Genomic DNA, 57,671 nt, shown 5'->3' with positions numbered 1-57,671 from the left:
GCTGACCGGCTGGGGATTTCCGCGATTAAGTGGGAGATGGAGGATATTGCGCTTCGTTACTTGAACCCGCAGCAGTATTACCGTATTGCTAATCTGGTGCATAAGAAGCGGGCTGAACGTGAGCAATTTATCGACAGCGTAATTGGCCGTATTCGTGCCAAGCTGGATGAAATGGGCATTGAAGGTGATCTTTCCGGCCGCCCGAAGCATATTTACAGTGTTTATAACAAAATGAGCACAAAAAACAAGCAGTTTAATGAAATTTATGACCTGCTGGCCATTCGAATCATTGTGGATAATATCAAGGACTGTTATGCAACCCTTGGAATTATTCATACCTTATGGAAGCCAATGCCGGGGCGTTTTAAAGATTATATAGCTATGCCAAAAGCCAATATGTATCAATCTCTGCATACTACTGTGGTAGGACCAGGCGGAGAGCCTACTGAGGTGCAAATTCGCACCTGGGAAATGCACCGCACGGCAGAATACGGGATAGCCGCACACTGGGCATACAAAGAAGGCAGCAGTAATAATGCTAATCCGGAGAATCGGATGCCTTTCTTTCGCGAAATATTGGAGCTGCAGCATGAAGCTAAGGATGCCGAAGAGTTCGTAAAATCACTAAAAATGGATTTTTTCTCAGACCTCGTGTTTGTATTTACTCCTAAAGGTGAGGTTATCGAGCTTCCTGCCGGTTCTGTGCCTCTTGACTTCGCGTTCCGCATTCATACAGAAGTGGGCAATCGTACAATTGGTTCCAAGGTGAATGGGCGGATCGTGCCGCTTGATCACAAGCTGAAGACGGGTGATATTGTTGAGATTTTGACGTCTAAGCATTCTTACGGACCTAGCCGTGACTGGCTCAAAATTGCACAATCCTCTCACGCAAGAAGCAAAATTAAACAATGGTTCAAAAAAGAAAAACGTGAGGAAAATGTCGAAAAAGGTCGCGAAGCGATTGAACGTGAGCTGAAGCGCCTGAATGTTGAAGTTTCCGAGTGGATTTCTGATGAAAAACTGTTGGAAGCTGCGAAAAAATTTGCTTTTAATGATGTAGAGGATATGTTGTCTGCCGTTGGTTTTGGTGGGATTACCGCTTCGCAGATTGCCTCCCGTTTGACGGAGAAGCTGCGCAAGGAGCAGGAAGAAGCTGCTAACCACTTGGAGCTTACTTCAGAGATGAAGGAGATCAAGTCTTCCGGCGAGAGAAGAAATCAACCCACCAATGGCGTTAGTGTAAAAGGAATTGAAAACTTACTTGTTCGTTTTGCACGATGTTGCAACCCGGTTCCGGGTGACGACATTGTAGGTTATGTTACACGGGGCCGGGGCGTATCTGTACACCGCCAGGATTGTCCTAACATTCCGGGTGAAGGTGACGGAGAAGAAGCAGCTAGAGTGATTGAAGTGGAATGGGAAGGCACGATGGAAGCAAACTATAGTGTGGATATTGAGATTACAGGCCATGACCGCAATGGACTGCTCAATGAAGTACTGCAGGCTGTGTCCGAGAGCAAAACGAACATTTCAGCGGTCACTGGGCGCTCTGACAAGAATAAGATGGCAATGATTCATATGACCATCCTTATTCGTAATACGGAGCATCTACAATCCGTTGTAGATAAAGTGAAACGAGTCAAGGATGTATATACAGTGAATCGGATCATGCAATAAGGCAAGGAGCGAAGTAGTGCGATGAGAGTTGTAGTACAGCGTTGTAAGGACGCCAAAGTAACCGTGGATGAGACAGTGACCGGAGCGATTGGCAATGGCCTGATGCTGCTTGTCGGCGTTACCCATGAAGATACAGAGAAGGATGCCAAATATTTAGCGGATAAAATAGCTGGACTGCGTATTTTTGAAGATGATGCTGGCAAAATGAACTATAGTGTCACGGATACTAACGGGGCTATTCTTTCAGTGTCCCAGTTTACTTTATACGGAGATTGCCGTAAGGGAAGACGGCCGAATTTCATGGGAGCTGCAGCTCCTGCGGAGGCCGAGCGTCTTTATGATTATTTTAATCAAGAGCTTAGAGCTGGAGGTCTTCAGGTGGAGACGGGCATATTTGGAGCGATGATGGATGTGTCGCTGACCAATTGGGGCCCAGTTACTCTCATTCTGGATAGCCGCAGCTAACGAAATAGAGGATGTCGAAGATTGCTTCTGGCCGGAGCTAACTTTCGACATCTTTTTTTTATGCGGATAGAGCTTCTTGGGGCTGGATAAACTAAATGCAGGCAGATATCACGCATAAGGCAGGGAGTTTAAGAATGAGACAATCACAGAAGGCATGGGTATGGAGAAGTATCCCGGCATTACCGACTGGGAGTCCTATGGAAGCCTGTGCATTAGCCAAAAAGCTAGACGGCGAGACCGAACCACTAGTGATGAAAGGAAGAAGCCGCAATCTCTTGCCGCGTACCTGAAGCGGGTGGAAAATGCGGCTTTTTCGGTGTTGTGAAGGAAGCCTTTTTTCCGATTAAAGGTTAGAAAGCATCCTCATAAGGGTAATAGACCACAAGAAAGAATAATTAGAACATCATTAATTGCTAAAGACAGAGAGGAGAAACTATTACATGAGTAACGTTGCTTTCTTACTGGCTAATGATTTTGAAGATTCTGAAATGAAGGTTCCTTATGATGAAATTATAAAGGCAGGACATCAAGCTGACATTATTGGTTTGAAAAAAGGGGAGACCTTGCTAGGTAAAAAGAAAGAAGTCTCCTACGCAGCAGACAAGGCGATCGCCGATGTTCAAGCAAGTGATTATGACGCGATTGTAATCCCGGGTGGTTCTTCCCCCGAGAATTTACGGCAAAATGCCGATATTTTGAAGTTTGTAAAAGAAGCAAATGAAGCAGGCAAGCCTATCGCCTCTATTTGCCACGGACCGCAAATTCTGATCAGTGCAGACTTGCTTAAGGGACGCACCATTACCTCTTATCCTCCGCTGAAGGATGATGTTGTGAATGCCGGCGCGGAGTTTAAGGATGAGGAAGTAGTGGTTGATCGCAATTACATTACTTCGCGTACACCAAAAGATGAGCCTGCATTTGTTCGTGAAATATTGAAGGTCCTGAAATAAATAAGCAATATTTAAATTAGAGTCTTATAATCCAAGGAGGTAATGGCAATGAGCAGAAAAATCCAAGCGTATTTCAGAACTGAAAATGAAGCAGAAGGCGCAAAAACAGCATTGATTAGCTATAAGGTGGATGGCTTGGAGGTTTGGCCACTCACAGACCCTATCGGCAATGATCGTAATATTCTGTTTCCAATCATTCCACTGGATAGTGCATCTGTAGTCGCAGGCACAACTGGAACGCTTGGAACGGCTAGTACACCTGCAGCTGGAGCTATGCTGGTTCCTGGCATTGCCGCTTCCGACACTCGGGCTGACCCTGAAACACATTATAGTGTGAATGAAGATCAGGTTAGTGCGAACGTGGCAGAAGGAGATCTCGAAGATGGGGATTTAAGTGAACTTCGTTATGTGATGGAGCTAAGTATAGCAGAAGAGAATTATAATGAAGTTGTGGAAATCCTCCGGGGTAAAGGGGCTTATGTTGAACAATTCGAATAGTATTCTATTAAAAATAAACCGCTTTCATGGAATGTAATATAATCGTAATATTACGTACATGATTCCTTAATATAGCGTGTTTATAATAAAGGCATGACCCCCTTTTTAATAATATATGATGATGGACCTGCAGCATTCGGCTGCAGGTCATTTTTTTTATTACAATATAATTGCTGAATAAAAAACTCGGAAGCTGTCAAAATTTATACTAGGCATCCTTTTTACTACCTTGACTTTAATGCAGTAGTTCAGTAGAATGTTAACAATATACGATTTTATCATATGGTTTTGATGACGGGACCAAGTAATTCGAGAACCCACAACTCCAGAGAAGAATCCCTTGTCGATTCGGATGACATCTACTTAAGTGGATGATGAACCGGTATCGCTTGGCTGCAAGGATTCTGTTGATGAGCGAATGAATGACCTCCCCGAGAACGTACGGCGAAAGTGGGCAATGTTGATTGCCGCGATCAGTAGCCGTTTACGCGTAGGCGGGCGTTAACCGCTTTGAGCGGCTTCAGTATATTTTTACTGATCCGGAATGTGGGTGGTACCACGTGGTGTATTATTGGTTATGATAATCCCTCGTCCCTGTTTTTTTATAAAACAGGGCGAGGGATTTTTTGCTTTTTCTGCAATAGAAACAGATGAAGAGAACAGCTTTAGAGGGGTTATTTTTTAGGAGGGATAGACTGTGGCTAAAGAAAGATTCGAGAAACCAACAGGAACGCAGGACGTGCTTCCGGGTGCTGTGGAGAAATGGCAGTATATTGAGGGGAAGGCCAGAGATTTATGCCGCCGTTTTAACTACCGGGAAATTCGCACACCTATGTTTGAGCACACAGGGTTATTCGAACGTGGAGTAGGCGAAACAACGGATATCGTGGAAGGTGAAATGTATACGTTCAAGGACAAAGGCGACCGTGATTTGGCTCTTCGTCCAGAAGGAACGGCTGGTGTCGTGCGGGCTTACGTTCAGAACAAGCTATACGGTGAACCTGATGTAAGCAAGCTGTATTATATCGGACCTATGTTCCGTTATGAGCGTCCGCAGGCCGGAAGATATCGCCAGTTCCATCAGTTTGGGATTGAGGCGTTTGGGGCCGTGGATCCGGCTATTGATGCAGAAGTAATCTCTATGGGCTATCAATTCTATAAGGATCTAGGTCTTAAGGATGTAAGAGTGGAGCTTAATTCCGTGGGTAATGCACCAAGCCGTGCGGCTTACCGGGAGAAGCTGCTGGGATTCCTTAGACCGATGAAGGATAACCTCTGCAGTGACTGTCAGCGTCGAATCGAGCGTAATCCGCTTCGTGTGCTGGATTGCAAGGTGGATCAGGATAAATTTACAGATGCGCCTTCCATTTTGGACAGTTTGGATGATGAATGCATAACTCATTTTGAGAAGGTTAAGATGCATCTCGACATCATGGGTGTGGAGTTCACGATTAATCCTCGTCTTGTACGTGGTTTGGATTATTACACGCATACTGCGTTTGAATATAAAGCAGCTGGCATTGGCTCTATTGATACCGTAGGCGGCGGAGGCCGTTACAACGGTTTGGTTGAAGAAATCGGTGGACCGGATCAACCGGGTATTGGTTTTGGGATCGGGCTGGAGCGTATTCTTCTTATTCTGGAAGATCAGAAGGTAGCACTGGAGACTGCAAAGCCACTGGATGTGTATTTTGTAGCTCTTGGCGAAGAGGCTGACATTGAAATTTCCAAGCAGCTATACTTTCTGCGTAGCCAAGGGTTCTCGGCAGAACGCGACTACCTCGGCCGGAAGATGAAGGCGCAGATGAAGTCAGCTGACCGTATGTCGGCACGTTATACTGCGATTCTTGGCGAAGACGAGCTGAAGAATGGTGTAATTGCGCTGAAGTCGATGAGCACAGGGGAACAGCAGACTGTGAAGCTCGAAGAGCTGGCTCAGGCGTTGGTATAGAAGAAGACTTTTTAAGTAGAAATGTATTTTTAAATAAAAAGGGGAATGGTGAATTATGCAAAGAAGTCATAACTGTGGGCAATTAACACCAGAACATATTGGACAAACGGTAACCTTGAACGGATGGGTCCAGACCCGCCGCGACCTTGGGGGCGTACTTTTTATTGACCTGCGTGACAGAAGCGGTATTGTGCAAGTTGTATTCAACCCGGACTACTCCGGCGAAGCACTGCAAATTGCGGATAAGGTTCGCAGTGAGTATGTTTTGGCTGTCAAAGGAAAAGTGGTTAAACGTGATGAAGAAACCATTAACCGCAATCTGCCAACAGGTGAGATTGAAGTTCAGATTACAGACATCGAAGTGCTGAACGCTGCTAAGACTCCTCCATTCTTCATCGAAGATGGAGTGGAAGTAGACGAATCTCTTCGCCTGAAATATCGTTACCTGGATCTGCGTCGTCCAGAAATGCAAAAAACGCTGTTGCTACGCTCGAAAGCTTCTAAGATTTTCCGCGATTTCCTTGACAGTGAAGGATTTATTGACGTAGAGACGCCAATCCTAACTAAGAGCTCACCGGAAGGTGCTCGTGATTATTTGGTGCCAAGCCGTGTGCATGAAGGCGAATTTTTCGCATTGCCACAATCTCCACAAATCTACAAGCAGTTATTGATGGTGGGTGGCATTGAACGCTATTATCAAATTGCTCGTTGTTTCCGTGATGAAGATTTGCGTGCTGACCGTCAGCCGGAATTTACACAAGTGGACATCGAGACTTCATTCCTGTCTCAGGATGAGCTGCTTGGCATGATGGAGAACCTGATGCAGCGTTTGTTTAAAGAAACTGTAGGAGTGGATATTCAGCTTCCATTCCAACGTTTGACTTATGCTGAGGCTATGGGCAAATACGGTTCAGACAAACCTGACCTGCGTTTTGGATTAGAGCTTGTAGAAATGAACGATATTGTTGCCACAAGTGGCGTAAAGGTATTCGCTTCCGTGATCGAAAAAGGCGGAGAAGTGAAATGTCTAAATGCTAAAGGCTGTGGGACTTGGACTCGTAAAGAAATCGATGATCTCGGACCTTATGCTGCGCGTTATGGAGCGAAAGGTTTGGCTTGGATTCAAGTGAAAGACGGCGAGTTCAAAGGGCCGATTGTCAAATTCTTCACTGAAGAAGAAATTGCCGCTGTGAAGGAGCGTACAGGCGCTGAAGAAGGCGACCTACTGTTGTTCTCCGCTGATACCAAAAAGGTTGTAGCGGACGTTCTAGGTGCCCTTCGTGTCAAAATCGGACGTCAGCTGGGTCTGATCGACGATAACGTGTTCAAGTTCGCTTGGGTGACTGACTTCCCATTGCTTGGTTATGATGAAGATCAGAAACGTTATGTAGCAGAACACCATCCGTTCACTCGTCCACGTGAAGAGGATCTTCATCTGTTCGACACAGATCCAGGTGCAATTCGTGCACAAGCCTACGATATCGTTCTGAACGGTTATGAAGTAGGCGGCGGCTCCATGCGGATTTACAAACGTGAAGTACAGGAAAAAATGTTCCAAGCTCTCGGCTTCTCAGATGAGGTTGCTTACGAGAAATTTGGTTACCTGATGGATGCGTTCGAATATGGTACACCTCCACATGGTGGTATTGCCTTCGGTTTAGATCGTCTAATTATGCTGCTGGCGGGTCGTACAAATCTGCGCGAAACCATCGCATTCCCGAAAACGGCAAGTGCAACGGACCTGCTTATGGATGCACCTGCACCAGTAGACGGTTCACAATTGGAGCAACTGCATATTAAGCTGGCTCTTAAACCAAAGAAAGAAAAAGAAAAAGAATAATTAAATAAAGCGGGCGAGGCAGATTTCTGCTTCGCCATAGCTTTTGAAGGAGGCTGACCTCATGCTGCATCAGTTCTCACGTACGGAACTGGCGATCGGACCGGAAGGTCTGGAGATTATGAAGAACAGCACAGTAGCGGTACTTGGTATCGGCGGTGTTGGCGGTATGGCTGTTGAGGCATTGGCTCGTAGCGGGATCGGCAGACTGATTCTGATTGATAAGGATTCCGTCGACATTACCAATGTGAATCGGCAGATCCACGCACTTACTACAACGGTTGGGCAAAAGAAGGCCGAACTGATGGTAGACCGTGTGAAGCTGATTAATCCGGAATGTGAAGCGATTGCGCTGAACATGTTCTATACGGAAGAAACCTATGAGGAACTGTTCAAGCTGAAACCGGATTATGTGATTGATGCCTCGGATACGATTATCTACAAGGTCCATTTGATTAAAGAATGTCTGGCACGTGGAATTCCTATGATCTCAAGCATGGGCGCTGCCAACAAAATGGATCCTACAAGATTCCAGGTAGCGGACATTTCCAAAACAACGTATGATCCGATTGCCCGGGTCATTCGCCAGAAGCTGCGTAAGGATGGGATTAAGAAAGGCGTGAAGGTGGTTTTCTCTACGGAGCCGCCAATGAAGCCACGTCAGGATGTTACGGACAAGATTGTTCCGGAGAATGCGCCGGATCGACGTAAAGCGAAACAACCGCCAGCCAGCAATTCATTTGTTCCACCGGTAGCCGGCCTAATTATGGTCAGCGTTGCCGTGCGTGACTTGCTTGAGGCTGGAGGCGTCAGCTTGTAAGTGAATCGCTGAGCTGAGGCTGTTTCAATTATAGTTATAGGATTAGAGTAATGGACAAAAGGGCGAGTAGCTGGAATCCGGCTGCGTACGCCCTTTTGTTGTCCTTAAACAGGCGGGTTCTGCAAGAAGCAGGCCACAAATAGGCATAATAGCTGAACCGGGATGAACGGCTGATTATTAGATTTATAATCCGGGTAATATCCGCCTGCGGAACTTAATATCAGTGGAGGTTTTTGTACATGAAATCGAATTTTTGGCGAAATAGTGTGGGGCTTGCGCCTGAGAATGACTGGAAACGGGAATGGGCTGCAGGGATTCTCTCCTATTTTGCTTCAGTTTATATTGTTATGGTGAATGCGACGATTCTCCATGACGCGGGGATGCCGCTTAGACCGGCAATGGTGGCTACACTGTTGACCGCAATTACCGGCTGTCTGCTGATGGCTTTTGGCGGGAAGACGCCTATCATCGTGGTTCCCGGGATGGGGATTAACGCATTTTTCACTTATACGCTTGTTCATTCCATGAAGCTGGACTGGAGAGAGGCGCTTACTGTAGTTGTTATAACAGGCGTGTTATTCGCTATCGTGGCCTTCACATCACTTTATCGTATTCTTAGTGAGGCAATTCCCCAAAACCTGCAGCATGCCATTACAGTCGGTATAGGGCTGTTTCTGACCTTTATAGGGCTGCAAAAGAGTGGGATAGTGATTGCCCATCAGACTACTTTTGTTGCCATAGGACATTTTAGTGATCCTGCAGTTATTACATCCTGTGTGACTTTATTGCTGGCTTTAGTGTTATTTATCCGGGGAACTAACGGAGGCCTGCTGATAAGTATGCTGGTCGGTACAGGACTAGCCTACCTGCTGGGAGCTGCACATGCACCGGAAAAACAGGCCTCAGGGCATGTATTCTCAGGTTATGGCAGCCTATTTTTCGGAATGGACTGGAGCGGCATTGTGAGCCTGGTGTTCTGGATTGCTGTATTCCTGTTATTGTTAATCGTTGTATTTGAAAATATCGGTCTTGTAGCCTCGCAGACGATGATGGCAGGCCGTCCAGAACGCTTCAAAAGCAGCCTGCGTGCGCTCTCGCTTGCTAATATCGCCGCGGGTCTTTTCGGAAGCAGTCCGGTCGTGGCCGCTGCAGAATCTAATGCAGGAATAGCTGCGGGCGGGCGTTCGGGTCTCACCTCGCTGGTAACAGGGCTTCTATTCGGGGCGACCTTCTTATTCCTACCGCTGTTATCCTATATTCCCGATAGTGCGATCGCACCGATCCTGATTGTGATTGGCGGGCTAATGGTACAGAATGTGCGTGAGATGGACTTGAGTGATTTGACCGAGCTGTTCCCGTCTTTTCTAATCATGGTTATGATTCCATTCACCTATAGCATCGTGGACGGTATGGCTTTTGGTTTTATTACCTACCCAATTGTGAAGCTGGCGCTGGGCAAAGGGAAGGAAGTGCCACCTGCGCTGTATGGAATTGCTGGTTTGTTTGTGGCTAACTTTATTTTGCAGGCTGTGCTATAGTGCGGCATCCAGTTTCTTTGATTGCGAGGGACCTGTTGCACACTAATCAGCTCTATTAGCCAGCGTTGAAATTAAAGAGGTAAATGCCGTTGTGCCGCTGATTGGAGCAAATGTGCGTAGACGTCGAAAAGAAAGGTATAAATACCGTTGATTGGGGCTAAATGCGTGGAAGCGTCGAAAACAAAGGTATAAATACCGTTGATTGGGGCTAAATGCGTGGAAGCGTCGAAAACAAAGGTATAAATACCGTTGATTGGGGCTAAATGCGTGAAAATGCCGAAATTAAAGGTATAAATACCTCTGATTGGAGCCAAATGTGTGGAAACGCCGAAAACAAAGGTATAAATACCGTTGATTGGGGCTAAATGCGTGGAAGCGTCGAAAACAAAGGTATAAATACCGTTGATTGGGGCTAAATGCGTGGAAGCGTCGAAAACAAAGGTATAAATGCCGTTGATTGGAGCCAAATGCGTGGAAGCGTCGAAATCAAAGGTATAAATACCGTTGATTGGGGCTAAATGCGTGGAAGCGTCGAAAACAAAGGTATAAATACCGTTGATTGGGGCTAAATGTGCGTAGACGCCGAAAACAAAGGTATAAATACCGTAGATTGGAGCTAAATGTGCGTAGACGTAGAAAACAAAGGTATAAATACCGTTGATTGGAGCTAAATGCGTGTAGACGACGAAACCAAAGGCAAAAAAGCCTTTGGTTTGTCTCAAACATTCGGCGCTTGTGCATGCTAAGGAGCACTAAAGGGCTTTAGAGGTTGAAGAACTTATAAGTTAAGTTTAGTCAAATCATTTGAAAGATTTGGTATTTAAGTGCTGATTGTGCTACAATGGGTATCCTTTTGCGTGAGAAATGGGCGTAGGAGCATGAAAATTTAAGCTCGATAAACTTTTAGGAGGTAACTGAAATTGGAAGACAACTTTCAAAGTGCCTATCAAGAGGAAGAAGACAGGCTGAATCAAGCGCTTACTGAAATTGACACTTTGCTGGAGAAGCTCCAGCAGACACCAGTGTACACGGGACATGACTATACGGAACAGGTGCTGGAAGCGAACCGTGATCAGAAGCGCAAAGATCTTGCTAAGCTTAGGCAGGAGCCTTATTTCGGACGGCTTGATTTTCAAGGCAATGATGAGAATGAACGGAAGGCACTCTATATAGGCAAAATCGGCGTAGACCGTGAGCAGGTAAGCGACCGTCCGCTAGTTATCGACTGGCGCGCACCGGTAGCAAGCCTGTTTTATTCGTTTACCGGCGGTACCGAGCCAGCCTCCTATGAAGCCCCTGAGGGACTAATAGAGGGGCTAGTATACCTCAAACGCAACGTGGTGATTCGGAAGCAAATTCTGGAGCGGGTCGCGGATACGTACAATCGGGAAAGCGATGCACCGATTGTATCAGATGAGTTTCTCGTCTATCGACTTGGGGAGAACAAGGATAATCGTCTACGGGATATCGTATCGACCATTCAAGAGGAGCAGGACAAGATTATCCGTGCTGCCAAAAATACAGCGCTAATCATTCAGGGCGTGGCAGGAAGCGGTAAAACAACCGTTGCACTGCACAGGCTTGCTTTTCTGCTGTATCAATACAAGGATCAGGTTTCTGCGGAAAAAATGATCATTTTTGCACCAAACCGGATGTTTTTGGATTACATCTCGGACGTATTGCCTGAGCTCGGGGTAGGTAATATTGCTCAAAGTACATTTCCGGATTGGGCGGCTAATGTACTAGGACTGGAATTGCCGGAACAGGATGCGACAGAGACGATGAACCGCTGGTTCGAAACCCCTGGCGGCATGCCGGTAATTACAGAAGAGACGCCGGGGCGCCTCAAGGGTTCCACGGTGCTGATGGGAATCATAGAGTCCAGCATCAAGCTATTGGAAAGCAGCTCTGTACCTGAGGGTGATTTTAGCCCGTGGGAGGGTGCGGTGCTACGCCGTTCTATGATTTTGCGCTGGCATAATGAGGAGTATGCTCCCTATCCTCCAGCCAAGCGCAAGGAACGGGTAATGGCGCGGATTCATCGCTGGATTGAGATGGAACTGAAGAAGAGTCCGTCAGCTGCTGCTATGAAGGATCGCAAGAAAAAAGGCGCGCAGCGAGAGAAGGCTTATAGTGCCAAATGGCCTAAATATGATCCATTAACGATCTATAAGCAAATTTTCCGAGCAGCTAAACTTCCTGAGGATTGGCCGGTTGAACCGCCTGAGGAAATTCCGGCAGCTGTACTGAAGGAAACGGCAAAAGAGCTGAAAAAAGGCATCATACGTGAAGAGGATTTACCTCCGCTGCTGTATATCCATTATCTTTTGAATGGTGATGAGGGCGTTACTCGCTTTGACCATGTAGTAATCGATGAGGCTCAGGATTTTTCACCTTTCCAAATTGCCGTTCTGGATTTATATGTGCGAGGCCATTCCTTTACGATCCTGGGTGATCTCTCGCAGGGCATACATGCCTATAAAGGCGTACACGCGTGGGAAGAGATGCAGACGTTGTTTGCACCTGAGAACACGGCTTATCACGCGCTGACACGCAGCTATCGTTCTACTATGGAAATTATAGACTTCGCTAATGGAATTCTATCTTCAGGTGTGGAGAGCTCATTGCTGGCTGTTCCTGTGTTTCGTAGTGGAGATCCCGTGCGTATGATCGCCTATGGCGAGGATGCCGGGGAACTGGTGGCTGATGAGCAAGCTCGCTTGCGGACAATAACCTCTGCACTGAAGTCTCTGTCAGGAAGGGAATACCGTACGGTGGCTGTCCTAACAAGAAATCTTCATGAGGCTGCAGAACTATATGCGGAGCTGGCACAGCATTTTGAAGATATTCATCTGATTGATGGCAGTATGACGCAATATCAGGGCGGGTTATCGGTGCTGCCTGTCTATTTATCAAAAGGTTTGGAGTTCGATGCGGTGATCTTAGCAGATGCCGATCAAGACCATTATGGAGCGACGGCTTGGGACGCGAAGCTGATGTATGTCGGCTGTACACGTGCTCTCCATGAGCTGTGGCTGCTCCATAATGGGGAAGTTCCTTCCTATGTGCAAACGGCGGCTGGAAGCGATTCTGAGGGAGAATAAGACTGGTGGAGAATGGTTATAACTGTTCTTGGTCTTGTAACTCCCCCATAGGTATGGCTTAATAATAAGTGTCCGGCCGGGCAAGAACACTTCTGGAAGGAGGCTGATTGAAATGATTTCAGTATACGAGGTGGTTTCCGTTTAAGACGGAAACCTGCTTAAAGCGAGGAGGCCTTACGGCCTCCTTATTACTAACATAAGAAGTACCACACTTATCCATAAGAACGAAATTTATGAAATCGAATGTAGACGCTACCAAAAGGTTTTTATATAATGAAATTACGGATTTTTCCAAATATGAGGAGAAGAAAGGAGGCAGGTGACGTGATTATAACTAAAAACTTAGTTGACCGACGCATAGGGACACACCTGTTGAAGGAGGAAATGCAAGTTGAGTTATGTAAATGGGAAGGATGTGCTCCCCCCTGGCTTGCTCGAAGAGCTTCAGGGATACATCCAAGGTGAACTGCTCTACATCCCAAAGAAGACGGAAGAGCGGGTTCGATGGGGCGAGAACAGCGGTTCGAGGAAAGAAATAGCGAACCGGAACAAGGAAATTTTCAGTTGTCATCGAAGCGGTGATTCCGTAGCGGAACTTCAGAAGAAGTACCATCTATCGGAAGAAAGCATTCGTAAAATCATATCAAAAATGCGGCTGGCAGTAAATTGCTAGCTTGCAATTCAAGCATAAACGCCTCTGGTGTCCTTAGAAGGACGGTAAGCGTTATGCGAGAAATCATAAGGATAAAGTGTAGTGTGAAACCTATACTTTCTTATATTTTGAAAAAAGAGCATGGCTCCCGCCTTTCTAAGACGAGATCATGCTCTTTTTATTTTGGCGTAAAATAAGTCTATGCTGATACTGTTACCTTGAACCGGCAGGACATCCTAATCCTTCCCTGTGATATGGTATGATAGAGAGGGATTTACATTGAGCTTTTATAAGAATATAGCAAGGAAGTGGAGTTATGGATTTATTTTCTTTCGGAGAGGACACCGGGGGCGGACGGCTGCTTGCGGACCGGATGAGACCGGAGAATCTTGATGAATATATTGGTCAAGAGCATATCATAGGTCGGGGGAAGCTGCTGCGAAGAGCGATTGAGGCGGATCAAGTCTCTTCGATTTTGCTCTATGGCCCCCCGGGATGCGGCAAGACGACACTCGCGCATATTATTTCTCATCACACGCAAGGAGAGTTCGTACGTCTGAATGCGGTGGAAGCTACCGTGAAGGATGTACGGGAGGTTATTGAGCGAGCTCAGAACAATCAAACATTGTACGGCACTAAGACGATCCTGTTCCTGGACGAGGTGCATCGATTTAATAGCTCACGCCAGGATGCGCTTTTGCCAGCAGTAGAAAAAGGGACTATTACCTTCATTGGAGCGACTACAGAGAACCCGTTCCATTATGTTAATGGGGCGCTTATGAGCCGATCCACCTTATTTCAGCTGGAGGCATTAACGAGTGAACACAGCTTGATCGCGATGCGCAGAGCCTTGGCGGACAAAGAGAAAGGTCTTGGATTTATGGAGCTTCAGGTTGATGAGGAGGCTTTGTTGCATATTGCAACAATGGCTAATGGAGACATCCGGCGGGCACTAAATGCGCTGGAGCTTGCAGCCCTGACTACCGCGCCGCAAGTTGATGGAAGTGTTCATATCACGCTGGAGGTGGCGGAAGAATCCATTCGGCGCCCCATTGTGAAGGCTGATGAATCTACGCAGTATGATGTGCTATCCGCTTTTCATAAAAGTATTCGCGGTTCCAGCGACGCCGCGTTGTTTTGGTTTCTGTATGCGGTAGAAAAGCTTGGAATGGACCCTATGACTTTTATTCGGCGCCTGATTGCAGCCAGCAGTGAGGATATCGGCTTGGCTAATCCCCAAGCTATGGTTCAAGCGGTGAGTGCGCTGGATGCGTATCGAAACAATGGTTGGCCAGAGGCGAAGCTGAACATTGCCCAAGCTATTCTTTTTGCAGTGGAAAGTCCGAAGTCTAATGCTGTGGTTATGGCTATTTCCAATGCAATGGCAAGTATGGATGAGATCAAATCAGCGGAGGTACCGCTGCATCTGCGTGATACGCACTATAAAGGTGCAACTGCGTTAGGGCATGAAGGATATCAATATCCGCACAATTTTCCGGGGCATTATGTGAAGCAAGAGTATTTACCTAAGGAGATTTCTCAGCGTGTTTTTTATCAAGCTACTGAGCAAGGAAATGAGATTAAGATTCGTCATAATCAAAAGCTTCGGCGGGAGCAGTAAGCAGCTAGCGACTGTAATACCTTCCAATTTCATGCTGGAAAGCCAAAGATTTTAACTTTCAGTCGAACTAAATAATTCCCAAAAAAAGGCGGCCTAGAGCCGTTTTTTTGTTGCCTACGTTACTTTTAATCACATCGATTGAAAATTTTTTATAGGAAAAGATTGATAATTTACCATAAGTTAATTAAAATGAACTACAAAGTTACGAGATGTTCATTTTTATTTCCGATTGAACTACTGGTAGTATTCTTAACAGTGTTAATTATCATCACATTGGTTATTTCAAAATGTTTCATGAAAATCAACACTATTTATATCAAAATTTACATAATATTTTCATTGTGTTAATTTTGAAATCCTTGTCGTTAGGGTGATGAATATGGGCGAAGAACTACTAGAAATCAAAAATTTGTCGACATCGTTCAGAATTGCAGACGACTATTATGCTGCGGTTGATGATGTTACCCTGTCTGTTCGCAAAAATGAAATTCTGGCTATCGTTGGAGAATCTGGTTCAGGAAAAAGTGCGCTCGCCTTTTCCATTATGGGGCTGCATACCAGAGCCAGAATTGACGGACAAATCAAATACAAGGGCCAGGACATCGTTACTATGTCTCCTGCTGCACTAAACAAGCTGCGCGGGCAAGAAATGTCTATGATTTTTCAAGATCCTTTATCCGCTTTAAACCCGCTAATGATCATCGGTTCACAGATTGAAGAAGTACTTATCCTACATGATTCCAAGCTTTCTAAGAAACAGCGAAAAGAGAAGGTCATTGATCTTTTGACCAAGGTTGGAATTTCCCGTCCCGAGCATACATATCAGCAGTACCCCCACGAATTATCCGGTGGCATGAGGCAGCGGGTGGTTATCGCCATTGCGATAGCCAATGGACCCAAGCTTTTGATCGCCGACGAGCCTACCACAGCACTAGATGTGACTATCCAATTACAAATCCTTGAACTTATTAAAAAATTAAAAAACGATATGGAAGCAGGCATTATCTTAATCACTCATGACTTAGGGGTTGTAAGCGAAATGGCTGACCGTGTTGCGGTGATGTATGCCGGACAAATCGTCGAAATCGCAGATATTTTTACGTTGACGTCTAATCCGAAACATCCATATACGAGATCCTTATTAAACTCCATTCCAACGGCAAAAGAAGAAAAATCCAGGTTGCATGTGATTCAGGGGATTGTTCCACCACTGCAAAACCTTCCGCGTAAGGGCTGCCGTTTCTCGGCACGGACACCTTGGATTCCTGAATCGGAGCATGAGGAGAACCCACAGCTGCATGAAGTCGCACCCGGACATTTCGTTCGCTGCACCTGTTATAACAATTTCCATTTCCCTGATACTAACGAGGAGGCAATCCACAATGGGACTTCTTGAGGTTAAAAATTTAGCAGTACATTTTCCGATCCACGGCGGTGTTTTTCGAAGGGAAGTTGGCGTAGTTAAGGCTGTCGATAATGTTAATTTTACCATTGAAGCTGGGCAAACCTATGGTCTGGTTGGTGAATCTGGTTCCGGAAAGACGACAACGGGTCGCGCGATTATAGGTCTTAATTCTATTACTAGCGGCAGCGTGATTTTTGAAGGGCAAGATTTGGCCTTGAGGGGTGTACGAAAGCAAAGAAATGTCCGCAAAGACATTCAGATGATCTTTCAGGATCCGTACTCTTCCTTAAATCCTAAGAAGCGTGTACTCGATATTATTGCAGAACCGTTGCGTAATTTCGAAAAAATGTCTCCAGGGGAAGAAAAACGCCGGGTGCAGGAATTGCTTTTACAAGTAGGCTTAAGTCCTGAGAACATCCTGAAATATCCGCATGAATTTTCTGGCGGCCAGCGGCAGCGGATCGGAATTGCCAGAGCAATTGCACTCAAGCCAAAACTTATTATTGCTGACGAGCCGGTATCTGCGCTAGATGTCTCAGTACAGGCACAGGTGCTTAACTTCATGCAGGACATTCAAAAAGAGCTGAATCTTACTTTTCTATTTATCAGTCATGATCTCGGGATCATCAGGCATATGTGCGATCACATAGGGATTATGTATAAAGGACGACATGTGGAGCAAGGGACTGCTAAAGATATTTTTGACAATCCTCAGCATATTTATACCAAACGACTCATTGCCGCCATTCCTGATATTGATCCGAAACAGAGAGAAAAGCAGACGGCATTCAGAAAATCAGTAAGCAAGGAATATGAACAAGCGCACCGGAATTATTTTGATGAAGAAGGCATGGCTTATCCATTAAAATCAATTTCCGAGACTCATCTGGTAGCCTTGCCTGAGAAAGGTTGAGAATATGTGGAAGATTATCGTTCGTAGAATTCTTATAATGATCCCTCAAGTAGTTCTATTAAGTATTCTTGTTTTTCTTATGGCGAAGGCGATGCCTGGTGACGCACTCTCAGGAATGCTCGATCCGAATATTGATCCGGCGGCCATTGATGCGATGAGAGAAAAGCTCGGTCTAAATGATCCATGGTACATCCAGTACTGGGATTGGATCACTAAAGCGATACAAGGGGATTTCGGCCAGTCCTTCCGTTTCAAAATGCCGGTCTCAGAGCTAATCGGACAACGCCTGATGAATACACTTTGGCTGGCCATTGTTACGCTGATTCTTACATACCTTATTGCTATCCCGCTTGGTATTACCAGCGGACGTTATAACGATTCGTGGCTGGATCGCTTGATAACTGGCTATACCTATATTGGATTTGCTGCACCATTGTTTATTTTTGCACTTTTAATGGTATGGGTTTTCGGATTTCATTTTCATTGGTTTCCTACCAGCGGCAGTGTCAGTCCCGGGGAAGTTCCAGGTACACTAAGTCACTTCTGGAGTAAATTCTACCATCTACTTCTGCCTGCGTTATCTATGGCGCTAATTGCAACGGTTGGGACCGTCCAATATCTGAGAAATGAGATCATTGATACGAAGCAAAAAGATTTCATTCTCACTGCTAGAGCTAAAGGGGCTTCAGAGTCACGCGTATACAATCGTCATATTTTGAGAAACTCCTTGCTGCCGATCGCTGCATTTTTTGGATATGAGATCACTGGGCTAATTGGTGGTACGGTGTTCGTTGAAACGATCTTCAGCTATCCAGGAATGGGTTTGCTGTTTCTAAGTTCGATAACGATTCGGGATTTCAGCGTGGTAACAGCCCTCGTTCTTCTGTATGGGGTTGCTTCCATCGTCGGTGCGTTGTTATCAGACATTATTTTAAGTATCGTAGATCCTCGTATCCGGATTAAATAAGAAGATGAACACTTTGGGGTGAATGAAATGGCAAAGACGAGCGCAGAGATAGCTCTGCTGCAGGAAACTGATAAAAGTCCATCGGGCTTCAAAATTGTTTGGCGGGAGATGGTGCGGGATAAGCTGGCACTGGTCTCATTGATTTTCCTATTTACGATTATTGCTGCTGTATATGGGATCTCCTTATTTTTAGATCAGAAAGAAATTGTCACGGTTGACTTGTTCGCCCTATATGAGAAGCCTTCGGCTGTGCATTGGCTGGGGACTGATTATGGAGGACGGGATGTATTCGGTCAATTAATTATAGGAACACGAAATTCCATGTCTATTGCCTTTATGGTTACATTTTTTACGGGAATTATCGGTATTCTGGTAGGTTTAGTCTCAGGTTACTTTGGGGGAACGGTAGATAATGTCGCGATGCGTATTGTAGATTTCTTCATGATTCTACCTTTTCTAATGATTGTTATTGCTTTTGTCAGCGCAGTTCCTAAATACAATACGTTGACCTTCTCCTTTATCATGACAGCATTTCTTTGGATGGGGATTGCCAGGCTCATTCGTTCCAAGACATTGCAAGAGAAGGAATTGGATTATGTTCAGGCATCTAAGACCCTAGGCTCCTCCAATCTAAAAATTATGTTCACGCAAGTTCTGCCGAACTTAAGCTCAATCATTATCGTAACAATGACCTTGAATCTGGCAGCTAATATTGGATTGGAATCAGGCCTATCCTTTCTAGGTTTTGGTTTTCCAGAAAGTACACCCAGTCTGGGTACTCTAGTAAGCTATGCGAGAAATCCGCAGACTCTTGAGTTCAGATGGTGGATCTGGTTACCCGCATCATTGCTGATCCTGGTATTGATGTTGAGTATAAATAATGTGGGTCAAGCGCTTAAACGTGCGACCGACGCAAGACAAAGAAAAGGATAATAAGGGAGGAAATGATTAAATGAGAAAAGCCATTCGTTCAAAAGCTTTACTAGTTTCATTAATGTTTGTAATGTTGTTCGCTCTTGCGGCTTGCGGCTCCAAGAACAACAACGAAGCGGCTGAATCAACAGCAGCTCCTAACGCCAGCGCACCTGCGGCAACCGCAGAAGCAACGGCCGCGCCTGAGGCAGAAGACGGACTTTATAACATTAAAGATTTCAGTAACGTTAAGACTAACCAAGGTGAAGCTATTGACGGAGGGACAATTACATTTGGACTTGTTTCCGATAGTCCATTTGAAGGCACTTTGAACTGGAACTTCTATTCTGGAGATCCAGATGCTCAAGTTCTGAACTGGTTTGATGAAGGTTTGTTAACTTGGGATAAAGACTATGTTTATACTAATGATGGTGCGGCTACTTATGAAGTTGCAGAAGATGGACGTACCTTTACCTTTACGATTCGCGACAATGTAAACTGGCAGGATGGTAAACCAGTAACAGCTGAAGACTGGTTGTTCGCCCATGAAGTTATTGGTAATCCTGCTTATGATGGTCCTCGTTACGGTTCTGACTTCACTAATATTGAAGGCATGGATGAGTACCATTCCGGTAAGGCCAAGACCATATCCGGGATTAAAGTGCTGGGTGATAAGAAACTGCAAATTACTTATAAGCAATCTACACCTTCCTTGTTAACGGGTAGCATATGGATTTATCCATTAGCCAAACATATCTTTGGCGGCATGGATGTTGCCAAAATCTCCTCTTCCCCTGAAGTCCGCCAAAAGCCAATTGGCTTCGGAGCTTTTAAAGTAGAGAGTATCGTTCCTGGTGAGTCTGTAGTATTTGTTAAGAATGAAGATTACTGGCGCGGAGCCCCTAAACTGGATAAAGTAATTTTGAAGGTTATCAACCCAACAACGATTGTACAAGAACTGAAATCTGGTGGAGTTGACTTGGTGGATTCCTTCCCTATTGATCAATACCCTGATAATGCAAAGATGTCAAACGTTGAATTCCTGGGTGCGGTTGATCGTGCTTATACGTATATAGGCTTTAAGCTTGGTAAATGGGATGCAACGAAAAAAGAGGTTGTTACCGATCCTAAAGCTAAAATGGCGGATGTGAATCTTCGTAAAGCAATGTGGGCAGCGGTTGACAATGATACTGTTGGTAAAAAGTTCTATAATGGTCTGCGTTGGAATGCGACTACCTTGATTCCACCTTCCCATCCTGAATTCCATGATGCTTCCAATCCAGGTGTAGCTTATGATCCAGAAGCAGCTAAGAAGATCCTGGATGACGCTGGTTACAAACTAAACGGTGAATTTAGAACGAATCCAGATGGCAGCGAGCTGAAGATTAATTTCATTTCGATGACTGGTGGAGACATTGCTGAGCCGTTGGCTCAATATTATGTACAATCCTGGAAAGCGATTGGTCTGAATGTAACTTTGGAAATGGTAGAGTTTAATACCTTCTATGATCGCATAGGTCAAAATGGTGAGGATGATCCTACTGTTGATGTGTACCAAGGCGCTTGGGGTGTAGGGATTGACGTTGACCCATCAGGTCTGTATGGCAAAGATGCAATCTATAACTTCCCACGTTACTCGAGTGCAGAGAACGATCGTTTGCTCTCCGAAGGGATCTCCGAGGCTGCATTTGATGTAGACAAACGTAAAGAAATCTATAAAGAGTGGCAACAATTTATGGTTGACGAGATTCCAGTATTCCCAACACTTTATCGTGCTGTAATAGTGCCGGTTAATAACCGCGTCCTGAATTATTGGGCTGTTAGTGATGGAGTTGGAATCTATTATAACGACATTGCGGTTTCTGCAGATAAAGCTGCGGTAGCTCAGTAAGAGGGGATTAATGAACAGCAGTTCAAGGAGAGATCCTGAGCTGCTGTTTTTTATTTTTCATCAAATTAACAATAATTCCTATATTTTGTGCATTATTTACTGTAAAAATATAGTGTTTTAATGAAAGATATGGTATATTTTGGGTGAGAGCGAAACTTTCGCTTAAATATAGCTCTTAGAGTGAGGTGAGTGGATGATCGCAATGACGGGTACCTGATTCAAGTGAGGGAGGTGTTACGGGACTGAGGTGTAATCTTTCTTGTGGCATTCACTGAAGAGAGGGGCAGTAGAAATGATCAAGAGGTATAGGAAACAAGGACTGGTGTTCAGTTTGTTGTTTGCGCTTACATTTTGTTCAAATGCTGCATTTCAACCGGCGATAGCAGAGGCAGCGGCCGGAGACTACAACTATGCGGAGGTTCTACAAAAATCTATTTATTTCTACGAAACACAGCGGTCTGGTGAATTGCCAGATAACAATCGGGTGGAATGGCGGGGCGATTCCGGTCTTTTGGACGGGGCGGATGTGGGACATGATCTGACTGGTGGTTGGTACGATGCCGGTGATCACGTTAAATTCGGTTTGCCTATGGCTTATTCTACAACGATGCTGGCGTGGTCAGTTTATGAGTACAAGCAAGGATATGAGGGGTCTGGGCAGCTTGAGGAAATTTTAGACAATATTCGCTGGGCAACCGATTATTTTGTGAAAGCTCATACCGCTCCTAACGAGCTGTGGGGACAAGTTGGTAACGGAACAACCGATCATAATTGGTGGGGACCCGCAGAAGTCATGCAGATGCAGAGACCTTCCTACAAAATTGATGCCACTCATCCCGGATCAGATCTTGCCGCAGAAACAGCTGCAGCGTTAGCTTCAGCATCCATTATTTTCAGGGATACGGATGCCGTATACGCGGACAAGCTGCTGCTGCATGCTAAACAGCTTTACAATTTTGCAGACACTTATCGCGGCTCCTATTCCGACAGCATTACCGACGTCAAACAATATTATAATTCTTGGAGCGGTTACGCGGATGAATTGAGCTGGGGGGCTGTCTGGTTGTATTTGGCGACTAACGATCAGCAGTATCTCAATAAGGCTATTGCAGCAAGCGATCAATGGGGAACGAATCAGGCTGGAAACTGGGGGTATCAGTGGACACAGTCTTGGGACGACAAGCATTATGGCGCTCAATTACTGTTGGCACGAATCACCGGGCAGACCAAGTTCATTCAATCCACTGAACGGAATATGCAGTATTGGACGACTGGAGTGGGTGGAACAAGTGACCGTGTTGCCTATACACCTGGCGGACTAGCCCATCTGGATCAATGGGGCGCATTGCGTTATGCAGCCAATCAGGCTTTTATGGCCTTCGTTTACTCAGACTGGGTGAGCGATCCGGTGAAGAAAGATACGGCGCGCTCTTTCGCGGAGAGACAAATTACGTATATGCTTGGTGACAATCCACGAAACAGCAGTTATGTTATCGGTTTTGGTAACAATTCTCCTCAGCATCCCCATCATCGAACCTCACATGGATCATGGAATGATAGTCAGAGCGTTCCGGTAAATCATCGCCATGTCTTGTACGGAGCGCTAGTTGGAGGCCCGTCCAAAACAGACAGCTACACCGACTCCATTAACGATTATGTCTCGAATGAAGTTGCAACCGATTACAATGCAGCTTTTACAGGAGCTATTGCAAAAATGGTGCTGCTGCATGGACAAGGGCAACAGCCGCTTGCACAATTTCCACCTGCAGAGACACGTGAAGATGAGATGTTTGTCGAAGCCTCTGTGAATGCTAGTGGCAGCAATTTCGTAGAGATTCGAGCATTGCTGAATAACCGTACGGGCTGGCCGGCAAGGGCCAGTAAAGAGATGTCTTTTAACTATTATGTGGATCTTAGTGAAGCGATAGCGGCTGGTTATGGTCCTGAGGATATTACGGTTACAGCGGGAGGCTACAATCAGGGTGGAACGGTGTCTGCACTTCAGCCTTACGATGCAGCTAACCATATCTACTATACTAAGGTTGATTTTACAGGTACTTTGATTTATCCGGGTGGACAATCTGCTCATCGTAAGGAGATTCAATTCCGAATTGCAGCTCCGCTGAACACTAACTTCTGGAATAATGCTAATGATTTTTCATTCCAAGGGGTGGCAGCTCAAGGAGTAACTCCTGTAAAAACAGCGAACATTCCGGTGTTTGATGCAGGTGTACACATGTATGGAGAACTTCCAGCGGGTGGCGGACAACCTGGAGAACCTCAAGTCCCTGCACGTCCGACTAATGTTCAGGCTGTAGCAGGTAATGGGACTGTCCATTTGACTTGGAGTGCGATTAGCGGGGTCAGTGAATATACCGTTAAACGCAGTGAAGTGAGTGGAGGCCCGTATACGGTGCTTGAGAATGTCACGGGAACGGATTACATGGATAGTGGACGGGTGAACGGAACCACTTATTATTATGTGATCACTGCCACGAATAGTGTAGGGGAGAGCTTGCCATCTATACAGGTTAGTGCTAAACCCCAAGAACCGACACAGCCCACAACGGGAAATTTGAAGGTGCAATATCGTACGAATGATACGAATGCCAGTGATGGACAGCTGCGCCCTCAGTTCCGAATTATGAATACAGGAACCGAGTCTGTGGCACTTAGCGGCTTGAAGCTGCGTTATTATTTCACTGTGGATGGGGATAAACCACAACAGTTTCATTGTGATTATGCTGTAGTGGGCAGTGGTAATTTAAGCGGCAGTTTTGTTAAGCTGAATCCCGCCAGTACGGGCGCGGATTATTATCTGGAGATTTCTTTTGGTGCAGGGGCTGGAAGTATAGCGCCTGGTGGAGATAGCGGCGAGATTCAGGCTCGCACCAATAAGACGGACTGGACGGCTTATAATGAAACGGATGATTATTCCTACAGCGCGGTTCAGCAGACATTTGCCGATTGGAATAAGGTTACACTTTATCAAGGTGAAACACTTGTATGGGGCTTAGAACCATAAATATATCCAAGAGAGGGAGCTTGCCTAAGATGATGAAATTGAGCTTAATAAAGAAGCCTGTTTCTGTAATAATGGCCGCAGTCCTGTTTCTCTCACTCATGACCGGTCTATTTAATTTTAGACCTCAGACTGCTCACGCTTCAACTACGGAGCAGACGCGATTTCTGCAATTATATGCGCAGCTAAAAGACCCCACAAATGGTTATTTCTCTGCCGAAGGAGTACCTTATCATGCGGTAGAGACCTTGATGAGTGAAGCCCCTGATTACGGACATATGACGACCTCAGAAGCTTACAGTTATTGGATGTGGCTTGAGGTACTCTATGGTTATCACACAGGGGACTGGACTAAGCTGGAATCCGCTTGGGACAACATGGAGAAGTATATCATCCCTATTAACGAAGGTGATGGCAAGGAAGAGCAGCCAACCATGAGTTATTACAATCCGAACAGCCCGGCTACGTATGCAGCGGAGCATGCTCAGCCGGATCAGTATCCAAGTCAGCTAGGTGGCCAGTATACAGCAGGTAAAGATCCGCTAGATGCTGAATTGAAGGCGACGTATGGCAACAACCAGACCTACTTGATGCACTGGCTGGTAGACGTGGACAACTGGTACGGCTTCGGCAACTTGCTGAATCCTACGCATACAGCCGCTTATGTGAATACATTCCAACGGGGTGAACAAGAATCCGTTTGGGAGGCGGTCCCTCACCCGTCTCAAGATGACAAAACGTTCGGAAAAGCAAACGAAGGCTTCATGAGCCTGTTCACAAAAGAAGCTAACGTGCCTTCCGCTCAATGGCGTTACACGAATGCTACAGATGCCGATGCACGGGCAGTACAAGCAATGTACTGGGCTAAAGAGCTCGGCTACAACAATACAGTGTATTTGAATAAAGCTAAGAAAATGGGCGATTTCCTGCGGTACGGTATGTATGATAAATACTTCCAAAAAGTAGGAAGTGCAGCTACTGACGGCACCCCTGATGCCGGGACTGGCAAAGATTCCAATCAATATCTTCTGGCTTGGTATACCGCATGGGGCGGTGGACTTGGAGCTACAGGAAACTGGGCTTGGAGAATTGGTGCGAGCCATGCCCACCAAGGGTATCAGAATGTCGTAGCTGCCTACGCACTTTCTGATTCGGATGGTGGTCTGATTCCGTCATCAGCTACAGCTGGGCAGGATTGGGAAAATTCTCTGAAACGTCAATTGGAATTTTATACTTGGCTGCAGTCCTCTGAAGGGGCAATTGCCGGTGGAGCGACCAATAGTTATCAAGGCGCTTACAAGGCTTATCCAGCTGGAACCAGTACTTTTTATGGCATGGCCTATGACGAAGCTCCAGTCTACCACGATCCTCCATCCAATAACTGGTTCGGAATGCAGGCATGGAGTGTGGAGCGGGTAGCGGAGCTGTACTATATCCTTGCTTCTAACGGAGACACTACATCTGAAAACTTCCAAATGGCAAAACAAGTTATAGAAAATTGGGTAGATTGGTCTAAAGATTATGCCTTTGCCAACAAACGTCCAGTTACGGATGCAGAAGGTTACTATCTGAACAGCCAAGGAAATCGAATTCTTGGAGGCGCCAATCCACAAGTGGCTACAGTCTCTGCACCAGGAGAATTCTGGATTCCAGGTAATGTGGAATGGACAGGACAACCTAATACGTGGAATGGCTTCAGTGGTTCTGCCGCAAACAGTAACCTGAAAGCCGTAACTAAGAGTCCAAGCCAAGATACAGGTGTACTGGGCAGCTATATTAAGGCACTTACCTTCTATGCGGCTGGCACCAAAGCTGAACATGGCAGCTACAGTACTCTGGGAGGAGAAGCTCAGGTACTGGCTAAATCTTTGTTAGACACGGCATGGGGTTATAACGATGGAATTGGTATTGCAACTACCGAAAGCCGTGCAGATTATTCTCGCTATTTCACTAAAGAAGTCTATTTCCCAAGCGGCTGGACAGGTACATTCGGCCAAGGAAATACAATCCCTGGTACATCAACAGTGCCTTCCGATCCTGCTAAAGGCGGAAATGGGGTATATGCAAGCTATACCGATATCCGTCCGAATATCGTAAATGACTCTAAGTGGCAATATCTGCTGGACAAATACAATACTTCTTTTAATAAAGTGACTAAAACATGGGACAATGGAGCCCCTGAATTTACCTACCATCGCTTCTGGTCGCAAGTAGATATGGCAACTGCTTATGCAGAATACGATCGATTGATCAACAGCAGCGTGCCTACGGAGCCAGTAGCTCCAAAAGCACCTTCCAAACCAAGTGCGGTCGCTGGTAACCAAGTTGTAGATCTTAGTTGGAACAACGTAACTGGAGCTACAAGCTATACTGTGAAAAGAGCTGCAACAACTGGTGGCCCTTACAGCGATGTGGCTGTTGTCACTCAAGCTACTTACAGTGACACTTCCGTGGTTAACGGTACGGATTATTACTATGTAGTTAGTGCTTCCAACGTGGTTGGAGAGAGCCCGAATTCGCCTGAGGTTCACGCCAAGCCTATGGATGTACCGATTCCGGCACAAGGAGATTTGGTGGTGAAGTACCGGACAAGTGATACCAATCCGGGAGATAATCAGTTCCGCCCGCAGCTGCAAATTGTTAACAATGGGGATACGGCTGTAGCGCTTAGCGATGTAAAGCTGCGGTATTATTACACGATTGATGGCGATAAACCTCAACAATTTAATGTTGACTATGCTAACATCGGTGGAAGTAATATACAGGGAACATTCGTGAAGGTAGACCCTGCCAAAACTGGAGCGGACTATTATTTAGAAATCTCCTTCGGCGCAGGTGCAGGCAGTCTTGCACCGGGAGCCAACACGGGTGATATCCAGATCCGGGTCAACAAAACGGACTGGAGCAATTACAACGAGGTTGGAGACTACTCGTATGATCCTACCAAAACATCTTACACGGAATGGAATCATGTGCCGTTGTACTTGAATGGTGCTCTAGCATGGGGACTTGAGCCTTAAAGTCTAAATGAGGGAAGCCCTAGCCATTTGGCTGGGGCTTTTTTTGTTATTGGCTGGTTAGCGACTGCACTTCGACTAATTGTGGCTTCATGTCCATTTTAATTGTATTTCCTACAACTAAAATAGGCTCTAGCCGCGCCAACGTAATTTAATTGCACTTCATACAACTATTTATCAGTATATGGATACTTATTGAGATATAAGCTCAGTTTAACTGTACAATGTGCAACTAAAACCCAAAAAGAAATAAAAACGCACGAAATTGCTGTATTAAATACAACTATTTCGTGCTTTGGTATGCTAGTTAGATATTGTGAGTTACTACGATTACTTGTAGATCAAGCTTTTATAGAAGTTTGGTTTACATTCACACTTGTGCTGAAGGAACAACCTTCTCCGCGTATTCTATCGTTCCGCCGCCGAGACATTGCTCCCCGAGATAGAAGACAACAGCTTGACCAGGTGTGATCGCTTTTTGTGGAACATCAAAGGCTACATTAATCGTTCCATCTTCACGCGCTGTAAGGGTCACGCCTTGATCTGGCTGGCGATACCGGAATTTGGCGGTGCATTTTAGCGGCTCTTGCCCAAGCGCTTGACCGTCAATCCAGTTAACACCGGAAGCAATCAGGCTAGTGGAGTACAGGCTGTGGTGCTTGTCTCCTTGTACTACATAAAGAATATTGCGGCTAAGATCTTTTTCAGCTACAAACCACGGTTCGCCGTTGCCAGAGCCACCAATACCAAGGCCTTGGCGTTGGCCTAACGTGTAATACATAAGTCCGTCGTGGCGGCCTTTGATCTCTCCAGTTACTATGTCAACCATATCGCCAGCTTGTGCCGGGAGATATTGGCTGAGGAATTCGCGGAAGTTGCGCTCGCCGATAAAGCAGACGCCTGTGCTATCTTTTTTCTTGGCAGTGTAAAGTCCTGCTTCTTCAGCAATTCTCCGCACTTCAGGTTTCGGCAGATGTCCAATAGGGAACATTGTTTTAGAGAGTTGATGTTGCCCCAATGCATTCAGGAAATAGGTTTGATCCTTATTGTTGTCTACGCCGCGGAGCAGCTTGTACACACCATCTTCTTCTATAACACGTGCGTAATGTCCAGTTGCGACATAATCGGCACCAAGCTGAAGAGCTTTGTTCAAAAATTCTCCAAACTTAATCTCGCGGTTGCACATGACGTCAGGATTTGGCGTCCGGCCGGCCTTATATTCATCGAGAAAATAAGAAAATACCTTATCAAAGTATTCCTTCTCGAAATTAACGGTATAGTAAGGAATATCAATCTGCTCGCATACGCGGCGAACATCCTCTGCATCGCTTTCGGCCGTACATACTCCGAATTCGTCGGTATCGTCCCAGTTCTTCATGAAGATGCCGATGACGTCATAGCCCTGCTGCTTGAGCAGAAGCGCCGTGACGGAGGAATCGACCCCTCCGGACATGCCGACGACGACACGGGTGTCTTGTTTTGCTTTTGTCATCGTAATCACCATTTCTGTACCCAAAATACCGGTCATTCATGGAACACCCGGCTCAAAATGTATTATAACATACCTGTCTACTCTAAACCTCTGAAATAAGAGACTGGAAACAACAAAATGTCCACCTGGGGTGAACATTCTCGTAAAATGTTTTGTTTTCCATTTCATTTGTGACTTCGGATATGATAACATAAACTGAGAGTAATTATCGGAATACCTTGATATGACAATCCAAATGACTTGCCGAATCAATAGTATACAATAATCAGACATTAAACTGAAAGAGGTGCCCCTTTGAAAATATCAACTAAAGGTCGTTACGGACTAACAATTATGATGGAGCTTGCACTGAAATTTGGTGAAGGACCAACTTCACTTAAGAGTATCGCTGAGAAAAATGGTCTTTCCGAGCATTATCTGGAGCAACTAATTGCTCCTCTGCGCAATGCAGGACTTGTAAAAAGTATTCGTGGAGCATATGGCGGATACATTTTGTCGCGTGAGGCGAATGCTATCACTGCCGGTGATATCATCCGTGTGCTGGAGGGTCCTATCTCTCCTGTAGACTTCACGGAAGAGGACGATGCAGCGAAACGGGATTTATGGTTGCGTATTCGCGACAGTATTGCCGATGTGCTGGATTCCACAACACTTTATGACTTGATTAACTACAAAGAAGAGAGTTTGGCTGACAATTACATGTTTTATATTTAGATCTCCAATGAAAGATAACTCAACAGTATTATGAATCAACCTTTAGGCTCCCATTTGGGAGTCTTTTTTTATCTTTTATTATCTGTGATTCTATTTGTTCTTACGTTTATTAAGGAGCGCAATCCAGCAGCAAAAGGCTCCGATAAACGCTGCGAGAATCGGTATCCATTGATTAGTAGTCAAGTTAGCACCTCTACAGTACTTATAATTCTTTCGTCATAAAAACACTATAGGGGTCTTCAATGTAATCTGCAAACGGACTACAGTATTCAAACCCATATTGTTCATATAGTTTTCTAGCCGCTTCGAACCCTTCAGTGGATCCGGTTTCCAAGCTCAGCCGCCGATAGCCTTGTTGCTTAGCTTCTTTAATAATATGGGCAAGCATTTTAGATGCAATGCCCTTCCTAAGATGCTTGGTAGAAGTACGCATGGATTTGATTTCACCATGATGGCTACCCAAGTCTTTAAGAGCACCGCAACCTAAGAGTTCGCCCTGCTCCCAGGCACTCCAGAAGGTGATTTCTGGTGTTTTTAATTTATCTAAATTTAACGCATGTACACTCTCTGGGGGAGATTGCTCAAACATGCTCTGAAGATGTTCACTGATCAATGCTATGATTTCGGTTCCGGTTAAGTTATCGATTCTAATCTCCAAATTATTCACTCCCAATGATAAGATTATGGTTTGTTGTATACATCAAGTTTCTTTAGCGGAGTTCGCTATTATATGTTGTAGCAATCGGTCCAAGGCTTTCTGTGTAAGTGGCATAAAGTAATTAAGAATTAATCCGCCTAAACAAATGGTAAGTAAAGTGCCAATCCCAATAGGCCCATTGAAAATAATGGCGGCAAATAAGAAAACAAGATAAATGATTGTTCTAGTAAATAGTATACTAAGCCTAGTTATCGTTTGCAGTACTAATGTTAGCCGGTCCACTGGAATCGGTGCGAAATTTGCGTATAAATAAATGGATGTACCTAATCCAATTGCGATTAAGCCTAAACCATAAAAAGCAATTTTACTGATCCACAGATTAGGCTCGATCAGATGGTTAAACAAAAAAAGCCACATATCAATACCTAAGCCTGCTATGAATGCAGTTACCAGCCCTAATAATTCCGGTCTTTGCTTGGATAAATATGAATTACATCCAATCAATAGGCATGCGATCAGCACTTCCCAACTGCCTACTGTAAGACCGACATTTTTGGATAGACCCACTAAAAGTGCATCAAAAGGTGATGCTCCAAGGTCAGAGATTATTGTTAGTGAAACGCCTAGGGTTAAGATGAAAATCCCGCAAGTGAAAATGGAAAACGTAGTTACACTAAACTTCTTCATTCTTTTGAAGCAGAAAGATCTTTAGTCATTAAAAGATGAGGGATGCCATCCTCCATAAATTCAGTAGATGAAGCCCGATAACCAAGTTTCTTATAGAAGCCCTCCGCCTGAGTTTGCCCGTGCAATTTAACTTTTTGATGCCCCTTTTCCACTACGATCTCTTCTAATGCAGAAATGATTTTTTTCCCAATTCCAAATTTACGATAAGGTTCTAGGATGCAAATACGCTCTAACTTACCTATACCATCAAGAACGCGGATCCTTCCTGTGGCAACTGGTTGCCCATCATAATAGGCCAGGACATGTTCACATTCTCCATTCAGTGTATCGAATTCATCAAATTCATCATTAAGGGGAACGCCTTGTTCCTCAACAAATACTTTTTTTCTGATTGAAAATGCAGCTTCAAGTTCCTCGATTAGTGTAATTCTTTTAAGATTCATTCTTGCTTACTCCATTCTGTATTTGTTTTTTTTAGGAAAAACGTCATAATGAATTAACGACAATTATAAGTATATATACAATCAATATTGTTGTAAATACAACATTATTGGAACTGGTAGGTGATTGAATGAAAGAGATCCTTCGTGAAGTTGGAATGATAGCGAGGGCATTAGATTCCATAAGTAATATAGAGTTCAAGGAATTAGAGCTTACAAAGGGGCAGTATTTATATCTGGTCCGGATATATGAGAATCCGGGCATTATTCAAGAAAAGCTGTCGGAAATGATAAAGGTGGACCGAACAACAGCAGCACGTGCGATTCAGAAGCTTGAAATCCAAGGTTTTATTGAAAAGAAAGACGATGAAACGAACAAAAAAATAAAAAGGTTATTCACAACTGAAAAAGGCAAACAAGCCTACTCTTTTCTGAAGAGAGAAGGGGACCATACCGACTTGGTTGCGTTAGCAGGATTATCTGAAAAAGAAACGGAAGTCTTGTTTCAACTTTTGCAAAGAGTTAGGAAAAATGTTGAGGTTGAGTGGGAATACGTAAAGAAGGGAAATAAAAGAGAGTACTAAAATCAGCAATTGTTATTGAACTAACCCAACACGATTGCATAAAAAAATGCCTTGCTAGTGATATACTGGCAGGGCATTTTAATAAGATGATTCATATATCAACGGAGCCGTGGAACGTACGGAGCGGAGAATAAAAAAAGAACACCCTAAAGTGTTCATTAAGGTTAATTAATGTTAATTATTGTGCTGCGGGGGTATTTCCCATTGCAATAGAAATTCTGTTCCAACTGTTGATTTGATTAATAATCAGCACAAGATCAACATATTGTTTCTCATCGTAATGTTCACGTACTTGCTTATATAGCTCATCCGGAACTCTTTTGGAAGGGATCAGCGTAATATGCTCAGCTAGTTCGAGAGCAACCTTCTCTTCAGGTGTATAAAAACTACATTCCTCCCAAACATTTAAACAATAAATTCGTTGTTCAGTTTCACCCATTTTACGAGCTTCGGATGTATGCATATCTATACAGAAAGCACATCCGTTAATTTGAGAAACTCTGATTTTGATAAGTTCTCTTGTAGTCCGATTAATCGTAGATTTTTTGGTGTACATCTCCATATCCATCATGATTTTCATACCCTCAGGTGCAACTTCATTGTAAGCAACTCTTTGACTCATTAGGCAAGACTCCTTAGGCTTTAGTTTAGGAATAGTATAACTTTATTTTAACACTATTATTCTTTATATGCGAACATTTGTACTTATTTTTTTATTTATAAGAAGGCAGAAATCACCCGCCGACATATCCTCAAAGCGGAACGGAAATGATGTCAATATAATCTTCTACCTGTCTAATTGGCTGTTATTCCACGAGTTTCCCCTTCCTCTTGCCTCACAACTATCGGCTTCCTGGTGAATAAGTTGATAGAAACCAAGAGGAGGAGTGAGGAAATGCCTTATACAACAGGTCTTATTACAAATACAAGAGCAACTGGTACTGCAGCAAGTAATGTAGTAGTCAGTGTTCGTAACACAAGTAATGCGAGTGCAATGATGATCGTCGAAGTTTTTGGTGTTCCATATTCGATGCCAGCTCTTACTCCGCTTTATGTCACAGGGTATTACGTTCCTGCAAAGAGTTCTGATATTAGAGAGTTTTTCATTGGGGGCAATTTGGCTTACGAGGTACAAATTAGTAGTCCTTTTCCTTTGGCAGAAGTAGTTACCTCCGTGTATGGGCTGGACGAGTTCGGAAATCTAGTTACTGATCAGCGAGTGCTTCAATCTGAATTGACGCAGATTACGGCATTATCTATCCCTATATAATAGTAACGTTTAGACCATTAAGCAGCAGTCGCTGACAGAAATAGGGCGATTGCTGCTTTTTTAGGCGCAATAAAGTATTTTAGGGGCATTCACACAATCATATGAGAGGAATCAAAATATACTGATTTTATACTCCAATGTAGAGAGAGGTAAAAATCATGGCGGATGTAGGAGTAGTTATGCCTGTGTATACCCAAAAGCCGGAGTTTCTGCGGCAAGCTCTGCAGTCTGTTCTACACCAATCTTTTACCAATTTTCGGCTGGTTGTTGTGATCGATGGAGCACCAGATATGGAACCGCTCGTGAGATCCATTATTGTCGAAGATCCGAGGGTAACGGTTATCTCTTACGCACAGAACAGGGGTATAGCACATGCACTGAATACTGGCTTTGATCTTTTGTTTAGTGAGCCCAGTATTCAATATTTGAGTTGGGTTTCCAGCGACAATGTTTATGAACCCCGTTTCCTCGAAATCCTTCGGGGGGCGCTAGTTAGAGGTCCACAGGAGTTAGGCATCGTGTTCAGTTCTTTTCAAAGCATCGATAACGAGGGAAAGTTTCTTCACAACGAACATCAATTGGCTACGCAGCGTAATTATCAGTCACAGCCCAAAGAGAGATTGCTGGATTATTCGCTCATTGGCGTATCTTTTATGTACAAAACACAGATTGCGAAGCTTGTTGGAGCTTATGGAATGGAACCGGTGGAAGATTATGATTACTGGCTGAGACTGGCTGAACATTGTGAGATTCGCTTTATACCGGTGGAACTGGTGAATTATCGTGTAGATTCTACCTTTAGTGTATCTGCCCAGTTACATTCGGTTGAAAATCATCGTAGATGGAGATATGCCTATCATTTGACCCGCCATCAGGCGCGGTTTCGCAGAGGGATTCCGGCGTTGATTACCGTTTTATATCCTGTAGTGAATGCTTGTGCGGATGAAATAACGAGGATAGAGAATCTGTACGAACAAACGTATAGCAATTATGAATGCCGGGTGCTGGATTTATCAACTACACGTCAGCCATCAGCTCTATTGGAAACCATACCTCATCCTGCGACAGCGTTCGCTTGGCTGCCTGGGGCTGTGGAGTCACACGCGATTTGCAGTGCTATTGAGCAGCTATCCACCCCATTTACGATAGTTTTAGGTCCAAAGGTTTTTATAGGAGCGCTCGATATTGAGTACATGCTGGAAGCTTTGATTACTACGGGTGGGGATACGATTTCCAACTACTACACGGATGATCATAGCTTGATTGGATTTCGACACAGACATGTCCCCTCGACCAAAAGCCACTATTATAATGAGCTGTTTCGCAGCGCGGATTTGTATGATTTGTTGAAGACCTCTTTTACCTAAAATAATTTGCGAATGAGTGATCATGATGAAGATTTTGTTCACTTTTTATAACCCGAGTGGTGGTATGCAAACTCTGAACCGAGTTCGCTGCCAAGCGTTATATGCTCGCGGTGTAGAGTGCCATTTACTGTATACACACCATGGAAAAGGACAGCAGAATATCCGTAACATTCAAACGCATATTACCAATAGTGATGACGAGATCAGGGCAATGCTTGCTCGGGAAGCTTTTGACTTAATTGTAGTGTGTACGGATATTAACTTAGCAGAGCGGATTCGAGGGTTTGGGTATAAAGGGGCGCTTGTTTTTGAAGTGCAGGGTTTAGGTACCTTAGATGAAGCTGAGCAGGTCGTTAATAATTTTACAGAGCGCATTTACAGGCTCACCGATGCACTGCTGTATCCGGAAACAACCCATTTGCAGGCGCTTTTCAAAGGCGGATTTCCAACCATTCCACAATATTGTTTTGATGATCCGATCGATTGCGATCAGTTTGGATATACCAATTATCCCGCGAAAAGTTTCCCTATCCTCGGTTGGGTAGGACGCATTCAAACGAATAAGAATTGGCGGGAATTTCTGCAAATCGGGCAAAGGCTGCTGACGATCCATCCCGAGCTTTATTTATGGATTTTTCAGGATGATACGTTGTTTGATCCAGAGCAAAAAGAAAGCTTTGATCAATTTGTAGCTGAGACAGGGATTTCTTCACGATTAATTTCGTATTCCAATATTCCTCATGAGCAAATGGCAGATTATATGAGCATTATTGGTGATTCGGGAGGGTTGCTCCTTTCGACCTCAATTTTGGAAGGATTTGGATACGCGGTTGCTGAGGCGATGTTGTGCCGTTGTCCTGTACTTACTACAGATTCAGACGGCGTTCGAAGACTCGTCATTAACAATCACACTGGAAAAATATACACGAGAGGGCAGCTGGATGAAGCTGTGAATGCTGCTCTATCCTTAATGGATGATCCGGCACTGCGGGCCAGAATCAGGATGAATGGAGAATGGCATATCCGGACTAACCTGTCCTCCGAGCTGTATGCAGACAGATTTCTACAGATGTATCATCAATTGATGGGACGTAGAATTCAAATTGAGCGGCGCTGGTCTTAACTCTGCGGTTAATCTGCAGGGTTAAGATGTTTTTTCATGGATTAACAACGAGGTCAGAATTAGTGTCAATAAAAGGGTTACAATCATTCCCACCATTTGAATAATATTGTTATAGGGATCAGGGAGAGTGACATAAGAAAAGATAACCTCTTTTAATATAAAGAACAGAATTCTAAATAAACTCAGAAATACTAACCCTGCTACGATCCACTTTTTTAAATGTGTTTTATAAATATGACTTCCTCCTGTCTATATCTCATTGATTAATTCCTTCGTATTATTCCGGACATTTCCCACTGTAGTGGAAACCGGATAGGCTCTCATTTGATGCTGATCATAGGGTTTAAGAAGCTTTATTAACGAAGTTGCGTCTTGATTGCTCCGGCTTAGCCATTCAGGCTCATCCTCAGGCTTCAAAATAACTGGCATACGGTTGTGGATTTCAGCCATAAGTTCATTTGGGGTAGTCGTTATAATCGTGCAGGTACTTAATTTATTACCTTCAGGGTCCATCCAAATATCATACAATCCGGCCATTGAAAAAATACCCCCATCGCGCATCACGATTCGCATGGGCTGTTTACTGCTGCCCTGTGCCTTCCATTCATAGAAACCATCAGAAGGGATGATGCAGCGGCGGGAGCTTACTAATCGCTTGAAAGAAGGCTTCTCAAGGAGTGACTCTACCCGGGCATTGATCATTTTACTGCCGATTTTATCATCTTTGGCCCAAGAAGGAACCAGACCCCAGCGCAGTTCCCCAAGTTTATTGCTGGACCCTGTGTTAATGACTGCCGGAATTTGCTGCATGGGTGCTGCGTTATATGTTGGAGCATAGTGGATAATGGTAGAATCATTGGCAAAATATCTGACCATCAGCTCTTCCTTGGTGACTGTTATTGTATATCGTCCGCACATTTTATACACTTCCCATTCGGTCGTTTTTGAGGCTAGATTTGTTTACAGCTTGTAATCAGCATGTTATGCTCGAAATATTTCTTAGCTTGAACGGCTGTTGAGGGTTGTATCTTATTATAAACGAAGCACAATGAATGAAGAAAGCGGTGCATATAGGTGATTTTGGTAAGCTCTTGTTTAGCTGGCATGAAGGTAAGATATAATGGTACGGATTGTTTGGATGAGAAAATTCAGAAGCTTTTGAATGAGAATCAGGCTATTGCTGTGTGTCCGGAATTATTAGGGGGATTCTCTACGCCTAGAGAGCCAGCTGAAATTGTCGGCGGGGATGGTGAGGATGTGCTTGCAGGAACGGCAAAAGTAGTGGACCGGTCGGGAACAGATGTAACAGAACTATATTTAAAAGGGGCCTATATTACGCTTGAAAAAGCTCAAGAGGTTTCAGCCACGATGGTAGTCCTCAAGGAAAACAGTCCTTCTTGCGGCAGCACCATGATTTATAACGGAGAGTTCAAAGGGAAGAAGATCGCTGGCAACGGCGTGACTGCGGCTTTACTTAGAAAAAACGGCATAGAAGTTACCTCTGAAGAGAATTGGCTGTCATTATCCTAGCCTATACAGGGAATTGATTACAATATTGTGTTCTTTAGTTTGTGGAAAACTAACTTCTCGCGCGGTATAATTTAATAGTTCTTAAAAACGAACTATTGTCCTATACCCTAGAAGTGGAGAAATGAATGATGAAAACCATCTATTTGGACCACGCCGCATCAACTCCGGTTCATCCCGAGGTGGCCAAGGTCATGCTGAATATAATGACAGAACAATATGGAAATGCGTCCAGTGTACATCAGTTCGGACGTTCAGCCAAGAAAATATTAAATGGGGCGCGCGATACTATCGCCGCCTTTTTAGGCTGCTCGCCGGAAGAGTGGGTGTTCACTGGCGGCGGAACCGAAAGCGACAATCTAGCCCTCTATGGAGCTGTCGCTGCTGTTGCCCAGAAAGGCAATCATATTATCACCTCTGCGATAGAGCATCATGCAGTGCTACATACCTGCGAAGAGCTGGAGAAGGAAGGCTTTAAGGTTACTTATCTTCCTGTGGATTCTACAGGCCGAGTATCCGTTGCAGACGTAGAAGCAGCGGTGCAGGAAGACACGGTGCTAATCAGTGTAATGTATGCCAATAATGAGGTAGGAACCGTTCAGCCGATTCAGGAAATTGGCCAGCTTGCCAGAGAGCGGGGAATTCTGTTCCATGTTGATGCTGTACAAGCTCTTGGTGCCTTACCGATCACACTGCGGGAGCTTCCGGTAGATTACATGAGCTTTACAGCTCACAAAATCAATGGACCTGGGGGGATCGGTGGCCTTTATGTGCGGAGTGGAGCACCGCTGCATCCAAGACTCCACGGTGGCCTTCAGGAGCGCGGCAGACGAGCCGGAACAGAAAATCTAGCAGGTACTGCTGGATTTGCCAAGGCTGTTGAGATAGCAGTTACAGGTCTATCAGAACGTCGACAAAAAGTGCAGCTCCTGCGCAATAGACTACTTGAAGAGCTGGATACGCTGATTGGACGGGAAAGTTATTCGATTAACGGCAATACCGATCATTTTTTGCCAAGTATACTGAATTTGAGCTTCCCGGGAGCTAGAACAGATGTTATGCTGATGAACCTGGATATGGACGGGATTGCGGCGGCAAGCGGTTCAGCCTGCACGTCAGGATCACTGGAAATATCCCATGTTCTGAGAGCAATGGAGCTTCCAGAAAATATTTTAGGGTCCGCGATTCGATTTAGCATGGGTTTGGGTAATACTACTGAAGAAATTGAGTACGTTGCTCGAAAAGTTGAAACCATTCTGAATCGGCTGCGTATCAGAGACTAGTTACTTCTAGGCTATGATAGGTATCCCGATCATTCGGGCTTTCACTTTTTGAGAACTCGTAATTACACTCAAAGTGAGGAGACCGAGCAGCCATGAAACTTCAAGATCTGATCGGCTTGGCTGTATATGAAGTTGAAGAGGGTAACGCAATCGGCAAAATTGTCGATATTTTGCTCGATTCAAACTGGAATATTACGGGTATTGAACTGGAAAGCAAATCTTTTTTTGGTGGCCATGTGAAATTTGTGGCATGGGAAGATATTGTGGCCTACGGCGAGGATGCTGTCATGATTCGTAGTAAAGAGTCGATTGATAAGATAGATGCCGATCATATACCTTGTACTTTTCTACTTGGAAAGAACAAACTTAAGGATTTAAAAGTGCTAACTACAACTGGAACTATACTCGGACGAATATCTGATGTTTATTTTGACCAAAAGTTGGGAAACACAATAGGAGCGCTGGAAATTAGTGACGGGCTTGTCACTGATTTGATCGAAGGCCGCAAATGGCTGCCTTGTTCTGACGAGATGTCCATTGGTGAGAATGCATTAATGGTTCCTGCGATGAGCGAAGAACGGCTACAAAAAGCCATTAATATTGTTAACGGATAGGTGGAATGTATTTTATGAAGTGTCCAAACTGCAACTCCAAAGATATCGGAAAGATCGGTTCCCACCAGTTTTATTGCTGGGGCTGTTTCATCGAATTGACGGTAAATGGCGAGAAAATGTCGGTTTATCAAGTTGAAGAAGACGGCACACTAAGCTCACTGGATGACCTGTTCTCCGGGGATGATATGACTCAGGATTTCCCGCAAATTCATGCGTCGTCTTAACTATGAATCTTGCTTTGTAAGCAAGACTGCTCTATGTACTTAAGCGTCAATTTCCTTTCAGCTGAAATCAGTTGCAAGGTTATTGACGCTTTTTTGTGTGTTTGATGGTTATTTTGCTGCGGCCATACATATACTTATTTACGAAGCTAGTCCAGGCTCTACCGCAGGAGGGTACTCTCATGGAACAATGGTCCCAAAGTAAATGGTTCCGCTGGATGATCGGAGTGCTGCTATCCCTGATCATTTTGTATTTTGTTTGGTTGCTTCGTCCGATGCTGCAGGGGATTTTTGTATTCTTAAAGGCAATCCTCGCTCCATTTCTGGCAGCTATGATTATTTCCTATGTGCTGAATCCCGTGGTTAGTATGCTGGCCGGACGGAAGATGCCGCGTAGCGTAGCTGTTCTACTTATATATGCAGTGTTTCTAACGGCGATTACCGTGATCGCCATCAACCTTATCCCGATGTTTATTGAGCAGCTTGAAGAGTTAAATGAACATCTGCCTGAGATCACACTGCAAGCCCAAGGCCTGATGAGCCATATGAATACAAGGCTAATACCACCTGGGGTTGAAATGGGGATGAACAACTGGTTTTTTCAACTGGAGAATCGTCTGGCCGAAGGGATTTCTCATTTTCTCGATAACATAGGGACAACGATTAACTTGCTGTTCAATGCTTTTATCGTGCCGTTTCTGGTGTTCTATATTCTGAAGGATTTTGACGTATTTGAACGGACGGTGGTCTCTTGTCTGCCCCGCGCACGCCGCAAGTCTATTGTTACTTTGTTAAAAGATATTGATGCCGCGCTCGGCAATTACATTCGCGGACAATTTCTGGTCTGCATCATTATAGGTGTGCTCGCCTATATCGGCTATGCTATCGTCGGAATGCCTTATGCCTTACTGTTCGCCAGTGTGGTGGCAGTATTTAATATTGTTCCGTATATGGGTCCTTTTCTAGGGGCTGCACCTGCTATTGTGATGGCTTCGACCGTCTCTTTTCGATTAGTTCTACTGGTTGCTGTGGTAAACACTTTATGCCAAATTGTGGAGAGCAATATTATTTCTCCACAGGTAGTAGGCAGGACGCTACATTTGCATCCGCTGCTTATTATCTTTGCATTGCTGGTAGGTGGTGAGCTGGCAGGGATGATTGGACTGATCCTTGCTGTACCGTTCTTTGCAGCTGCAAAAGTCGTTATTCAACACTTTATGGCGTTTTTAATCAAACGAAAGCCTGTATAAAGGGATAATCATTGACTATTGATAACAGTTTTGTATATAATGTTGGGGAATATTACTGATGACTCAGTATATAGTTGTTCGATGATGAGGAGTATTAATTCTATACCGTTATTGCAGAGAGCCGGCACTAAGGTGCGAGTCGGTTAACGGAACAGAGTGAACTCACCTCGGAGTAACGGTGCAAGTTTACAGGATATCCATAAGAGATAATGGATGTCATGAATGAACCGCCGTCGCCTCACCCCCGCTAAAGGGTGCAAAGTGAGTGGCAGAATAAAGTATATTCAGCCGCTAACTAGGGTGGTACCACGGGAATTATAACCTCTCGTCCCTAGCGATAATACGCTAGGGATGGGAGGTTTTTTTGTAAATATAAGAGAGTATACGTTTCACGCAATACTTCATGTCTTATATTTCCCGCATAAATGCTTACCGTCCTTATAAGGACACCGAGGGCGTATATGCTTGGTTAAGGAATAAGAAATCTAAGAAGTAACACTCCAAGGAGGAGCAGACAATGAGCGACAATCAAACAAATAGCATACCCGCTACTGGTTACCGGGCGCAGGCTATTGAGCCGAAATGGCAAAAGTTCTGGGATGAGAACAAAAGCTTTAAGACAGGAGAAGATCCTGAAAAACCCAATTTTTATGCACTGGATATGTTTCCGTATCCTTCAGGTGCAGGACTGCACGTAGGTCATCCAGAGGGTTACACAGCGACGGATATCGTTTCTCGCTACAAACGGATGCGCGGTTTCAACGTATTGCATCCGATGGGCTGGGATGCTTTTGGACTTCCGGCAGAGCAGTATGCGATGGATACCGGCCAGCATCCACGTGATTTTACCGATAAGAACATCGATAATTTCCGTCGTCAGATCAAATCGCTGGGTTTCTCCTACGATTGGGACCGCGAGATCAGTACGACAGATCCGGATTATTATAAATGGACACAATGGATTTTTATCCAGTTGTATAACAAAGGCCTGGCTTATGTAGCAGAAGTACCTGTTAACTGGTGTGAGGCACTGGGTACGGTACTTGCCAACGAAGAGGTTATCGATGGTAAAAGTGAGCGCGGAGGTCACCCTGTCGTGCGCAAACCGATGCGTCAATGGATTCTGAGAATTACAGAGTACGCTGAGCGTTTGCTGGAGGATCTGGAAGAGCTGGATTGGTCCGAAAGCATCAAGGATATGCAGCGCAACTGGATCGGGAAATCAACAGGTGCAGAAGTGAACTTTAACATTGAAGGTCACGAAGCTAACCTGACCGTGTTTACTACACGTCCAGATACACTGTTCGGAGCAAGTTACTGCGTATTGGCACCAGAGCATGAGCTTGTTGATGTGATTACAACTGAAGCACAGCGTGCTGCTGTGGCAGAATATCGTGAAAAAGCTTCTCGTAAGAGCGATCTGGAGCGTACGGATTTGGCGAAAGAGAAGAGCGGTGTCTTCACAGGCGCATATGCAATTAATCCTGTGAATGGTGCTAAGGCGCCAATCTGGATTGCAGATTATGTGCTTGCTGGTTACGGAACGGGAGCAATTATGGCAGTTCCGGGTCACGATACTCGCGACTGGGAATTTGCTAAACAATTCGGCCTGAATATCGTGGAAGTCGTTCAAGGCGGCAACGTTGAAGAAGAGGCTTATTCCGGAGATGGCCCGCATGTCAATTCTGATTTCCTGAATGGACTCAAGAATGAAGAAGCGATTGCGAAGATGATTGCTTGGTTGGAAGAGAAGGGCGTAGGTAAAGGCAAAGTAACCTATCGTCTGCGTGACTGGCTGTTCAGCCGTCAACGCTACTGGGGAGAGCCGATTCCAATTCTGCATTTGGAAGACGGCACAATGAAGACTGTTCCGGTGGATCAGCTGCCGCTGGTACTGCCAGATGTAGAGGCAATCAAACCTTCGGGTACAGGGGAATCTCCACTTGCGAATGTAACAGAGTGGGTGGAAACTATCGATCCTGAGACTGGCATGAAGGCTCGCCGCGAGACGAACACCATGCCGCAATGGGCGGGCAGCTGCTGGTATTACCTGCGTTATATTGATCCGAAAAACGATCAAGAGCTGTGCTCCCCTGAGAAACAAAAAGCATGGCTTCCAGTAGATCTGTATATTGGTGGAGCGGAACATGCCGTGCTTCACTTGCTCTATGCACGATTCTGGCACAAGGTGCTTTATGATCTCGGCGTAGTTGAAACAAAAGAACCTTTCCATAAGCTGGTTAACCAAGGTATGATTCTTGGAAATAATAATGAAAAAATGAGTAAATCACGCGGAAATGTCATCAACCCTGATGAGATTGTGGAAGCATTTGGTGCAGATACGCTGCGTGTGTATGAAATGTTTATGGGCCCTCTGGAAGCAACCAAACCTTGGAATGAAAAGGGTGTAGAAGGAGTTCACCGTTTCTTGTCCCGTGTATGGCGCCTGTTCGTGAGTGAAGATGGTAAGCTGAGCACCAAAATCACAGCAGACGGTGGCACTGACGAGTTCAAACGCACTTGGCACAAGACCATTAAGAAGGTCACTGATGATTTCGAGCATCTGCGTTTCAATACCTCAATTAGCCAATTGATGATTTTTATTAACGATGCTTATAAGCAAGAAACTTTGTCCCAAGAAGCTGCTGAACACTTCGTACAAATGTTGTCACCACTGGCGCCTCACATCGCTGAAGAGCTGTGGCAGCTGCTCGGTCACGAAGGAAGTATCAGCTACGTGGCTTGGCCAACGTATGATGAAGCATGGACGGTGGATGCTGAGGTTGAAATCGTTATTCAGGTAAATGGTAAAATCGTACAACGCGCGTTGATCCCGCAGGATATGGGTCAAGAAGAGATGCAAGCTCATGCGTTGTCACTCCCGAATGTGAGTGCAGCAGTAGAAGGTAAAACCGTACGCAAGATCATTGCGGTTCCTGGCAAGCTTGTAAATATCGTAGTGGGTTAAGCGAAGAACGCAATATTGCCCGCAGCAACGGAGAATTCCGTGCTGCGGGTTTTATTGTTTTCTAACGGTCTACGGGACTTTGAATAATACCGTCATGCCCAAATAACGCATCCAGCTTGGTAACATCCTCATCGTATTTATCATGGGTAGTCATGATGAGACGTTCGAATACGCCCTCAAGGCTAATGCGAAGATGGTTCAGTGCTTCTGCGGTAATCCCACCACGGACAGCTACACGTTCTTGAAGCTCTTGCGGGGTGAATTCTCCTTCTGTTAGCAGCTTGCCTGTTCCAAGCAGCATTTCACCTGCAAGCCGGCTGATTAACGTCTCTTCAATCCCGGTAACTTCCACCGCAGCTTCAATCCAGCGTTCAATGAAATAGCTCAAGAACGCAGGTCCGCAGCTGGAGAAATCAGAAGCGATTCGGGTATGGGCCTCTTGAATTTCCAAAGGAACACCTATGAAAGACAACAGCTGCAGCAGCACGAGCCTGTCTTCTTTATTAAGCCTGCTGCCAAATATGCACAGTGATGTCCCACTTTTGACACAGTGTGTAATGCTGGGGATGATCTTGGCTATTTTGGACGGCAAAGCGGATTCCAGATGTTGCAATTGAACGGGACTTGTAATGGATACGACGATTTGATCGCTGCGGAGATAAGGGCCGATCTCATCTGTTAAGGTTTTGAATTCCAGCGGTTTTACACATAAAAAAACAATGTCACTTCCAGTCGCTGTTTCACTATTGCTTCCGCATAAGTTTATGCCGGGATGACGATCTTCTAGCTCCAGCAGTTTATTCAGACTGCGGTTGCTGGCGAGTACATCGCACGGATTCAGGGCTCCGGAAGAAAGAAAGGCGTCAATCAGCAGGCTGCCCATGCTGCCTGTTCCGATAAATCCAACTTTCACCTGTGGTTCCTCCTTTCTAGCGTTGCTTATTTACTAACTGACATGAATGCTCTTCGTTATATGTATGCAGGATAGACTTGGACAGATGACAGGTTTTGTATGAATTATTAAAGGAGTTTCCAGCCGCAGGAATGTATGAAGATTCACAAAAAGGCATAAGAAGAATTTTTGTGAGGAGGAAAGTAATATGAATAAAGGAAGTATCGTACTCGGAGTGGCTGCTGCTGTAATAGGAAGTGGGCTTTTATGGGCGGCAGGGAGCAAGGGCGATTCCGGGATTGCCGGGTGGGAGACTTTGAATGTTGGTATGGAGCAAGCGGTTGGAATCGCTGAGTCTGGTGCCGCTCCAGCTGCTGGGGGCAGTGAGGGAGGTCATCAGACGAAGGGAAATAAGCTACATTTAGAGAAAGATGCAGGGCAGGCTGAAGCTGCTGGGAATGCTGAAGAAGGTGAGAAGGTTAAGGAGGCTGCGCAAGCAGAACAAGCTGACCAAACTTCGGAAGCTGAAAAAGCTTCGACAGCAGTTGCGGGGGAGAGAGCAGAAGGAGCGGGCCAAACGCCAATGGCAGAAGGCCAAACACCAGCAGGGGCAGAAGTTCAAATGCCAAACATTGCAGGGAAGCAAACGCCGGCAGGGGATAAAGTTGTTGCGGCTAAGGAGACAACTGAGCTTTCCATATCAGCAGCTTCACAGGAAGGTAAAGTAAATGTGAATACTGCGGGTGTTAAGGAGCTGATGGATCTTCCGGGCATCGGAGAAAAGAAGGCTCAGGCAATTATGGATTACCGCAACCGTGCAGGGACCTTTCGCAGCCTGTCTGATCTGGGGAAGGTAAAGGGGATAGGACCTAAAATGCTGGAGAAGTTAAAAGCTTTAGTAATATTTTGAAGATAAATAAGAAATGAAGATCGTTGGAAGTGCCACAACCGTTGTCCTAGTGAAAACTTGCGGGGATGTGCTACAATAGTTAACAACTATTTAGAAGGATATGGAGATTGATTATGACTACTGCCTATCGTAAAGACTGGGATACTTATTTCATGGACATTGCCTGTATGGTCTCAACTCGTTCACGCTGCTCACGACGACATGTAGGTGCTGTACTGGTGCAAGGCAAGAAGCTGCTTGGTACCGCGTACAACGGGGCGCCAATGGGCGTACCTGATTGCTCAGAGGCAGGTTGTATGCTCTCGGAGCAATATGAGATGGAGATCGTGGATGGCGTAGAGACTATGGTGAAGAAACAGCGCTGCATTCGCACGATTCATGCCGAACAGAATCTTTTGCTATTCACAGACCGGATTGACCGGGAAGGCAGTACCGTCTACGTGACGGATGAGCCTTGCTGGACCTGTGCAAATATGCTGGCTAATAGCGGTATTGTGGAGATTGTGTATTATCGTCCTTACCGTAAGGATATGGAAAAGGTAGAAGCAATGATGGCTGCCAAAGGCATCGTATTTCGCCAATTGGAGAACTATGAGCCGCCAAGTGAAACGATGATTAAAGTAGCGGAGTAGCTGTATTGTACAACCCTAATTGAATAAGATGGCTTGAGGAAGAACCTCTCGTGCGCTTTTATGGCGTATGCAGAGGTTCTTTTTTTTTATCTTGCGAAAGGAGGAGAATGGAGGCTTGAAGGAGAGACCCTTATTAGGTTTTACAGTGTGCTGGATTGCTGGAAGCGCAGCAGCGTGTTTAGGTTCAGGGTTTAGAACGTGGTTGGCGTGGGCTGGTTTATTAATTTTACTGGTGAGTATGAGGGTTTGGGTGAACATGAGCTGGAAACAGCTGGCGATATTTTGTTTGGCGATTAGTTTATCCGCTGGATATTGGGAATGGAATGAAGGCCGTAATTTAAGTCACCTGCCTGAAGCGCTAGGGAGATTATTGTCGGAGTTGAATGAGACTGCCGTGGAGGCTAAGGGGACGATAGTTTCCGTTGTGGAACGGGACGGGGACCGGGTTGATTTCACGATGAAGCTCTCAGAGTTATCGTTGATTACTGAGGAAGATGCCGCTTCACCTGATCCGCGGGACGAACAAGATAAAAGAGTGCATGGGGAGTTAATTATGGTGCAGATCAAACTACTTGCCGAGCAAGAAATCGCTATTGCTGCGGAGTGGCGCAGAGGGGATCAGGTGTCGCTAAACGGTGTACTTGAAGAGCCAGCGACAGCGCGGAATTACGGAGGGTTTGATTATCGGGCCTATTTGCATACGCAGAAGATTCACTGGCTTCTAAAGAGTCAAGGTGCAGAAAATGTGCAAGCAACTGCTCCAGATTCATGGAATCCGTTAATGATCTTACGCTGGAATGATAAAGCGCGGGCAGTTCTTGGAGCGGAGACGGATCGGCTGTTTCAAGCGCGCCACTCTGGATATATGAAGGGTTTGGTGATTGGGATGCAGGATGATCTCGATCCGGATACCTTTAAGCAGTTCTCACAACTTGGTTTGACACATATCCTCGCCATTTCAGGTATGCATGTTGCGGTGTATGTTGGTGTTCTTTTATTTATATTCAGGCGCTTACGGATGACAAAAGAAACCACGCTAACAGTCACCTTAGTGCTCGTTCCTGTATACGTCCTGTTGACAGGTGCGGGTCCGTCTATCGTGCGTGCGGGATTAATGAGTATGATTGCATTGCTCGCTGCACGAGTTGGCATGCTGAAGGATGGACTGAATATTTTGGCTGCAGCGGCACTGGTTATGCTGATTTGGAATCCTTACATGCTGCTCAGTGTCAGTTTCCAGTTGTCGTTTCTGGTGACCTTAGGATTAATGGTCTACGTTCCGCTTATGGACCCTCTGCTGAGCGCACTGCCACGCTGGCTTAAAAGCGCCGTCTCTGTGACTCTAGTTGCCCAGTTAGTCTCATTTCCATTGACGATTTATTATTTTAATCAATTTTCTCTCCTGTCTTTAGTGGCTAATCTGGTTTTTGTGCCCTTTATTACTTTTATCGTATTGCCGTTAGGAACGCTTGCGCTACTGCTTGGACGATTGTGGGGAGATGCCGCGATTTTTTTGGCACATATTACGGAGCTGCTGAATAACGTTACTTTTTATGCGGTTGAATGGATTAATGGTTTTGCTGGTGGAGTTCTGATTTGGCGCTCGCCTTCACTGCTGTGGATTGGAGTGTATTATGTCTTATTGTGTGGGCTGTTGTATGCTGCCAGGCTAAGAGTAGAAGCCCGCGCAACACCTCAGTATATGGAGGATGAGACGAGGCCGTTAGCTGAGATTGGTTTATCTGTGAACAAGCACGGCGGGTTTGGGGGAACGGGGAGCGCACAGTATTTTTTGGATGAACCTAAGATTGTACGTTGGAGCGGAGCGATTGTTCTACTATCTGCGGTTGGACTGGGCCTAATGCTGTACAAGGGTTATCAGTCAGAACGTCAGGCGGGTAAAGGGACGATTAGTTACCTGGATATCGGGCAAGGCGACAGTATCCTCATCACTACACCAAAAGGAGCTCATATTCTTGTAGATGGTGGAGGAACGTTAAATTTTGGGCAAAAAGAAGAATGGCGCATTCGCCGCAGCCCGTTCGAGGTAGGGGCTAAAGTGTTGGTGCCTTTGCTTAAAAAACGTGGGATCCACCGTCTGGACGCGATTATTTTGACTCATGGGGATCAGGATCATGCCGGGGGACTCCAAGCCGTTATGGAGGCAATTCCGGTTTCGGCACTGCTTTTTAATGGCACACTCGCTGACCGTGAATCTTATATGGAGATGATGCGGACTGCGCTGGAGAACAATGTTCAACTGTATGCCGTACATCAGGGAATGAGGCTTTCCCCGGATGATAAGACGGAGCTGTCCTTTTTATGGCCGGAAGAACAAGATAGAGAGGGAGCAGCGTCAGGTTCTTCTATGCTGAATAGCATCCCACTGTTGGAGGATCAGAACCACGATTCTGTAGTTTTTCGTCTAGAGATGAACGGAAGAAATTTTCTATTTACCGGAGATATGGATCTGGAAGCCGAGGAGGAGATTGTGCAGCAAGCCCTGCAAAAGGGCATTAACGCAGGACCTGCCATTGACGTTTTAAAAGTAGCTCACCATGGGAGCAAAACTTCAACAGGCGAGTCTTGGCTGCAGTTTTGGCAACCAGCTGCTGCGGTGATTTCTGCGGGAGTAAATAATCTATATGGTCATCCGAAAGCTGAGGTATTGGAACGTTTGGAAGTTAATCAAGCTGCTGTTTTTAGAACGGATCGGCAAGGGGAGATCCAGATGCGTGTGCGGGCCGACGGGATTATTGTGCGTCATAAGTTGGCGGAGGGAGCGGATTAGGGAGGTAGTCGAGTAATGTGATTTAGTGCTGGTGGTGTATGTTAATTTTCGCAGGCTCTATAAAGTCCCTTTAAGGCACCTTTAAAGCTCCTTTCGTGGTCTTTTACACCACTATAAAATCTAAAACCTTGTATAGTTGCACTTTGTGCAATAGATCGCACCTTAAAGTAGCTGAATCTTCATTTAGTTGCACTTTGTACACTTAAAATCTGGAAAAACACCTATTTTTCTAAATTTGAGCAGAAATAGTTGCATGAAGTGCAACTAAATCACTTTATGAGCTGGAAAGATCTTTTTTAGTTGCACAAAGTGCAACTAAACGCTCCATATGAACATATCAAAGCACCTCAGTTACATATTATCGTTGTAGCGATACTAACTTTCACATAAGTTCCTGTTACTTGCTGATGATCCCAGTCCATTTGTTCTAGCACCAGCTGCTCTAATCAAGTAGCTCCAGTAGCCGTCGTCCTCCTCCAGTAATTATTACGTACGCATGCACAATCTATGTAAACGCTTTATAATAGAGATAGAAGATTCTGGTATACTCTATGCCTACTTAAACTATGTTGCAAAGTGCGGTGGTGAGAAGCTTGTGTCCTCCGTGTTTTGTAGCGAATTAGGAGATGAAGCGATAGTGAATACATATGCAGAATTTAGAGTCACAGCGGAAAGTGTATATGATGTTCAAGTGGAACGCAGTAATCCAATTGGATATGCTTGGCGGATGATCGCCAGGGATCATGAGCAGGTGTTCGGAAAAGCTCCGGTACAAGGAGCAGCAGCTACTGTAATTATTCGTTATGCGACAGAGGATGATGGCTGCCCGGAATGGGCGGAGGGTTTTTGTTTGCGTTTTACAGGTAGTGAAGAGGATCGGATCTTGCATATTATCGGCCGCGATGAATTGGGCATTATTTATGGGATGCTTCATTATAGCCGCCACGTGCTTGGTGTCGATCCCTTCTGGTTCTGGGCGGAGCTTCCTCCTGTTAAGAAACATGCGATCAATTTACCTATTTCTGATTACAACAGCATTCAGCCAAAGGTACGCTACCGAGGTTGGTTCGTGAATGATGAAGTGTGTCTTATCGGCTGGAAGGAGGATTATCCTCCGACGGCGGAGGTATGGGAGCCTGTTTTTGAAGCGCTGCTGCGCTGTGGTGGAAATATGGTAATCCCCGGGACGGATTTGCCGAGAGACGGAGTTCATCATCAGCTTGCGGTGGATATGGGACTGTGGATCACACATCATCATGCGGAGCCGCTTGGCGCGCAAATGTTCCTGCGTGCTTTTCCGGGCAAGCAGGCTAGCTATAAAGAATATCCAGAATTATTTGAACAGCTGTGGAGAGAGGCCATTGAGCGGCAAAAAGATGAAAAAACACTCTGGGTGCTCTCTTTCCGCGGACAGGGTGATAAACCTTTTTGGGAGAATGATCCCTCTTTTGATACTCCGGAGAAACGGGGCGATTTGATCTCATTTGTAGTTCGCAAGCAATACGATATGATCTGTGAATATGTGGACCAGCCTGTGTGCTGTATGGCGATGTACGGAGAAATTGCGGAGCTGTATAAACAAGGAAAGATCGAAGTGCCAGAAGGTGTTATTAAAATATGGGCGGATAACGGATACGGTAAAATGGTGTCGCGACGACATGGCCATCTGAATCTGCGCGTGCCTGCTCTACCCGAGGCAGGAGATCAAGGCAAAAACGGGGTATATTACCACGTCACCTTCCACGACTTGCAGGCCTCTAATCATCTAACACAATTCCCAACGGATCCGTCCTTTATAGTGGAGGAATTACAGGGGGCATTTGCGGCAGGGGCTAGTGAATATCTGCTAGTGAATTCAGGGAATATTTTGCCTCATCTCTATACATTAGATCTGACAGCAAAGTTGTGGATGGATGGAACAGCAGATGCTGATGAACAGCTTCAGACCTTCGTTAACCGTTTCTACACAGCGCAGCAGGGGCGAATTGCACAATTGTACAAAAGCTACTTCAAAAACACCATAGTATATGGTCCTAATGCTGACGACCGCGCAGGCGATGAATTCTATCATCATCCGGCAAGGCAGATTATAGGGCATTGGCTGCAAAATAAGACGGAGAGCGATGAGCGACTGCGCTGGGCCTCAGGGGATGTTCCTTTTTTAGAGCAGGTTCGATGGTTCAGGGATCGAGCTGAGCGAGTAATACTAGTCTGGTATCTGCTGCGAAAGCAGTGCCTAGAGGTGATGGAACTTTTACCCGAAAAAGAGCGAAACAGGCTGCATGTTCAACTGCTAGTTCAAATTGAGCTGCATTGGAGCGGGTGCAGAGGGTTATCCTCTCTTTGCCAGGCGTATATGTGTTACCAAGAAGAGCGATTTCCAGAGGCGTTTATCGAAGCTTCTCATGCGGTTTGGGATTATAAGGAGGGCCAGCAGGCTCTTTTACGGGCAGAGATCGGCCAGTGGAAGCATTTTTATCGGGCTGATTGGTTGACCAATATTGCCAACACTGTAGATCACGTAGAAACGGCCCGTAAATTTTTGCGGATTCAGGGGGATAGTCCGGATATGTTTTTATGGTATAAGGAATATTTGATGCCCGAGACCGAAAAGCATATCTATCTGGAAAATACGCATCGTAATCCGTTATCAGACGATGAGCTTGCACGGCGGCTACAGGAGAAATTCAGCTCTCTTTAAAAAATATCCACACACCACTAGTGAACGCTTAAACGTTCATCGGTGGTGTTTTTTAATAAATGACCTATTTTTTTATTTTAGAGGGAACTTTTTCAAGTTTGGAAAGTCTTATTAGGCAAGAGGTGAGGCGAAACATGCTAAGCGAAGATATACCATATACAGCAGCGTATGCGCCCGCAATGAGTTTGCGGGAAATGATGGAGGCGTATGGCTCGGATGTGTGGAATTATGCTTTTTTCTTAACTAGAAGTCGAGAGCAGGCAAATGATATCAGCCAAGAAGTGTTTTTGAAGGCGTACAAGAATGTTGGGAAATACCGGGGGCAATCTTCGATGAAAACCTGGCTGCTTACGATTACCAGAAATACGGCCTTCAGTTGGAGCAAAAATAGCTTTTGGCGCAGATTCATAGCTTTGGGTGATCAACCTACTGCTGTTAATGCACCTTCTGCGGAAAAAGAAGCCCTTGGCAATCAGTATGCGAACCGGATCTGGGAAATTATTATGACCCTTCCAGAGAAGAACAGAGAGGTGCTTGTGCTAGATATTCAACATGGATTATCCATTGCCGAAATGTCAGATTTGCTGAATGTAGCACAAGGAACCGTGAAATCTCGGCTCGCGCGGGCGAGAGAGAAGGTTAAAGAGGCTATCCAGAAGGAGGAGAGGGAATGAAACGCAACGCCGATGATAGTAATCCAGTGATGATCGGGCAGACGGATTGGTATGCGCAAGCAGGCAAAAATCCTTTCATTGAAGATGGTTTTACGCCTGAGTTAATGATGCGGATCGAACAGGCTGCTGCGAATAAAAGTTCAGCTTACAAACGTTATTGGATAAATAAAAATGTGGTGTTGACCAGTCTGGCTACGATTTTGTTGATAGGTGCGCTTACCTTCCCTATGGGCATATGGAAAAACACAGGGCCAATCCATTCGTCATCCGTTCAGTCACAAGGCGCAGGCATACTGCCTTCTTCTAGTCCTGCAACTAATGATAAAGCGATAGAGCCTCTGACAAGTCCAGTAGAATTTGAGATTAGCGGTAAGAAATACTACATGCCTTTGCCAATGAACAGAGATAAGAGTAAAGCGTTTGCCGTTGAGACAACAGCGGGAATCCTTTGGTCGCCGCCACCCCCGATGGTGGACTACAAGAAGCCAAAGTACACACATCCTACAGAACCGTTCACTCTTTACCTGAGCTCGAAGGACCAGACGGAATTATCGGCTTCTTCAGCTACTAGGATTTATACTTTACCTCTTTATGCAGGAGGGGCAAGTACTTATCAATATTTGAGTGGATTTTTTGGAGCGGGCGATTACGCTCTGCTATTTACCTATACGAAGACTATAGGTTCAGGCATTATGGAGAATGGTAGATTTTTTATTCTAAATGTTAAAAAAGCAGCGACAGGAGAATCAGTGGTACCGAAAGAGCTTACGTCCTTTGATTGGGAGCTATTAGAATATAAGTCAATAATCGCAGTGGATAAGGAGCATGACCAGATCGTATTTAGTTACCTAGAATACCCGGTAGATAAGACATACCAAGACAAAACAGTGCTTTATGATATGGAGACCTTAAGCATTCAAACACCTGCATCGACCATTGGATTTAGAGACATTAATGGACAATCGTTAACCATGGAATATGAGATGAATGGAGAACTTTATAAAGCTGATATTCTTACGAAAGGTGGACCAGGGTGGTTAGATGAAGATTGGGCATTTTTATCAGAAGAGCGACAAAATGAGCTGTATCAGGAATTTTACAGTCAGACTCCCTAGTAGATAAATCACTAAATAAAAGCTATACTTTTTGATAAAGTATTTTCTTTTGAGAAGAGTGGAGCCGAAGCGATGAAGAAGTTAACGATTGATGATGTGGCTCAAAAAGCGGGAGTTTCGAAAAGTACGGTCTCCCAATTTTTGAACAAACGTTTTAAATATATGAGCGAAGCGACGAAAAACCGGATTGAGGCCGTAATTGAGGAGCTTAATTATCAGCCAAATGGTCTGGCACGCAGTCTGAAGCAGAACCGGACGCATATGGTCGGGATCATCGTAGCTAATATTGACTACACGCTGTCAATCCAATGTATCCGGGCGATTGAGAATGAGCTGCAGCATCACGGAATCCAAGTGATCATATGCAACGCAGATGAGAATGCGGAGAAAGAAAGCAAATATGTAGAAACCTTAATCGCTCGTCAGGTGGATGGGCTGATTATTTTTCCTACAGGGAATAACCCGTCTGCCTATAGCAAGCTGGTAGAGGCTGATTTCCCGCTAGTCTTTATGGATCGTCTAGTAGATGGAATCACCACGCAGAGTCTATTGCTGGATAATGAAATGGCGGCAAAGATAGGCGTAGGGCAGCTAATTCAGCAAGGCCATGAGCGGATTGCTCTGGTGTCCCTCCCAATTGGGGAGCATGCGATTACTCCTCGCAAAGAGCGGATTAGTGGCTACAAAAAAGCGATGGAAGAAGCGGGCATAACGCTGCGTGAGGAGTATATTTGCAGTGTATCCAAAGAGGAATTAGCTTCGGGGCTGGAACACTTATTAGCACTGCCGGAGCCACCAACTGCACTGCTGGCTACGAACGACATCACACTAGCGGAAATTCTGAAATATGCGAATCGAAATGCCATCTCTATTCCAGAACAGTTGTCGGTCATCGGGATAGATGATGCGGAATTCGCGCAAATTTATAATCCGGTCATTACGACAATCCGTCAGCCTGCTTACGAGATGGGGATGCAGGCTGCCAAGATTATACTCTCTTGTATCGAGGATAAGGGAGCTTCTGTTCCAATTACATACCGTTTCCCGCCGACCTTGCAGCAAGGGCAGTCGGTGAAGTCTTACAAATAAGTTTGAACTATAAAAAGGGGAGTGCCCAGCAGCTATTTCTTAGCTTGCTGGGCACTCCCCTTTTATTGGACCTAACTTTATCTAAACACTAAACTTGGGTTTGATTGGTAATATTTTCGCGTAAGAAGTCGCTATCGGACTCAGCTGACCTTATATGCACTATAATCCCATATTTGGAGTGCTATCGGACCCCATCGCAGCTATCGGCATGGAAAACATGCTAAATGCTCTTTTTCATAAGGAATAGTGTCACTGGAGTCCGAAACTACGCCGCAAAGGTGAAAAAATTGCAAATAGCGTCTTCTGGGTCCGAAAGCCCTGAGGTACGTGATTACACTGCTGAAGCATAGCAATAGCAATAGCAATAGCAATAGCAAAAGCTTAGCATAGCAAAGCCAAAGCCAAAGCCAAAGCCAAAGCCAAAGGCATAGCCATAGCAATAGCAGCCAATCAGCAACCCAAAAAGCAGAGCAGCGATTCTCCAATAACGGAGAATCGCTGCTCTGTGTCTTTTTGCAATTATTAGACTTCTTGTTGCATAAACTTCGCAAGTTCCTCACGGGTGGGAAGTCCGTCCATATCGCCTGGCGACATGACGGCTAACGCACCGATCGCATTGCCGCGTTTGACGGCCTCAGCAATCGGAAGCTTTTCCAACATCGCACTGATTACGCCAACCGCAAATCCATCACCTGCACCCACCGTATCAACAACCTGCTCCACCTTGAATCCGTCCACGTAACCTTCCCCAGCAGAGGATTTATAGTAAGCGCCTTCAGGGCCAAGCTTGATGACGACTAAGCTTATGCCACGCTCCAGGTAATAGTCTGCAATCTCTTCGGGTGTGCTCAGTCCGGTAAGGATTTTACCTTCACCGAGTCCCGGCAGGAACCAGTCGCAGCGTGTAGCCAGATCATTGATGGTACTCACCATTGTTTCTGTATCCGGCCATAAGCTGGGACGCAGATTAGGATCCAGTGAGATCGTCTTTCCTTTACTCTTCATAAATTCCATAGCGTGAATAGAAAATTCATGACAGCTCTTGGACAAAGCGGCGGAGATACTTGTAACATGCAGATGTCCTGCGGAGTTGAAGTAGGCCTCGTCGAAATCCTCCAGACTAAGCGTGGAGGCCGCGGAGTTTTTGCGGAAGTATTCGACCTTTGGATCGCCGGTAACCACTTTCGATTTGATAAGCATACCTGTTGAATACTCTTTAGTAAAAGTAATATTGTCCGTATTAATGTTCTCGTTCTTCATCGCCTGTGCAATGAATGTGCCAAAGTTATCTTCGCCAAGCTTCGTAACATAACCTGTAGGATGATTCAAACGCGACAAGCCTGTAGCCACGTTGCTTTCTGCACCTGCTAATGCTTTGGAGAACGAAAATACTTCATGCAGAGGACCGGCCTCATTCGCATAAAACATCGCCATCGGCTCCCCGAAAGTGACGGCATCCAGCTGTTTACTCATTTTTAGTTCCTCCTAGGGTAATGATTTTATCCCAGTATAATGATTTGTAATTTGAAATTATCACATAAATCGGTTTTGTACAATAAAAGAATAATTGTTAACCAAAAAACTTTTTTCGTAAAAAGAAAATAATGTTTCCATAAACCCTTGTTTTATAAAGGTTTTTTCTTAAATTTTATTACTTATTTGCACCTGATGTAATAAAAATGTATTGACTGTTAATCGTATTGTTATTACTATTTCCTTATAGAACAAAACGCAATAATTAGTAAATTTAATAAAAAAGTTTATCTAAAAAAGTATTTCCTGTTTATCTATGATCGTACCAAGAGAAAGGGAGTCTACTGATGAAGAAAATGAAAGTATTGCAGAATGTGGCATCCGTCGGGGTTGTAGCGGTTATTCGAGCAGATAGTGCTGAGGAAGCTTTTAAGATGTCCGTTGCTTGTATAGAAGGCGGTCTAAATAATATTGAGGTAACTTTTACTACACCAGACGCGGATGTGGCGATTAAGAGATTGGTTGCTGAGTACGGAAGTCGTGCGGTGATTGGCGCCGGAACTGTCTTGGACCCCTTAACAGCTAGAATAGCCATTCTTGCAGGTTCAGAGTTTGTGGTTAGTCCCTCTTTTGAAGTGGAGACAGCTAAGATGTGTAATCTTTATGGCATTCCCTATATGCCTGGTTGCATGACATTAAATGAAATGAAGGAAGCGCTGAAGTACGGCGTGGATGTGCTTAAATTGTTCCCTGGCAGTGCTTTCGGGCCGGATTATGTAAAAGCGGTTAAAGGTCCTATGCCACATGTAAATATTATGCCGACCGGTGGCGTGGATTTGAACAATATGGAGAAGTGGATTGCAAACGGCTGCATGGCTGTGGGCATTGGGGGGAATTTGACTGCACCGGCGAAGAATGGCCGATACGATCAGATTACTGATCTTGCTGCCCAATATGTGGCGAAGTTTAAAGAGATAAAAGGGATTTAATGTATAGTTTGAACGGAGATTGAAATCCTGATTTGCGTTTTTATTTATAGGCTGTGTGGCTGACAGACGTTGGCCATGCAGCCTTTTTATGTTGATTTTCTTTGAGCTGTCAATATTCCTTTTATTCTATGCTTTTTAGAAAGTATAGAATCGGGATAAAGATAATAAACTATATAATAGAAGAGTAGTGATACATGGACTGAACGTCAGGATTTATTATCCAGCCGGGAGTGAGTATATGCCTGCTTATAATGATAAAAAGCTGTATCAAGCAGCGGATGAAGATGATGCTGAGTACGTAGAAATTGAGTCGGCATTCCATGGTTGTAAGGTGACGGAAGGGCAGATCTACAGATTAGAGCGCAATTACAATAACCCTCAATTATTTGAGAATGGAGAAGCCTATGTGGTGGATGATGAGACTAGGGAAAACTACGCGGTCTTCATGCTCTGCAAAATTGCGCTCTATAAATAGAGTTTCTTGCTCGATACCGGAGGGTAATATTTAAGACAGACGGCTTCATTTCCGACAAGGGGATAGGCCGTTTCTTTTGATGTCATTTTTGTTACTAAGATAGTGAAAAAGAGTATTTGAATGATTGTTGTTTCCCCTGTATGCTTAGTAGGAATTATTGGCTGTGCAATGCGGGATAGCGCGTTGTAACGGCTGGCTTAACATGACGTTCTAAGAAAAGTTTGGTATTCTAAAAATATTAATTACACGGTTGCAACAAATTCGCAGTCTTGCGCGTCAGTAAGATTGCATAGAGAGGGGGAACCTTCGTGGTGGAGCAGGGACTCATCAGAGCCGCTCAAGCGGGCGATCGCGACGCTCTAATCACCCTATTGCGAGAAATTGAAGGACATGTATATAAAACGGCCTTCTACATTTTGCATAATGAACAAGATGCGCTAGATGCATCTCAGGAAGCCTTGATCCGGGTTTATACAAAAATCGGCTCATATG

General features: G+C 45.0%; 50 protein-coding genes (2 of these 50 running past the window's edge). 41 read left to right on the top strand and 9 right to left on the bottom strand.

The window, feature by feature from the left end:
* From NST58_RS25800 to NST58_RS25755, 10 genes are all read left to right on the top strand, one after another.
* Positions 1-1,677, top strand: the 3' portion of a protein-coding gene (locus tag NST58_RS25800; protein ID WP_036677643.1) for a bifunctional (p)ppGpp synthetase/guanosine-3',5'-bis(diphosphate) 3'-pyrophosphohydrolase. The gene continues 504 nt to the left of window position 1, outside the view; the window shows 1,677 of its 2,181 coding nt (coding positions 505-2,181); its start codon lies off the left edge, out of view; its stop codon occupies positions 1,675-1,677.
* Between the two features lie 21 nt (positions 1,678-1,698).
* Positions 1,699-2,142 (top strand): D-aminoacyl-tRNA deacylase, encoded by a 444-nt coding sequence (gene dtd, locus NST58_RS25795; protein ID WP_036677641.1) that lies wholly within the window; start codon positions 1,699-1,701, stop codon positions 2,140-2,142.
* 134 nt (positions 2,143-2,276) lie between these two features.
* Positions 2,277-2,432: a hypothetical protein gene (locus tag NST58_RS25790; protein WP_175617366.1), complete on the top strand. Its 156-nt coding sequence runs from the start codon at positions 2,277-2,279 to the stop codon at positions 2,430-2,432.
* 150 nt (positions 2,433-2,582) lie between these two features.
* On the top strand, positions 2,583-3,092 hold the full coding sequence (locus NST58_RS25785; protein WP_076105448.1) for a type 1 glutamine amidotransferase domain-containing protein: 510 nt from the start codon (positions 2,583-2,585) through the stop codon (positions 3,090-3,092).
* A 48-nt stretch (positions 3,093-3,140) separates the two neighbouring features.
* Positions 3,141-3,590 (top strand): hypothetical protein, encoded by a 450-nt coding sequence (locus NST58_RS25780; RefSeq protein WP_036677637.1) that lies wholly within the window; start codon positions 3,141-3,143, stop codon positions 3,588-3,590.
* Positions 3,591-3,957: 367 nt separating this feature from the next.
* Complete coding sequence (locus NST58_RS25775) at positions 3,958-4,095, top strand: hypothetical protein (protein ID WP_175617365.1); 138 nt, start codon at positions 3,958-3,960, stop codon at positions 4,093-4,095.
* A 192-nt stretch (positions 4,096-4,287) separates the two neighbouring features.
* A complete protein-coding gene (hisS, locus tag NST58_RS25770) occupies positions 4,288-5,541 on the top strand; it encodes a histidine--tRNA ligase (RefSeq protein WP_076304246.1) in 1,254 nt (417 codons plus the stop codon).
* A gap of 55 nt (positions 5,542-5,596) precedes the next feature.
* Positions 5,597-7,381 (top strand): aspartate--tRNA ligase, encoded by a 1,785-nt coding sequence (gene aspS / locus NST58_RS25765; RefSeq protein WP_339244560.1) that lies wholly within the window; start codon positions 5,597-5,599, stop codon positions 7,379-7,381.
* Positions 7,382-7,442: 61 nt separating this feature from the next.
* Positions 7,443-8,198, top strand: a complete 756-nt coding sequence (locus NST58_RS25760) for a tRNA threonylcarbamoyladenosine dehydratase (protein ID WP_076130395.1) — start codon at positions 7,443-7,445, stop codon at positions 8,196-8,198.
* Positions 8,199-8,437: 239 nt separating this feature from the next.
* Positions 8,438-9,736, top strand: coding sequence for an NCS2 family permease (locus tag NST58_RS25755; RefSeq protein ID WP_076193221.1), 1,299 nt, complete (start codon positions 8,438-8,440; stop codon positions 9,734-9,736).
* Positions 9,737-9,807: 71 nt separating this feature from the next.
* Here the strand turns inward: NST58_RS25755 and NST58_RS25750 are convergent, their stop codons facing one another.
* Entirely contained in the window at positions 9,808-10,458 is a 651-nt protein-coding gene (locus NST58_RS25750) for a hypothetical protein (RefSeq protein ID WP_339244558.1), read from the bottom strand.
* A gap of 198 nt (positions 10,459-10,656) precedes the next feature.
* Between NST58_RS25750 and NST58_RS25745 the strand changes: the two genes are divergently transcribed.
* The 10 genes from NST58_RS25745 to NST58_RS25700 all read left to right on the top strand — a co-directional run bounded on the left by NST58_RS25745 (position 10,657) and on the right by NST58_RS25700 (position 27,243).
* A complete protein-coding gene (locus NST58_RS25745) occupies positions 10,657-12,840 on the top strand; it encodes a UvrD-helicase domain-containing protein (RefSeq protein ID WP_076193226.1) in 2,184 nt (727 codons plus the stop codon).
* Between the two features lie 391 nt (positions 12,841-13,231).
* Positions 13,232-13,513 (top strand): CD3324 family protein, encoded by a 282-nt coding sequence (locus tag NST58_RS25740; RefSeq protein WP_076129667.1) that lies wholly within the window; start codon positions 13,232-13,234, stop codon positions 13,511-13,513.
* A 295-nt stretch (positions 13,514-13,808) separates the two neighbouring features.
* Positions 13,809-15,113, top strand: coding sequence for a replication-associated recombination protein A (locus tag NST58_RS25735; RefSeq protein WP_076129668.1), 1,305 nt, complete (start codon positions 13,809-13,811; stop codon positions 15,111-15,113).
* Between the two features lie 379 nt (positions 15,114-15,492).
* Positions 15,493-16,509 carry an ABC transporter ATP-binding protein gene (locus NST58_RS25730; protein WP_076129669.1) on the top strand — a complete coding sequence of 339 codons (1,017 nt, stop codon included), beginning with the start codon at positions 15,493-15,495 and terminating at the stop codon, positions 16,507-16,509.
* Positions 16,496-17,431 carry an ATP-binding cassette domain-containing protein gene (locus NST58_RS25725; protein ID WP_076129670.1) on the top strand — a complete coding sequence of 312 codons (936 nt, stop codon included), beginning with the start codon at positions 16,496-16,498 and terminating at the stop codon, positions 17,429-17,431. The genes NST58_RS25730 and NST58_RS25725 overlap by 14 nt, the downstream gene beginning before the upstream one ends.
* Positions 17,432-17,435: 4 nt before the next feature.
* A complete protein-coding gene (gene opp4B / locus NST58_RS25720) occupies positions 17,436-18,398 on the top strand; it encodes an oligopeptide ABC transporter permease (RefSeq protein ID WP_036677612.1) in 963 nt (320 codons plus the stop codon).
* 27 nt (positions 18,399-18,425) lie between these two features.
* Positions 18,426-19,331, top strand: coding sequence for an ABC transporter permease (locus NST58_RS25715; protein ID WP_076129671.1), 906 nt, complete (start codon positions 18,426-18,428; stop codon positions 19,329-19,331).
* Between the two features lie 19 nt (positions 19,332-19,350).
* Complete coding sequence (locus NST58_RS25710) at positions 19,351-21,201, top strand: oligopeptide ABC transporter substrate-binding protein (protein WP_339244555.1); 1,851 nt, start codon at positions 19,351-19,353, stop codon at positions 21,199-21,201.
* 292 nt (positions 21,202-21,493) lie between these two features.
* A complete protein-coding gene (locus NST58_RS25705; protein WP_076129673.1) occupies positions 21,494-24,226 on the top strand; it encodes a glycoside hydrolase family 9 protein in 2,733 nt (910 codons plus the stop codon).
* Positions 24,227-24,258: 32 nt separating this feature from the next.
* Positions 24,259-27,243 carry a glycoside hydrolase family 48 protein gene (locus NST58_RS25700; RefSeq protein ID WP_339248801.1) on the top strand — a complete coding sequence of 995 codons (2,985 nt, stop codon included), beginning with the start codon at positions 24,259-24,261 and terminating at the stop codon, positions 27,241-27,243.
* 367 nt (positions 27,244-27,610) lie between these two features.
* Here the strand turns inward: NST58_RS25700 and mnmA are convergent, their stop codons facing one another.
* Positions 27,611-28,732 (bottom strand): tRNA 2-thiouridine(34) synthase MnmA, encoded by a 1,122-nt coding sequence (gene mnmA, locus NST58_RS25695; RefSeq protein ID WP_076129704.1) that lies wholly within the window; start codon positions 28,730-28,732, stop codon positions 27,611-27,613.
* A gap of 294 nt (positions 28,733-29,026) precedes the next feature.
* Here mnmA and NST58_RS25690 point away from each other — a divergent pair, with 294 nt between their 5' ends.
* Positions 29,027-29,446 carry an Rrf2 family transcriptional regulator gene (locus NST58_RS25690; protein WP_036677599.1) on the top strand — a complete coding sequence of 140 codons (420 nt, stop codon included), beginning with the start codon at positions 29,027-29,029 and terminating at the stop codon, positions 29,444-29,446.
* Positions 29,447-29,648: 202 nt separating this feature from the next.
* Here the strand turns inward: NST58_RS25690 and NST58_RS25685 are convergent, their stop codons facing one another.
* The 3 genes from NST58_RS25685 to NST58_RS25675 are packed head-to-tail and all read right to left on the bottom strand — an operon-like array spanning position 29,649 to position 31,234.
* Entirely contained in the window at positions 29,649-30,104 is a 456-nt protein-coding gene (locus NST58_RS25685) for a GNAT family N-acetyltransferase (protein ID WP_036677596.1), read from the bottom strand.
* A 42-nt stretch (positions 30,105-30,146) separates the two neighbouring features.
* Positions 30,147-30,791 carry a YitT family protein gene (locus tag NST58_RS25680; RefSeq protein ID WP_339244554.1) on the bottom strand — a complete coding sequence of 215 codons (645 nt, stop codon included), beginning with the start codon at positions 30,789-30,791 and terminating at the stop codon, positions 30,147-30,149.
* The gene (locus tag NST58_RS25675) at positions 30,788-31,234 is read right to left on the bottom strand and encodes a GNAT family N-acetyltransferase (protein ID WP_076129675.1); all 447 of its coding nucleotides are present in this window, start codon (positions 31,232-31,234) and stop codon (positions 30,788-30,790) included. The genes NST58_RS25680 and NST58_RS25675 overlap by 4 nt, the downstream gene beginning before the upstream one ends.
* A gap of 128 nt (positions 31,235-31,362) precedes the next feature.
* Between NST58_RS25675 and NST58_RS25670 the strand changes: the two genes are divergently transcribed.
* Positions 31,363-31,815, top strand: a complete 453-nt coding sequence (locus tag NST58_RS25670; protein WP_076105880.1) for a MarR family transcriptional regulator — start codon at positions 31,363-31,365, stop codon at positions 31,813-31,815.
* Positions 31,816-31,993: 178 nt separating this feature from the next.
* Here NST58_RS25670 and NST58_RS25665 read toward each other — a convergent pair whose 3' ends face one another.
* On the bottom strand, positions 31,994-32,437 hold the full coding sequence (locus NST58_RS25665) for a carboxymuconolactone decarboxylase family protein (protein WP_076129676.1): 444 nt from the start codon (positions 32,435-32,437) through the stop codon (positions 31,994-31,996).
* Between the two features lie 273 nt (positions 32,438-32,710).
* Between NST58_RS25665 and NST58_RS25660 the strand changes: the two genes are divergently transcribed.
* From NST58_RS25660 to NST58_RS25650, 3 genes are all read left to right on the top strand, one after another.
* On the top strand, positions 32,711-33,085 hold the full coding sequence (locus tag NST58_RS25660; protein ID WP_076129677.1) for a hypothetical protein: 375 nt from the start codon (positions 32,711-32,713) through the stop codon (positions 33,083-33,085).
* Positions 33,086-33,243: 158 nt separating this feature from the next.
* Positions 33,244-34,452 carry a glycosyltransferase gene (locus NST58_RS25655; protein WP_076193236.1) on the top strand — a complete coding sequence of 403 codons (1,209 nt, stop codon included), beginning with the start codon at positions 33,244-33,246 and terminating at the stop codon, positions 34,450-34,452.
* A 22-nt stretch (positions 34,453-34,474) separates the two neighbouring features.
* On the top strand, positions 34,475-35,575 hold the full coding sequence (locus tag NST58_RS25650; protein ID WP_256717216.1) for a glycosyltransferase family 4 protein: 1,101 nt from the start codon (positions 34,475-34,477) through the stop codon (positions 35,573-35,575).
* A 249-nt stretch (positions 35,576-35,824) separates the two neighbouring features.
* Here the strand turns inward: NST58_RS25650 and NST58_RS25645 are convergent, their stop codons facing one another.
* Positions 35,825-36,493 (bottom strand): SOS response-associated peptidase, encoded by a 669-nt coding sequence (locus tag NST58_RS25645; RefSeq protein ID WP_339244551.1) that lies wholly within the window; start codon positions 36,491-36,493, stop codon positions 35,825-35,827.
* A 156-nt stretch (positions 36,494-36,649) separates the two neighbouring features.
* Here NST58_RS25645 and NST58_RS25640 point away from each other — a divergent pair, with 156 nt between their 5' ends.
* The 6 genes from NST58_RS25640 to leuS all read left to right on the top strand — a co-directional run bounded on the left by NST58_RS25640 (position 36,650) and on the right by leuS (position 43,438).
* A complete protein-coding gene (locus NST58_RS25640) occupies positions 36,650-37,105 on the top strand; it encodes a DUF523 domain-containing protein (protein WP_076129681.1) in 456 nt (151 codons plus the stop codon).
* A gap of 128 nt (positions 37,106-37,233) precedes the next feature.
* Entirely contained in the window at positions 37,234-38,385 is a 1,152-nt protein-coding gene (locus NST58_RS25635) for a cysteine desulfurase family protein (RefSeq protein ID WP_076179374.1), read from the top strand.
* A 92-nt stretch (positions 38,386-38,477) separates the two neighbouring features.
* Entirely contained in the window at positions 38,478-38,999 is a 522-nt protein-coding gene (locus NST58_RS25630; protein WP_036677560.1) for a PRC-barrel domain-containing protein, read from the top strand.
* A gap of 14 nt (positions 39,000-39,013) precedes the next feature.
* The gene (locus NST58_RS25625) at positions 39,014-39,223 is read left to right on the top strand and encodes a hypothetical protein (protein WP_036677557.1); all 210 of its coding nucleotides are present in this window, start codon (positions 39,014-39,016) and stop codon (positions 39,221-39,223) included.
* Positions 39,224-39,402: 179 nt separating this feature from the next.
* Positions 39,403-40,470, top strand: coding sequence for an AI-2E family transporter (locus tag NST58_RS25620; protein ID WP_036677553.1), 1,068 nt, complete (start codon positions 39,403-39,405; stop codon positions 40,468-40,470).
* 517 nt (positions 40,471-40,987) lie between these two features.
* On the top strand, positions 40,988-43,438 hold the full coding sequence (leuS, locus tag NST58_RS25615; protein ID WP_076129683.1) for a leucine--tRNA ligase: 2,451 nt from the start codon (positions 40,988-40,990) through the stop codon (positions 43,436-43,438).
* A 61-nt stretch (positions 43,439-43,499) separates the two neighbouring features.
* On the opposite strand, the gene comER is transcribed toward leuS, so the two are convergent.
* Positions 43,500-44,351 (bottom strand): late competence protein ComER, encoded by an 852-nt coding sequence (gene comER, locus NST58_RS25610; protein ID WP_036677548.1) that lies wholly within the window; start codon positions 44,349-44,351, stop codon positions 43,500-43,502.
* A gap of 187 nt (positions 44,352-44,538) precedes the next feature.
* Here comER and NST58_RS25605 point away from each other — a divergent pair, with 187 nt between their 5' ends.
* From NST58_RS25605 to NST58_RS25575, 7 genes are all read left to right on the top strand, one after another.
* Positions 44,539-45,240 carry a ComEA family DNA-binding protein gene (locus NST58_RS25605; RefSeq protein ID WP_076308797.1) on the top strand — a complete coding sequence of 234 codons (702 nt, stop codon included), beginning with the start codon at positions 44,539-44,541 and terminating at the stop codon, positions 45,238-45,240.
* 113 nt (positions 45,241-45,353) lie between these two features.
* Entirely contained in the window at positions 45,354-45,872 is a 519-nt protein-coding gene (locus NST58_RS25600) for a dCMP deaminase family protein (RefSeq protein WP_076137388.1), read from the top strand.
* A 115-nt stretch (positions 45,873-45,987) separates the two neighbouring features.
* Positions 45,988-48,663, top strand: a complete 2,676-nt coding sequence (locus tag NST58_RS25595; protein ID WP_339244550.1) for a ComEC/Rec2 family competence protein — start codon at positions 45,988-45,990, stop codon at positions 48,661-48,663.
* 637 nt (positions 48,664-49,300) lie between these two features.
* Complete coding sequence (locus tag NST58_RS25590) at positions 49,301-51,364, top strand: glycosyl hydrolase 115 family protein (RefSeq protein WP_339244549.1); 2,064 nt, start codon at positions 49,301-49,303, stop codon at positions 51,362-51,364.
* 134 nt (positions 51,365-51,498) lie between these two features.
* On the top strand, positions 51,499-52,038 hold the full coding sequence (locus tag NST58_RS25585) for an RNA polymerase sigma factor (RefSeq protein WP_076129686.1): 540 nt from the start codon (positions 51,499-51,501) through the stop codon (positions 52,036-52,038).
* The gene (locus NST58_RS25580) at positions 52,035-53,153 is read left to right on the top strand and encodes a hypothetical protein (RefSeq protein WP_076179377.1); all 1,119 of its coding nucleotides are present in this window, start codon (positions 52,035-52,037) and stop codon (positions 53,151-53,153) included. The genes NST58_RS25585 and NST58_RS25580 overlap by 4 nt, the downstream gene beginning before the upstream one ends.
* A 72-nt stretch (positions 53,154-53,225) precedes the next feature.
* Positions 53,226-54,242, top strand: a complete 1,017-nt coding sequence (locus tag NST58_RS25575) for a LacI family DNA-binding transcriptional regulator (RefSeq protein WP_076179378.1) — start codon at positions 53,226-53,228, stop codon at positions 54,240-54,242.
* Between the two features lie 522 nt (positions 54,243-54,764).
* On the opposite strand, the gene NST58_RS25570 is transcribed toward NST58_RS25575, so the two are convergent.
* The gene (locus tag NST58_RS25570; RefSeq protein WP_339169374.1) at positions 54,765-55,715 is read right to left on the bottom strand and encodes a sugar kinase; all 951 of its coding nucleotides are present in this window, start codon (positions 55,713-55,715) and stop codon (positions 54,765-54,767) included.
* Positions 55,716-56,062: 347 nt separating this feature from the next.
* Between NST58_RS25570 and NST58_RS25565 the strand changes: the two genes are divergently transcribed.
* From NST58_RS25565 to NST58_RS25555, 3 genes are all read left to right on the top strand, one after another.
* The gene (locus NST58_RS25565; protein WP_038572952.1) at positions 56,063-56,704 is read left to right on the top strand and encodes a bifunctional 2-keto-4-hydroxyglutarate aldolase/2-keto-3-deoxy-6-phosphogluconate aldolase; all 642 of its coding nucleotides are present in this window, start codon (positions 56,063-56,065) and stop codon (positions 56,702-56,704) included.
* Between the two features lie 238 nt (positions 56,705-56,942).
* Complete coding sequence (locus NST58_RS25560) at positions 56,943-57,179, top strand: hypothetical protein (RefSeq protein WP_038572950.1); 237 nt, start codon at positions 56,943-56,945, stop codon at positions 57,177-57,179.
* A 308-nt stretch (positions 57,180-57,487) separates the two neighbouring features.
* Positions 57,488-57,671: the 5' portion of a sigma-70 family RNA polymerase sigma factor gene (locus NST58_RS25555; RefSeq protein ID WP_036677530.1), read on the top strand. It continues 365 nt past the right edge of the window; the window shows 184 of its 549 coding nt (coding positions 1-184); it begins with the start codon at positions 57,488-57,490; its stop codon lies off the right edge, out of view.

Source organism: Paenibacillus sp. FSL R10-2796 (genome assembly GCF_037965315.1).
Lineage (GTDB): Bacteria > Bacillota > Bacilli > Paenibacillales > Paenibacillaceae > Paenibacillus_AQ > Paenibacillus_AQ odorifer.
The sequence above is the reverse complement of the archived record's forward strand: the minus strand, read 5'-3'. Positions and strand labels throughout refer to the sequence as shown.

Excerpts from the sequence above, each read along its gene's own strand:
- NST58_RS25655 (WP_076193236.1), top strand. The coding sequence starts at position 33,244 with ATGGCGGATGTAGGAGTAGTTATGCCTGTGTATACCCAAAAGCCGGAG.
- NST58_RS25715 (WP_076129671.1), top strand. The coding sequence starts at position 18,426 with ATGGCAAAGACGAGCGCAGAGATAGCTCTGCTGCAGGAAACTGATAAA.
- NST58_RS25575 (WP_076179378.1), top strand. The coding sequence starts at position 53,226 with ATGAAGAAGTTAACGATTGATGATGTGGCTCAAAAAGCGGGAGTTTCG.
- NST58_RS25570 (WP_339169374.1), bottom strand. The coding sequence starts at position 55,715 with ATGAGTAAACAGCTGGATGCCGTCACTTTCGGGGAGCCGATGGCGATG.
- NST58_RS25600 (WP_076137388.1), top strand. The coding sequence starts at position 45,354 with ATGACTACTGCCTATCGTAAAGACTGGGATACTTATTTCATGGACATT.
- NST58_RS25735 (WP_076129668.1), top strand. The coding sequence starts at position 13,809 with ATGGATTTATTTTCTTTCGGAGAGGACACCGGGGGCGGACGGCTGCTT.
- mnmA (WP_076129704.1), bottom strand. The coding sequence starts at position 28,732 with ATGACAAAAGCAAAACAAGACACCCGTGTCGTCGTCGGCATGTCCGGA.
- NST58_RS25625 (WP_036677557.1), top strand. The coding sequence starts at position 39,014 with ATGAAGTGTCCAAACTGCAACTCCAAAGATATCGGAAAGATCGGTTCC.
- leuS (WP_076129683.1), top strand. The coding sequence starts at position 40,988 with ATGAGCGACAATCAAACAAATAGCATACCCGCTACTGGTTACCGGGCG.
- NST58_RS25635 (WP_076179374.1), top strand. The coding sequence starts at position 37,234 with ATGAAAACCATCTATTTGGACCACGCCGCATCAACTCCGGTTCATCCC.
- NST58_RS25730 (WP_076129669.1), top strand. The coding sequence starts at position 15,493 with ATGGGCGAAGAACTACTAGAAATCAAAAATTTGTCGACATCGTTCAGA.
- NST58_RS25755 (WP_076193221.1), top strand. The coding sequence starts at position 8,438 with ATGAAATCGAATTTTTGGCGAAATAGTGTGGGGCTTGCGCCTGAGAAT.
- NST58_RS25705 (WP_076129673.1), top strand. The coding sequence starts at position 21,494 with ATGATCAAGAGGTATAGGAAACAAGGACTGGTGTTCAGTTTGTTGTTT.
- NST58_RS25660 (WP_076129677.1), top strand. The coding sequence starts at position 32,711 with ATGCCTTATACAACAGGTCTTATTACAAATACAAGAGCAACTGGTACT.
- NST58_RS25700 (WP_339248801.1), top strand. The coding sequence starts at position 24,259 with ATGAAATTGAGCTTAATAAAGAAGCCTGTTTCTGTAATAATGGCCGCA.
- NST58_RS25650 (WP_256717216.1), top strand. The coding sequence starts at position 34,475 with ATGATGAAGATTTTGTTCACTTTTTATAACCCGAGTGGTGGTATGCAA.
- NST58_RS25680 (WP_339244554.1), bottom strand. The coding sequence starts at position 30,791 with ATGAAGAAGTTTAGTGTAACTACGTTTTCCATTTTCACTTGCGGGATT.
- NST58_RS25780 (WP_036677637.1), top strand. The coding sequence starts at position 3,141 with ATGAGCAGAAAAATCCAAGCGTATTTCAGAACTGAAAATGAAGCAGAA.
- NST58_RS25605 (WP_076308797.1), top strand. The coding sequence starts at position 44,539 with ATGAATAAAGGAAGTATCGTACTCGGAGTGGCTGCTGCTGTAATAGGA.
- NST58_RS25585 (WP_076129686.1), top strand. The coding sequence starts at position 51,499 with ATGCTAAGCGAAGATATACCATATACAGCAGCGTATGCGCCCGCAATG.
- NST58_RS25620 (WP_036677553.1), top strand. The coding sequence starts at position 39,403 with ATGGAACAATGGTCCCAAAGTAAATGGTTCCGCTGGATGATCGGAGTG.
- NST58_RS25725 (WP_076129670.1), top strand. The coding sequence starts at position 16,496 with ATGGGACTTCTTGAGGTTAAAAATTTAGCAGTACATTTTCCGATCCAC.
- NST58_RS25790 (WP_175617366.1), top strand. The coding sequence starts at position 2,277 with ATGAGACAATCACAGAAGGCATGGGTATGGAGAAGTATCCCGGCATTA.
- NST58_RS25670 (WP_076105880.1), top strand. The coding sequence starts at position 31,363 with ATGAAAGAGATCCTTCGTGAAGTTGGAATGATAGCGAGGGCATTAGAT.
- NST58_RS25560 (WP_038572950.1), top strand. The coding sequence starts at position 56,943 with ATGCCTGCTTATAATGATAAAAAGCTGTATCAAGCAGCGGATGAAGAT.
- NST58_RS25580 (WP_076179377.1), top strand. The coding sequence starts at position 52,035 with ATGAAACGCAACGCCGATGATAGTAATCCAGTGATGATCGGGCAGACG.
- NST58_RS25710 (WP_339244555.1), top strand. The coding sequence starts at position 19,351 with ATGAGAAAAGCCATTCGTTCAAAAGCTTTACTAGTTTCATTAATGTTT.
- NST58_RS25675 (WP_076129675.1), bottom strand. The coding sequence starts at position 31,234 with ATGAATCTTAAAAGAATTACACTAATCGAGGAACTTGAAGCTGCATTT.
- NST58_RS25630 (WP_036677560.1), top strand. The coding sequence starts at position 38,478 with ATGAAACTTCAAGATCTGATCGGCTTGGCTGTATATGAAGTTGAAGAG.
- NST58_RS25645 (WP_339244551.1), bottom strand. The coding sequence starts at position 36,493 with ATGTGCGGACGATATACAATAACAGTCACCAAGGAAGAGCTGATGGTC.
- aspS (WP_339244560.1), top strand. The coding sequence starts at position 5,597 with ATGCAAAGAAGTCATAACTGTGGGCAATTAACACCAGAACATATTGGA.
- dtd (WP_036677641.1), top strand. The coding sequence starts at position 1,699 with ATGAGAGTTGTAGTACAGCGTTGTAAGGACGCCAAAGTAACCGTGGAT.
- NST58_RS25665 (WP_076129676.1), bottom strand. The coding sequence starts at position 32,437 with ATGAGTCAAAGAGTTGCTTACAATGAAGTTGCACCTGAGGGTATGAAA.
- NST58_RS25760 (WP_076130395.1), top strand. The coding sequence starts at position 7,443 with ATGCTGCATCAGTTCTCACGTACGGAACTGGCGATCGGACCGGAAGGT.
- NST58_RS25785 (WP_076105448.1), top strand. The coding sequence starts at position 2,583 with ATGAGTAACGTTGCTTTCTTACTGGCTAATGATTTTGAAGATTCTGAA.
- opp4B (WP_036677612.1), top strand. The coding sequence starts at position 17,436 with ATGTGGAAGATTATCGTTCGTAGAATTCTTATAATGATCCCTCAAGTA.
- NST58_RS25565 (WP_038572952.1), top strand. The coding sequence starts at position 56,063 with ATGAAGAAAATGAAAGTATTGCAGAATGTGGCATCCGTCGGGGTTGTA.